The sequence below is a fragment of the Streptomyces sp. NPDC096040 genome, from assembly GCF_040303265.1.
Lineage (GTDB): Bacteria > Actinomycetota > Actinomycetes > Streptomycetales > Streptomycetaceae > Streptomyces.
In genome coordinates this window covers 1-54211 of the sequence record NZ_JBEOTA010000032.1, presented here as the reverse complement: position 1 = coordinate 54211, position 54211 = coordinate 1, and the positions used below count along the sequence as shown (strand labels likewise).

The following is a 54211-nucleotide window of genomic DNA, read 5'->3' as shown; positions in this document are numbered from 1 at the left end:
AGCCGCTCCTGCACCCAGGCGGCGGTGACGGGACCGCCGGCCTCGCGCAGCGCGCCGAGCACCTGACCCTCCAGCTCCCCCTGCCCGCGCCGGGCCCGCGCCATAGTCCCCGTCTCCCTCCGGCGTGGTGACACGCTCGTCGGCGTGTCTCACCACGCTACTTCACGCCGCCCCTGCTGCCGTAGGTCCGCCGCCCACGGCGGTGCGCGATCTCGCCGAGCGCGATGTCCACGGCGATGAAAGCGGCGAGCGGGATCCCGAGCAGGGGCACGAAGTAGCCGACCACCGCGATCACCGCCATCGCCGGGACCAGGAGGTACGGCGGGACCTCCGCCCAGGCTCCGCGCGGGATGGGCCGCCCGAAGGCGGCGCCGCGGCCGCGCTGCCACCACATGCGGTAGCCCCACAGGATCAGCAGGATCAGGGAGAGCGCGAGCAGTGCCAGGGCGAGCTGGTTGACGATGCCGAAGAGGATCCCGGTGTGCAGGTCGATGCCCCAGCGGGTGAGTTTGGCGAGAACCGGGTAGTCGGCGAACCGCAGTACGTCGGTCACCTCGCCCGAGGACGGGTCGACGGCGACCGAGTCCTGTTTCTCGGGCCAGCTGCGCTGGATCTGCCGGACGACGTAGGCGCTGTTCGCGTCGGCGGGCGGGACGATCTCGACGGGGTTGCCGAGGCCCTCGGCGCGGGCGGCCGCGAGCACCTTGTCCAGGCCCACCCCGTGCTGGGCGTCGCCGCCGGTCATGGACGCCATGTCGTGCCCGGCGTGTTCGCCGCCGCTCGCGGCCGCCGAGACGGACGGCGTGGCCTGGCCGAGCGAGGTGCGCAGCTCGTCGATGTTGGCACCGGCATAGGTCGACCAGGTCAGGCCGGTCGCCGACAGGAAGACGAAACCGGCGGCGGCCCAGACGCCGACGCCGCCGTGCAGGCCGAGGGTGCGCCGCCGCCCGCTGGTGCCGCGCACCTTGCGCAGCGCCCGCCGCCGGGAGAACCACAGCACCAGTCCGCCGCCCGCGATCACCCACAGCCAGCTTGCCGCGAACTCGCTGTAGAGCCGCCCGGTGTCGCCGAGGTGCAGATCGCGGTGGAGTTCGTCGATCCAGGTGCGCAGCGGCAGCGCGCCGGTCGAACCGTACTGTTCGAGCGCGCCGCGCACCTTCCCGGTGTACGGGTCGACGAAGACGGCGAGTGTGTGGTCCGCACCGACGCCCTTCACCCCGGACAGCAGGACCCTGGTGGTCGCGTCCGCCTCCGGGGCGGGCCGTATCGCGGAGACGGTCCCCTCGGGGTGGGCCTTGCGGGCCGCGGCGACCTGCTCGGAGATGGGCAGTTCGGTCTTGCCCACCGGGACGGTCAGCTCATGCGCGTACACCAGCTTCTCGACCTGGAAGGAACAGGCGTACAGCAGGCCGGTGGTGGCGGCGACGAGCAGGAAGGGGGCGACCAGAACGCCGGCGTAGAAGTGCAGACGCAGGACGAGGGGGCGCAGCGGGGCCCAGCGGCTCGGGGACGCGGCCGGGAGGGAGGTTTGCGGGGGCTCGTCCGATGGGGGTCCCCCCGATCGAGCGGAGCCGAGATTGGGGGAGGTCGAGGGGGCTGTGGACATCGGCGGGGTTCTCCGGGGACTCGTGCGGGGGATGATGCCGGTCCAGTAGTCGGGGGGTGAGGGGGCCGAGTTCCCGGCGAGTAAAGTGACCCGCGTCACATCCCCTCCCGTGGCATGCTGGCCCGATGGCATCTCCCAGTGATCGCGCACCTCTTGCCGAGCGGGTCGAGGAACTCCTCGCCGGCGGGGGCCCGTTGCCCATCGTCGCGGCGGGCGACCCGGTCCTGCGGCGCGGAACCGAGCCGTACGACGGCCAGTTGGGCCGCGAGCTGCTGGCCCGGTTCGTCGGGGCGCTGCGCGACACCATGCACGCGGCACCGGGCGTGGGCCTGGCCGCACCCCAGGTCGGCATCCCGCTGCGGCTCGCGGTGATCGAGGATCCGGCGCCGGTACCCGAAGAGGTCGCCGTCGCCCGCGGCCGGGTCCCGCAGCCCTTCCGGGTGCTGGTCAACCCGGTCTACGAGCCCGTCGGCAGCGCCCGCGCCGCCTTCTTCGAGGGCTGCCTGAGCGTGCCGGGCTATCAGGCGGTGGTGGCCCGGCCCGCCGAGGTACGACTGCGCGGCCAGGACGAGCACGGCCGCGCGGTCGACGAGGTGTTCACGGGGTGGCCGGCCCGGATCGTCCAGCACGAGACCGACCACCTCGACGGCACGCTCTACCTGGACCGAGCCGAACTCCGCTCACTGTCGTCGACCGAGACGATGGCGGAGCGCTGGGCCGAGCCGAGCCCGACGACGGCGGCGGCGGAGCTGGGCTTCAGGCTGCCCTGACCAGGACCGCCTCCCGGTCGGGAGCGCCCCCGAAGGGGCGCTGGGCCGTATCGCTACGCGGCCCCTTCGGCCCTCACCCCCGGTACGCCTCCAGCAACCGCAGCCACACCTCGCTCAACGTCGGATACGACGGCACCGCATGCCACAGCCGGCTGATCGGCACCTGCCCGGCCACGGCGACCGTCGCCGAGTGAATCAGCTCGCCCACACCGGGGCCGACGAAGGTGACCCCGCGCAGGATCTCCGCCTCCAGGTCGACGACCATGCGGGCGCGGCCCTTGTACCCCTCGGCGTACAGGCCCGCCCCGGCGACCGAGGAGAACTCGACGTCGACGGCCCGCACCCGGTACCCCGCCTGCTCCGCCTCGGCGAGGGAGAGCCCGACCGCCGCCGCCTCCGGGTCGGTGAAGACGACCTGCGGTACGGCGTGGTGGTCGGCGGTGGCCGCGTGGGCGCCCCAGGGGCCGTCCAGGAGGGGCGTGTCGGAGGCGCGGGCGGCGATGGTGTCGCCCGCGATCCGGGCCTGGTACTTGCCCTGGTGGGTGAGGAGCGCCCGGTGGTTGACGTCGCCGACGGCGTAGAGCCAGTCGGTGCCCTCGACCAGGAGGGTGTCGTCGACGGTGAGCCAGGAGCCCGGTTCCAGGCCGACGGTGTCCAGGCCGATGTCGTCGGTGTGCGGGACGCGTCCGGTGGCGAAGAGGATCTCGTCGGCCTCGATGCGGTCGCCGGCGTCGGTCACGGCCACGACCGTGCCGTTCTCGCGAGTCACCGACTCGACGGAGGTGCCGGTGCGGACGTCGACACCTGCCTCCTTGAGCGCCTCGGCGACGAGTTCACCGGCGAACGGCTCCATGCGGTTGAGCAGGCCCTTGCCGCGGACCAGAAGGGTGACCCGGGAGCCGAGGGCCTGCCAGGCGGTGGCCATCTCGGTGGCGACGACACCGCCGCCGACGACGATCAGCCGGCCGGGCGCCTCCTGGGCGCTGGTGGCCTCGCGGCTGGTCCAGGGCTTGACCTCGGCGAGGCCGGGCAGATGGGGCAGCTGGGCGCGGGTGCCGGTGGCGACGGCGACCGCGTGCCGGGCGGTGAGGGTGGTGAGGGTGCCGTCGGGGCCGGTCACGGTGACCGTGCGGGGTCCGGCGAGGCGGCCGTGGCCGCGGTACAGGTCGGCACTGATGCCGTCGAGCCAGGCGACCTGGCCGTCGTCCTTCCAGTGCGAGGTGAACTCGTTGCGGCGGGCGAGGACCGCGGGGGTGTCGAGGGGGCCCTGGACCGCCTGGCTGAGACCGGGCAGGCGGCGGGCGTCCGCCTGGGCGATGACCGGGCGCAGCAGGGCCTTGCTGGGCATGCACGCCCAGTACGAGCACTCGCCGCCGACGAGTTCGCTCTCCACGACCGCGGTGGAGAGGCCGGCCGCACGGGTGCGGTCGGCGACGTTCTCCCCCACGGGCCCGGCCCCGAGCACCACTACGTCGTAAGCGATGGATTCCGTTTCCGTCATGGGGTCAGTCTTACGGGTGGTGTGCGCCGGGGCCACACGGGTACCTGGCCGGAATACCCACCCGGCCTGACGTGTTGTGCGGACGGTCCGTCCCGGAGCGGGGCGCCCCCCACATCAGGAAGAGGGAAACACGCATGAGCAGCACCGTGGAACTCACCAAGGAGAACTTCGACCAGACGGTCACCGAGAACGAGTTCGTTCTCATCGACTTCTGGGCGGCCTGGTGCGGCCCGTGCCGTATGTTCGCCCCGGTCTACGAGAAGGCCGCGCAGGCCAACCCGGACCTGGTCTTCGCCAAGGTCGACACCGAGGCGCAGCCGGAACTGGCCGCGGCGTTCGACATCCAGTCGATCCCGACGCTGATGATCGTCCGCGACCAGGTCGCCGTCTTCGCCCAGCCGGGCGCCCTCCCGGAGGCCGCCCTGACGGACGTCATCGGCCAGGCGCGCAAGCTGGACATGGACGAGGTGCGCAAGAGCATCGCCGCGCAGCAGGGCGGCGCGCAGGGCGAGTGACGGCCTACCGCCCGGGTGAGAAGCTACCGCCTGAGTAACACCCCATAGCCGCAGTTAGGGACCCTAACTGCGGCTATATCTTTTAGCTGGGTCTGCTGGCTGTAGCTCGATTCAGAAGGGGTACGGTGCCACGTCCCCGCGCACGGTCGTCCACCGCACGTCCGTGAACGCGTCCAGGTTGGACTCGCCGCCGAACCGCGCCCCGGTGCCGGAGGCGGCGACTCCGCCGAAGGGGGCCACGGCCTCGTCGTTCACGGTCTGGTCGTTGATGTGGACGATGCCGGTCGGGATGCGTTCGGCGAGGTCCAGGCCGCGTGCCGCGTCCCGGGTGACGATGCCGAGGGAGAGGCCGTAGGAGCTGTCTGCCGCGAGGGCGGCGGCCTCGGCGGTGTCGGCGAAGGCGCGGACGGGCGCGACCGGCCCGAAGACCTCCTCGGTGTAGGCGGGGGTGCGGTCGTCGACGCCGGTGATGACGGTGGGCCGGTAGAAGAGCTTCTCGTGGGTGCCGCCGGCGGCGAGTTTCGCGCCGTGGGCGGTGCTCGACTCCACCAGGGCGTGGATCTTGGCGAGTTGGCCGGCGTCGATGATCGGGCCGAGGTGGACCTGCTCGCGGTGCGGGTCGCCGACGGCGAGGGAGTCGGCCTTGGCGGCGAGGCGTTCGACGTACTCCTCGACCAGGGAGGCGTGGACCAGGTGCCGTCCGGTCGTCATGCAGATCTGGCCCTGGTGGAAGAAGGATCCCCAGGCGGCGGTGGAGATCACCGCGTCGAGGTCGGCGTCCTCGAGGACGATCAGGGCGGAGTTTCCGCCGAGTTCGAGGTGGGCGCGCTTGAGATGGCGGCCCGCGGCCTCACCGACCGCGCGGCCGGCCGCCGTCGATCCGGTGAAGGAGATGACCGGCACCTGCGGGTCCTCGGCCAGTGCCGCGCCGACGTCGGCCCCGCCGGGCAGCACCTGCAACAGCCCTTCGGGCAGTCCGGCCGCGGCGAACATCGCGGCGAGGGAGAGCCCGCCGCAGACGGCGGTGCGCGGGTCCGGCTTCAGGACCACCCCGTTGCCCAGGGCGAGGGCGGGGGCGACCGACCGGATGGACAGGATCAGCGGCGCGTTGAACGGCGCGATCACCCCGGTCACGCCGACCGGGACCCGGCGGGTGTACGACAGCCGGGGCGCCTCGCTGGGCAGGACCTGGCCCGCCGGGCGGGAGGCGAGGGCGGCCGCCTCGTAGCACTCCTGGGCGGCGACGTGCAGTTCGAAGTCCGCCTTGCCGGGTATGGAGCCGGACTCGCGGACGATCCACTCGCGCAGTTCGTCGGCGTGCTCCGTGAACAAGTCGCCCGCGCGACGCAGGACTTGGGCCCGCACGAAGTGCGGTGCGCGGGCCCAGTCGCGCTGCGCGGCACGGGCGGCCGTGGCGGCCGGGGAGACGTCCGCGGGAGCAGCCAGGGTGACCGTGCCGAGCGTGTCGCCGGTGGCGGGCTCGGTGACGGCGTACTGCGGGCCGGACAGGGCGCTCGCCTGCCAGGTCTTCGGGTCGAGCAGCGGCATGTCGGCTCTCCGATCGATCACCGGGTTGCGCGGCCCACGTCGTCCGTGAGCCGTTTTGTTGAGCGCGCAACATCCTAGTCAGGGCGTCGGGAAAAGCACCGCCCCGACCAGGGTGACCGATCAGCTGGACTCGCGCCGCACCACCGAGGCGCCGAGCACCGTATGTGTCTCCGGTGCGCCGCCCGGGTCGCGCACCAGGCGGTCGACCAGTTCGGCGAGGTCACGGCCGGACGGCAGGTCGATATGGATCGTGGAGAGCCGGGGCCGCAGCAGCCGGCCGAGCATCAGGTCGTCGGCGCCGACCACGGCGGTGTCCTCGGGGACGCGCACGCCCGCGTCCTGGAGGGCGCGCATCAACAGCATCGCGTACTCGTCGTTGTACGCGAACACCGAGTCGACCTCCAATTCCCGCCAGCGCGCGGCGAGTCGGGCGGCCGACTCCTCCGTGTAGCCGAGCGGCAGCCCGGTCACCGTGGCGTCGGTGTCGCACAGGGCCTGGCGAACGCCTTCGAGGCGAGGCCGGGAGTAGGTCTCCAGGCCGGTCTCCTCGGGGACGACCACGCCGATGCGGCGCCGGCCGCGGGCGTACAGGTGGGTACCGGCGCAGCGGCCGACGGCGTCATGGTCCATCAGCAGGGCGTGCGCGCCGTCGACCCGCTCGGGGCCGAGGGTGACCACGGCGCGGGCGCCGGCCCGCTTGAGGACGGCGACGCCCTCGACGCCGAGGCCGGCACCCGGAACCAGCACGGCGACCGGCCTCAACTCGGCCCAGGCCCGGGCGGCTTCGTCGCCGCGCAGGCCCGCGGTGCCGTACTGGACCACCGTGTAGTCGAGGCGGCTGAGGGCCCACTGGAGGTCGTTGATGAACTGGCCGTACAGCGGGCCCATCGGGATGGCCGGGGCGGGCATCAGGACCATACGGCTGTGGCCGGCGCGCAGGCTGCGGGCGGCCGCGTGGGGCACGTATCCGAGTTCCTTGGCGGCCTCGTGGACCCGGCGGCGGGTGGGCTCGCTGATCCGTACGGCACTGGTGTTGTTGAGGACGTAGGAGACGGTCGCGCGAGAGACGCCGGCCAGACGGGCCACATCGGCGCTCGTGGGGACCGAGCGCGGAGTCGGCGACGCTGCCGAGGGCGTATTCGGTATCTGCACCATGACGTACGGCATCTTGGCAGAAGGCCGGGGCGGGGGGCCCGGCGGGGCAAGGTGGTTCACCGTTGCACGAAGTGGGCCCGCCACACCGCCGGACGAACAGGTTCGTCCCGAACTTGTTCGCAACGAACGCGTTCGTTACATGGGATCGTCTTCACCGACACCGACACCGAGGCGGCCAGGCGGGCCGTACTCCAGCACTTCGACGGCTGGGACAAGAGCCTGCGGGCGCTGGTCGCGGACGCCGGGGGCGTGCTGGTGCCGCGGCGGATCCACGCCCTGCCGGTAGGCCACCGCTGGGACCGGGGGCCCGGCGTCACCCTGCTCGGTGACGCGGCCCATCTGATGTCGCCGTTCGCCGGCGAAGGCGCCAATCCGGCGTTGATCGACGGCGCCGACCTGGGCCTCACGCTGGTCGCGCACCCCGGTGACACCGAGGCTGCCCTGGCCGCCTACGAGGAGCCGATGTTCGCGCGCGCCGAGCGGTCCGCGGCGGAGTCCGCGCAGAACGGCGCCGTGCTGTTCCGCGCCGACGCACCGCAGGGCCTGGTCGGCATGTTCACCGCCCACGGGAAGGAGGTCAGCGGGGCGGCTCCGTCCGCGTGACCCGGGCGACCAGGTCGATCCAGCCGGCCTCCAGGCGCTCCATCGGCATCCCGCACTGCCTGGTCAGATGGTGGATCAGGGCGGGGTCGAGATAGCCCAGCAGCGTGTGGGCGAGCAGTTCGCAGTCCGCGTCCGGCTGGATCTGCCGCAGCAGCACGGTGACATGGGTACGCAGCGCCGCCATCGAGGGGTGGGCGTGGCGCCGGGTGGGCTCGGGCTGGGCGGCCAGCTGCAGATCGAGCTGCTCGGCGGCGCGGTACAGCACCGCGACACCGAACGCCCGCAGCCGCTCGACCGGCGGGGCACCGGGGCCCAGCGGCGGCGGCCCGCCGAGGAAGTCGGCCTGGAGTCGGCGCGCCGAGTGGTCGAGCAGCGCCATCAGCAGCCCGGTGCGGTCACCGAAGCGGCGGAACACCGTGCCCTTGCCCACCTCGGCCGCCGCGGCCACCGCCTCCATGGTGACGCCGGCCACCCCGTGCTCGGCGATCAGCCGGGCGGCGGCCTCCAGCAGCCGGGCGCGGTTGCGGGCCGCGTCGGCGCGCAGGCACAGCTCTTCGGCGGCGGGCCCCACATCGAGCAACTGGGGGGCGTCGAAGGGCTCCTGGGGCTGCGGGAAGGGCGGCAGGACGCTGGACATGAAGACAGCGTAAAGCATCGGGAACAGAACTGGACCGCAGTCCGTTTAAGGTGTTAGAAATTAACCGGACCTCGGTCCGGATTCGTAACAGCAGCGTTTCAGCCCCCTTGGAGTTCCCCCATGTCTGTCCGCATCCTTGCGCTCGTCGGCAGCCTTCGTGCCGGTTCCCACAACCGCCAGCTCGCCGAGGCGGCCGTCAAGCTCGCCCCCGAGGGTGCCGAGGTCGAGGTCTTCGAGGGCCTGGCCGACATCCCGTTCTACAACGAGGACATCGACGTGGAGGGCAGCGTCCCGGCCGCCGCCGCGAAGCTGCGCTCGGCCGCCCAGGCCGCCGACGCCTTCCTGCTCTTCTCCCCCGAGTACAACGGCACCGTCCCGGCCGTCCTGAAGAACGCCATCGACTGGCTGTCCCGCCCCTACGGCGCCGGCGCCTTCGGCGGCAAGCCGGTCGCCGTCGTCGGCACCGCCTTCGGCCAGTACGGCGGCGTGTGGGCGCAGGACGAGGCCCGCAAGGCCGTGGGCATCGCCGGCGGCAAGGTGGTCGAGGACATCAAGCTGTCGATCCCCGGCTCGGTGACCCGCTTCGCCGAGACCCACCCGGTCGACGACGCCGAGGTCGCCGCCCAGCTGACCGAGGTCGTCGCGCGTCTGCACGGCAACGTGGCTGTCGCCGCCTGAGGCCCTGCCTGACGGAAGGGGCCGGGACGCACAGAGCACCGGCCCCTTCGCGCCTCAGTCGATCGCGGCGAGCCGCTCGACGGCCGGGGCCGCGAAGCTCTCCATCCACCCCGAGGTCTCGCCCAGGCGGGGCGACAGGATGACGGTGTCGACACCCAGCTTGGCGTACCCCTCGATGTCCCGGGTGAAGGCGTCCAGGTCGCCCTCGGTGGCAGGCTCGGCGCCGTACGCGATGGTCTTGCGGATGGTGTCGTAGTCGCGCCCGACGGTGTCACAGTGCCCGCGCAGCACCTCCAGCTTGTGGCGCAGTTCCTCCGGCGAGGAGGGGATCAGATTGCAGGCGTCCGCGTACTGGGCGACCAGGCGCAGGGTCTTCTTCTCTCCCCCGCCGCCGATCATGATCTCCGGGTGCGGCGAGCTGACCGGCGCCGGTACGCACAGCGTCTCGGCGAGGCGGTAGTACCTGCCCTCGAAGGGGCCGTTGTTCTCCGGGTCCCACATCTGCAGGCAGATCCGCAGGGTCTCCTCCAGCCGCTCGAAGCGCTCGGCGAGCGGCGGGTACGGCACGCCGAGACTGTGGTGCTCACGGTCGTACCAGGCGGCCCCGATGCCCAGCGTGGCCCGGCCGCCCGACACCACGTCGAGAGTGGTGGCGATCTTGGCGAGGAGTCCGGGGTGGCGGTAGGTCACCCCGGTCACCAGGGCGCCCAGCTGGACGGTGGAGGTGCGGCCGGCGAGGTAGCCGAGCGTGGTGTAGGCCTCCAGCATGGCGTCCTCGGCGCCGCCGTTGAACTCCATCTGGAAGTAGTGGTCCATCACCGAGACCCAGCTGACACCCGCCGCCTCGGCCGCGGCACCGGCGGCGGCGAGTTCGGCACCCAGGGCGGGGCCGCCCTCGGGATGGTTGAACCGGTTGATGTGCACGCCCACGCGCATGGCCGTTCTCCGTTCCGCCCGGATGGTCTGCCGCCGTGCCGACGCTAGGACTTCGAGCGCACTCCAAGTCAAGCTTCGAAGATCGGCGGACTCCCGTGTCCTCGTCGGAGCCGAGGGCGAAGAGCATGTCGACGGAGTGGTATGACAGTCGGATCGACACGGCGGACCACCCGCCGGACGGCGGAGAGGTTCCGCCGTCCGGCGGCGCCGGCGGCCGGAGGGGCGCGCGGATCATGGCCGTACGAGCCGCAGTCCACCACCGCCGCGAGGAGCCGCCATGACCTCCGTACCGCCCCCGTTCGACCCCGAACTCGCCGCTGCCCTGGGACTGATCGGGGAGATGGTCTCACCGGGGTTCACGATGGACGACATAGCCACGGTCAGGCAGGGCGAGGGGATACGGCTGCTCGCCGACATTGACCTCACCATGGACGGCGCCTTCGAGGTGGAGGACCGCGCGGTACCCGGCCCGGCGGGCGCCCCCGAGATCTCCCTGCTGATCTGCCGGCCCAACGCCGCTCCCGGCCCCGCCCCGCTGCCGGTGATCTACCACGTGCACGGCGGCGGCATGGTGATCGGCAACAACCGGGTGGGCGTGGACCTCCCGCTGGCCTGGGCGAGGGAACTGGGCGCGGTGGTGGTGTCGGTGGAGTACCGGCTGGCGCCCGAGCATCCGCATCCGGCGCCGGTCGAGGACGTGTACGCCGGGCTGCTGTGGACGGCGGGGCACGCGAAGGAGATCGGCGGCGACCCTGAGCGGATCGTGATCGCCGGTGCGAGTGCGGGCGGCGGCCTCACCGCAGCCCTGGCGCTCCTTCTGAGGGACCGTCAGGGCCCTTCGGTCATCGGCCAGATGCTGATGTGCCCGATGCTCGACGACCGCAACGACACCCCCTCCAGCCACCAGATGAAGGGCCTCGGCGTCTGGGACCACACGGCCAACGAGACCGGCTGGACCGCCCTCCTCGGCGAGACCCGGGGCGGCCCCGACGTCTCCCCGTACGCGGCCCCCGCCCGCGCCACCGACCTCACGAACCTCCCCCCGGCCTTCCTCGACGTCGGCTCCGCCGAGACCTTCCGCGACGAGACCGTCACCTACGCCTCCCGCATCTGGCAGTCGGGCGGTGTCGCCGAACTCCACGTCTGGCCCGGCGGCTTCCACGGCTTCGACGGCTTCGCCCCCCAGGCCGCCCTGTCCCAGTCGGCGAGGACGGCCCATCTGGACTGGCTGCGGCGGCTGCTGGCGCCCTGAGGATCGGGCGGCCCCGGCGGTCAGCGCAGGCCCGGTGCTCCGCGGTACCGCGGCCTTGGGCCTGCGCTGTCCGTGATGGTCGCGCAGGCCGGGAGGGATGCGCAGGTGTGGGTCGGGGTCAGCAGGGTGTTGCGGGTGAAGTGGAGGTGCTGGGGGTCGCCGCAGTCGGGGGCGGCGGGCCAGGCGCCGGGGTAGGGGCGGCGGGGGAGCCAGGTGGGGACCTTGTCGTCCCAGTAGTTGTTCAGATAGCGGATGTTTCGGACCGGGCGGTTGCCCCAGTTCTCGCTGCAGCCGCCGATCGACGCCACGTAGTCGTGGACGACGTTGTCGCGAACGGTGATGCGGTTGCTGGAGTCGTCGGTGTAGATGCCGATGTTCCATACGCCGTGGGCGCTGTCGGTGACGGCGTTGCGGGCCACCAGCGCGCCGTTCGCGTAGGAGGGGCCCTGTTCGCCGCGCAGGTAGATGCCGCCGCCGTCGGCCAGCAGGCGGTTCGTGGCGAAGACGCGGTTGCCGAGGATGCGGTTGCGGCGGGTCAGGCCGCGCAGGTCCTCGCTGGGGCCGGAGAGGATGCCGGTGTACGGGACGTGGTCGACCTGGTTGTGGGCGATCAAGGTGTCCTGGGTGGCACTGTTCCAGATTCCCGAGGCCGCGCGGTACTCGACGCCGATGTGGTGGATCCAGTTGTCCGTGACGCGGTTGCCCGTGTTCGTGCCCCGGGTGGCCGGGGGCAGGACGCCCAGGGCGATACCGCCGTCGGAGATGTCCGTGAAGACGTTGCCGGTGACCGTGTTGTGCGAGCTGTCGGCGGCGAAGTCGACGCCCTGGGCGCCGAGATGGGTGAAGCCGTCGCCGGTGAGGGTGATGTGCTCGGCGTGCCGGAACGTGACGTTGCCGGGCACCGTGAGGGACGTGATGTCACCGCCCTTGCCCGGGCGCATGTACATGCTCCAGGCGGCGGCGAAACCGGCCGGCTCGTTCGGCGCCAGCCAGGTGGCGTGGGCGAAGGTCAGACCCCGGAGAGTGATGTCGTGGACGGGGTGGGTGGCGGAGCTGCCGGTCCCGCTGAGCAGGGTCTGGAGCGTGGGGGCCAGGACCTCGGTTCGGGTCATGTCCTCGCCCGGGCGGGGGCGGTAGAGGAGGGTGTGGTGGGCGGGGTGGGAGCGGTCCAGGTACCAACTACCTGCTTTGCCCAGGAAGTTCGGGGCGTTCTCCACCTCGTGGGTCTGTGTCAGGGCGTCCGCTCCGTACAGGGCCCGGGCCATCCGCCAGCACGGCTGGTCCATGGAGATCGTGGTCTTGCCCGCGGCGCGTGTGGAGATCGCGGCCACACCGCACCGGCCCTCCACGTAGTCGTAGCGGTACACGACTTCGAGGTCGGCGGGGTGGCGCCAGGAGAGCGGGGTCCTGCTGGTCGTGGTGTAGCCGGTGGCCGTCAGTTTCAGTTTTCCCGGCAGGGGTGCGCCCCGGGCCGCGCGCGGGGCGCGGTGACCGTCGACATAGAGCTGGCGGGTCTCCAGGGTCCCCACGTCGGCCCGCCAGACCCCGGGCTGCCCGGGCTCGGGGCGCCAGCCGGTGATCGGGCGTCCGCCGCTGAGGGTGACCGCCTCCGGGTGCCGGGTGCCGTAGCCGTACGCCTGGTAGACCACCCGGTGGCCGTGCCGGCCCGAGTCGGCGGGGGTCAGGCGGAGAGGAGCGGTCAGTCGGTAGGTGCCGCCGCGTAGGTTGACCACGAGGTCCGAGGTCATGTGCGGGGCCATGGCCCGTACCGCCTGCTGGGCACGGGCCGGTGTGGCGAAGGGCTGGTCGAGGGTGCCGGGCCCGTGGTCGTCGCCCCACGGGGCCACGTAGAGCTGCGTGGTGGATGGGTGGTGCGGGGCCGGTGCGCCGGCCGTCGATACCAGTACGGTCGCCATGGCCAGGGCGGCGACCGCACTCCCCCGTGCTGTCCTCACGTGATGCCTCCCGCTCGTCGGATGGTTCCATCGTGGGACGGGCGCGGTGGTCGGGGCGTCGGCCGATCGTCTATGCCTGGGTCTCTTTGGTCGTTGTCCGGGCAACCGGAGGAGGAGTCGGCGGTACGGCTGATGATCACAGGGACAACCCCCTGCGCCGGCCACCGCGTCCTGGTGCGGGCTTCGCCTTCGACCGGCGCGCTCTCAGCCCCCGTTCGCGGACGCCTTCTTGATCGCCTCCCTGATCCTGGAGTAGGTGCCGCACCGGCAGACGTTCTCGATGCGGTCGATGTCGGCGTCCGTCGGATGCGCGGTGCGCTTCAGGAGGGCGGCGGCCGCCATGATCTGGCCCGGCTGGCAGAAGCCGCACTGGGCCACGTCGCAGTCCAGCCAGGCCTGTTGGACCGGGTGCAGGGTGTCGCCGTCGGCGAGGCCCTCGATGGTGGTCACCCTGCGGTCCGCGCAGTCGGCGACCGGGACCGTGCACGGCTGGATCTCCTCGCCGTCGAGGTGACTGGTGCAGGCGCGGCAGACGCCCACCCCGCAGCCGTACTTGGGGCCGGTGACACCGAGCAGGTCGCGCAGCACCCAGAGCAGGGGCACGTCGGCGGGTGCCTCGACGGTGACCGGTTCGCCGTTGAGGACGAAGGAGTACGAACGCATCTGTGCCCTTCTGCGAGTTGGGAGGCGGTGGGTCAGAAGCCGAGGGGGAAGGTGCGGGGTTTCGTGCCGGTGGCGCGGGCGTAGGCGTTGGCGACCGCGCCGGCCGCCGCGGGGACGCCGAGTTCACCGGCGCCGCCCGGTTCCCCATCCGAGGGGATGATGTGTGCCTCGAACGCGAGGGGGGCGTGCCGCTGGCGGGCGTAGTGGAAGTCGGCGAAGCTGCCCTCGCGGACCGCGCCCCGGTCGATGTGCAACCCGGCCCGCAGCACCGTGGAGATGCCGTCGACGGCGGTGCCCATGAGCTGGGCCTCCAGACCGCTCGGGTTGACGGCCGTACCGACGTCGGCGGCCATCACCACCTTGGTGACCCGGGGGTTCTTCGGGTCGGTGGCGTCGATCTCGGCCAGGCAGGCGACGCAGGATCCGTACTCCTCGTGGACGGCCACGCCCTGGGCGGTGCCCTCGGGCATCGCGCGGCCCCAGTGACCGGCCGCCGCCGCCTTGGCGAGCACGCGGCGCCGGTGACGATGTCCCGGGCGTCGATCCTGGTCGTCGGCTTCCCGATCACCCGGTGCCGGGCGGCCGGCTTGGGCTTGCTCGACACCTCCGGGACGCGGATCCGGGCGGCGCTCGCGGTGAGGGAGCCGAAGGTGGCCGTCCGGCCGTCAGGGGCGACGACCCGGGTGTTCCAGGTGCGCAGGGTGTGCGCGGGAAGCCGCCGGCGGCGGGCGGCCGCGGTCACCAGCCGGGCGCGCGCGGTGGCGGCCAGCCGCCTGGCCGGGCCGTACAGCGAGCTGACCGAACTGGAGCCGCCGGTGTACTGGTTGCCCTTGCGGCGCGCGTCCGCGAGCGGGATCCGCACATCGGCGAGGCGGGCGTCCAGCTCCTCGGCGGTCATCATCGCGACGGCGGTGGTGATGCCCTGGCCGACCTCGACCCGGGGCAGCCGTACGACGACCTGGTTGGCGGCGGTGACCTCAAGGACGAGCATCTCCTCGTCGGTGCCGGTCACCAGGACGTCGGAGGCCGTGGTGGCGCAGTCGGCCCGCGGGGTGTCGCAGCCGAGCGGGGCCGCGACGGTGAGGGTGGCCGCGGCCAGCGTGTACACCATGAGTCTTCGGCGGGACGGGCCGGCGGCGGCCCGCACGGCCTCGTTGCGGTCCAAGCGAGGGCTCCTGTCGGTCGGTACCTGTGTCGACGCTGTGTATCTCGACAGCTATGAGAAGTGGGCGTCCGCATCGGTTGCCTGCCGCCGTGCCCGACTCTCCTCCCGGACTGCCGGATGGCGCATCATGGCGGGATGAAAGAGCTGGCGGGGCGGCTGGCCGCGGTGGACCCGGATGCCGGGGCCGCCGTCGCGGTGATCGCCTACTTCGACCGACTGGCCGAGACCCGGGCCGGTCTGGAGGCGCTGGTGCGCGGGGCCGCGGTGCTCGCCGGCTGTCCGGCGCGGCTGGTCGACGAGGAGCGGCGGGTCCGGCTGCGGGTGGAGCCGGACGGGCGGCGTCAGGACGGCGCGGGCGCGCCCGATCCCGGCTGGCCGTGTGCGCCGCTGGTGCCGGGTGGGCCGCCTGCGCTCTGGCTGGAGCGGACCGGGTCCGACCGGCCGAGCGTGGTCGACGCGGTGATCCTGGAGCGGGCCTCGGCGGCCGCGCGGTCCGTGCTCGACCGCACCCGGGGCCGGGCCCCGGCACCGCCGGTGGACGATCCGGCGCTGGTCGAGACGGTCCTGGACGCCGACGCTCCGCCGGCGGCCCGGCTGCACGCGGCTCGGCGGCTCGGCCTGGACACCGGCGACCCGTCCGTGCGGTTCCGGGCGGTGGCGGTGGCCGGGGGTTCGCACCGGATCGTGGCGGACGGGCAGGCGGTGCCGCAGGCGGGACGCGCGGGCGTGGGCCCGGCCGTGGCCGTGGCGGATCTCCCCCGCTCCTGGGCGGCGGCCCGCACCGCGCTGCGGTTCGCCTCGGACGGCCGTGCGCAGGGGCCGGGGTCGCCCGTGGTGTACGCCGACGAGCTGGGCGGTGTCGCGCTGCTCGGCGATATCGTCGTACCCGGTGCGGAGCCCGCACCGGACGTCCGTGCCGTGGAGGCGGCGGCCGTGGACGCGCCCTGGATGCTGCGCACGCTGCACGCGGTCGCGTCGACGGCGAGCCTGCGGGCGGCGGCCGCCGAGGTCAGCGTCCATCACTCCACGCTCCAGGACCGGTTGACGCACGCGGAGCACCTGCTGGGCTGGTCGGTGCGCACCCCGCAGGGCCGGTTCCGGCTACAACTGGCCCTCACCATGCGGCAGCTGATGACGAATCAGTAGACGTCCCGGACGTATCGCCGGTCCGCGGCCAGCTGTTTGACGTACACGGTCGCCTCGTCCTCGGTCAGTCCGCCGTGCACGGTGGCGATGTCCTTCAGGGCGCGGTCGACGTCCTTGGCCATCCGCGAGGCGTCGCCGCAGACGTAGAAGTGGGCGCCGTCCTGGAGCCAGGACCACAGCAGCGGACCGTGTTCGCGCATCCGGTCCTGGACGTAGACCTTGGCCCGCTGGTCGCGGGAGAAGGCGGTGTCGAGACGGCTCAGTGTGCCCTCGGCGAGCAGGGCGGTGAGCTCCTGCTCGTAGTAGAAGTCGGTGGCCCGGTGCTGTTCGCCGAAGAACAACCAGTTGGGAGCCCGGTGACCACGGGCACGGCGCTCCTCCAGGAAGCCGACGAACGGCGCCACACCGGTGCCGGGGCCGACCATCACCATGGGTGTCGCCGCGTCGGCGGGCGGCCGGAAGTGCGGGGAGCGCTGCACATGCACGGGGACGGGGGTGCCTGGCTCGGCGTCGGCGAGGAACGGCGAGCAGACGCCCTGCCGGGGCCTGCCGTGCAGGTTCTCGTAGCGGACGACGGAGACGGTGGTCGAGACCAGGTGGGGGTCGGTGAGCGGACTGGACGATATGGAGTACAGGCGCGGTTGCAGCCTGCCGAGGACGCCCGCCCACTCCCCGGCATCGGCGCGGATCCCGAACTCGGCGGCGACGTCCACCGCTTGCCGCCCCCAGGACCACTTGGCCAGCTCGTCCTTGTTGTCGGGACGCAGCAGCTTGCGCAACTCGCATGCGTCACGGGTGCGTTCGGTGGCGAAGCGGAGCAGGTCCGGGGTGATCCTGGTGATGTCCAGATGCCGCAAGAGGGCTTCGGAGAACGGGACGTCACCGACTCCGTCGACAGTCACGCCGGTCGCCCCGTCGAGGCCGGTGACGGACAGCCATTCTGCCACCAGGTCACGGGAGTTGAGAGGGCGGACCGCGAGCGCGTCGCCCGCCTCGTAGACCAGCGGGGTCTCGCTGTCGCGGGTTTCGAAGGTGAAGCGGCGGACCTCCTTGCCGGCGCCGGGCAGGCTGAGCAGCCGGTTGCCGACGAGCCTGGCGGTGGTGGGGGCGGGGCGCCGGGACCGGGCGGGTGCGGGGGGCGTGGCGGCCACGGCAGCCCCGTCCTTGAGGGCGGTCAAAACCTGGTCCAGCCAGGACTCCGCCTGCGTCTCGTAGTCGGGTTCGCAGTCGGTGCGCGGGGCGAGCCGGACCGCGCCGAGTTCGTCCATACGGCGGTCCAGGCGTCGCCCGTGCCCGCAGAAGTCGTCGTAGGAGGAGTCGCCGAAGGCCAGGACGGCGTACCGGCGGCCGGTGAGGCGCCCGGCGTCGAGGGCGGCGAGGCCGTCCCAGAAGCCGGCGCCGTTGTCGGGGGCGTCGCCGTCGCCGAAGGTGCTGGTGATCAGCAGCAGGTCGGCGCCCGCGGGCAGGGCGGCCGGGTCGGCCTCGTCCATCGCGACCAGGGAGGCCGCGTGGCCGCCCGCGGTGAGGCGCTCGGCGGTGGTGGCGGCGAAGTCCTCGGCGTTGCCGGTCTGCGAGGCCCAGAGGATCACCACCTGCCGGCCCCGCGCGGGTGCTGTGACCGGGACCGCGGAGCTGCGGGAGTACATGCCGGCGAGGGTGCCGTTGACCCACAGGGCGTGTTCTGGGCTGAACGGCGCGTCCGGGGGCAGGACGGGGACGCCGGGGGCGCCGGCCGGGATGCCGGCGAGGAAGCCGACCAGGTACTGCCGTTCGGGTTCGGTGAGGACCGGCGGCGGGACCGGGTCGAGGCCGAAGACGGAGGCGGCAGCGGCAGCGGCAGCGGCGGCGGCGGCGGGCAGCACGGCCGGGGTCTCCTCGATACCCGGCACCTGCACGCTCACCGGTGTGGACACCTTGGTCAGCGCCACCGCGCACACCTTCAACTCGGGCTGGAAGGAAAGGGGATCGACCGCGTCGCTGGTCACCGCGTTGACGCTGAGGTACTCGCCGAACAGGTCGTTCCAGTGGAAGGGCGCGAAGCAGGAGCCGGGCAGGACCCGGTCCGTGACGACGGTGGGCAGTACCGCCCGGCCGCGCCGTGAGGCGACCTCGACGGAATCGCCGTCGGCGAGGCCGAGCGCGGCCGCGTCCTCGGGGTGGACCTCGACGAACGGGCCGGGGTTGAGTCTGTTGAGCTTGGCGACCTTCGCGGTCTTGGTGAGGGTGTGCCACTGATGCTGGAGACGGCCGGTGTTCAGGACGAACGGGTAGTCGTCGTCCGGCATCTCGGCGGGGTCCAGATGCGGGCGGGCGTGGAAGACGGCGCGGCCGGAGGCGGTGGCGAAGGTGAGGGTGCCGTCGGGGCCGACGTAGCGGACGGGGTTGCGGTCGGGGCCGTCGGGGGTGGCGGCCGGCCACTGGACCGGGGTGGTGCGCAGCCGGTCGTAGCTGACTCCACGCAGGTCGTAACCGGTCTTCGGGTTGTGGAACCGCTTGATCTCCTCGAAGATCTGCTCCGCGCTGTCGTAGCGGAAGCCGTCCTCGAAGCCCATCGCACGGGCGACGCCGGCGATCAGGCGCCAGTCGGCGGTGGCCTCACCGGGCGGGTCGGCGGCGGGGCGGGCCAGGGTGAGGTTGCGCTCGCTGTTGATGAGGACGCCCTCGGACTCGGTCCACAGGGCGGCGGGCAGCACGACATCGGCGTAGGCGTTGGTCTCGGTGTCGGTGAAGACGTCCTGGGTGACGACGAACTCGGCGGCCTCCAGGCCCTCGATGACGGTTCTGCGGTTGGCGACGGAGGCGACCGGGTTGGTGCAGATGATCCAGCAGGCCTTGATCTCGCCGTCCGCCATCTTCTGGAACATCTCGACCGTGCCCTTGCCGACCCCGTCGGCGCGGATCGTGCCGGGCTTCAGTCCCCACACCTCCTCGACGAACGCCCGGTCGGCGTCGACCAGGACCGACCGCTGGCCGGGCAGGCCCGGTCCCATGTACCCCATCTCCCGGCCGCCCATGGCGTTGGGCTGGCCGGTGAGGGAGAAGGGGCCGCTGCCGGGTCGGCAGATCCTGCCGGTGGCGAGGTGGAGGTTGACCAGGGCGTTGGTGTTCCAGGTGCCGTGGGTGGACTGGTTGAGGCCCATGGTCCAGCAGCTGGTCCACTCCCCCGCCTCGCCGATCAGCCGGGCCGCCGCGCGCAGGTCGGCCTCGGGGATGCCGGTGATCGCGGCGACGGCGGCGGGCGGGTAGTCGGCGAGGAACTCCGGCATCGCCTCCCAGCCTTCGGTGTACGCGGCGATGAACTCGGGATCGGTGTGGCCGTTCTCGTACAGGAGGTGGAGCAGGCCGTTGAGCAGGGCGAGGTCGGTGCCCGGTTTCACCTGGAGGAAGAGGTCGGCCTTCTCGGCGGTGGTGGTGCGGCGCGGGTCGACGACGATCAGCTTCGCGCCCGCCTTCACCCGGTCCATCAGGCGCAGGAAGAGGATGGGGTGGCAGTCGGCCATGTTGGCGCCGATGACCAGGAAGACGTCCGCCTTGTCGAGGTCCTCGTACGAGCCGGGCGGGCCGTCGGCGCCGAGGGACAGCTTGTAGCCGGTGCCTGCGCTGGCCATGCACAGCCGGGAGTTGGACTCGATGTTGTTGGTGCGCAGAAAGCCCTTGGTGAGCTTGTTCGCGAGGTACTGGGCCTCCAGGCTCATCTGGCCGGAGACATAGAGGGCGACCGCGTCCGGTCCGTGCTCGTCGACGATCGCGCGCAGCCGTCGCGCGGTCTCGGCGACCGCCGTGTCCACGGCCGTGGGAACGGCCTCCTCACCGCGCTCGGGCCGCAGCAGGGCGGTGGTCAGCCGGCCGGGCGCGGCGAGCATGTCGGCGGTGGTGGCGCCCTTGGTGCACAGCCGCCCGAAGTTCGCCGGGTGCTCCTTGTCGCCGGAGGCCCTGAGGACGGTACGGCGGCCGTCGGGGCCCCTGCCGATGTCGAGGACCATGCCGCAGCCGACCCCGCAGTACGAGCAGACCGTGCGCACCTTGCCGGTGTCGGTGCTGCGCGCGTCCGGCGCTGCCACGGGCGCCCCCTGTTCCTGCTGGTCAGCCTCTTCCGTCCGGCCTAGACCGTATGCACGGGTGATTACGCCGGCGTCACCGCTCCTCATCGATGGCGGTTAAGGCCACCGCACAGACCGGCTCCGGGCGATGTGAGCGGGCGCGTCCGGGATGCGCTGCGGTGCCGTCCCGGGATGCGCGGTACCGGGACCTGATGGACGATAAGGGCGGCCGTGGGCGGGGGCAGGCGAGGAGGACCGGGTGGACAGGGGCACCTCCTCACCACGACCGGCCGGACCGGGCGCACCACCCGCCGACATCGGCTACATCGATCTGCTGCGCGGCATCGTCGAGGACTCGGCCGTCGGTTTCGCGGTCCTCGACACCGGTCTGCGTTATCTGTACGTCAACCCGCACATGGCCCGGATGACGGGCCTGCCCGCCGCCGCGTACCTCGGGCACACCCTGCGCGAGGTGCTTCCGCACATCCAGCGGTCGGAGCAGGTGCTGCGGGACATCCTGCACGACGGGCGGCCGCGCGAGATCGTCGTCACCGGGCGGACCTGGGTGGACTCGCCGTACCAGGTGCGGGAGTGGCGGTGTGTGTACCACCGGCTGGTGGACAGCACGGGCAAGGTGGTGGGCGTCGCCGGGGTGGGCCTGGAGATCAGTGAGCCGCAGCAGTACGTCTACGAGCTGGAGCGTGCCCATCGGCGCCTGGCGTTGCTGGACGCGGCCGCGTCCCGGATCGGCACGGGCACCGATGTCGCCGGGACCTGCCGGGAGCTGGCGGAGTTCGTCGTACCGGAGCTCGCGGACGCGGCCGGGGTGGAGCTCAGTCCGGCGGACACGGCGACGGCGCGGCGGACGCCCACCCGGCTCGCCGCGTACGCGACCCGACCGGGCCTGGTCACCGGTCTCCCGGCACTGGACGCGCGCGGTGAGCTGGTCGGCTGGCCGCGCGGCACCGGGACCCGGCGGAACCTGGCGGCGGGCCGGGTCCTGCGGCGCAACGCGATCACGGCGGCACAGTGGCGGGCGCTGATCCCGAGCTGGGCGCCGGCCCGCGCGTGCCTGACCGCCCGTGTCCACTCGGTGCTCCTAGCGCCGCTGGTCTCGGACGGCCGGTACCTCGGCAGCCTGCTGCTGGCCCGGGCCGGGGACTCCGGGCCGTTCTCGAACGAGGACGCCACGGTGGCCCGCGAACTCGCCGCCCGCGCCGCCCGCGCCCTCGACCGGGCGGTCCGCTTCGAGCGTGAGCACACCATGGCCCTGGAGTTGCAGCGGGCCCTGCTGGCCGAGCCCGGCCAGCTGCAACAGCACGCCGGTGTGGAGACCAGCGCGCGCTACCGTCCCGCCGACGACGGCTCGCTGATCGGCGGCGACTGGTACGACGTCCTGGCCCTGCCCGACGGCCGAACGATGCTGGTCATCGGGGATGTGATGGGCCATGGCGTGGACGCGGCGGTGGCCATGAGCCACTACCGTTCCACGCTGCGCGCCCTGGCGCGCGCCGGGCTCTCCCCGCGCCGGATCCTGGAGCACGCGGACCGGATGGTCGCCGACTCCGGTTTCGAACGGGTGGCCACCTGCTTCCTGGCACTCGGGGACGCGGACGTCGCCACGCTCACCTACGCCAGCGCCGGACACCTGCCGCCGGTCTGGCTGGCCCCCGAGGGCGGGATCCAGCTGGTGCCGGTCCCGGTCGGCCCGCCGCTGGGCAGCGGGCTCGGCCGGTACGAACAGCGCGTCGCCCCGGAACGCGGAGGTGTGCTGCTCCTGTACACCGACGGGCTGGTGGAACGGCGCGGTGAGGACATCGACCAGGGGCTGGCCCGTCTGACGGGTCTGTCCCTGTCCCCCACCGACCCGCTGGACAAGATCGTCGACACCGTCCTCGACCACCTCGCCATCGGCTCCGAGGACGACATCGCGCTACTCGCGGCCCGCGCCGTACGGGAGTGATCCGGTCGGTCAGCCGTAGGTCAGCACCATGCGGAAGCGCGCGGCCCCGTTGAGCATCTTCTGGTAGGCCGCGTCCGCCTCCTCCAGCGGTACGGTCTCGATCGTCGGGCGGATTGCGTGCAGGGCGCTGAACTCCATGGTGTCCTGCACGTCCTGGGCGGTGCCGGACGGATGGCCGCGGACCACCCGCCCCTTCCCCAGCAGCTGCAGCGGACTGACCCCGAGCGGCTCGGGATCGATGCCGATCACCACCAGCTCGCCCCGGGGCGCCAGCCCGTCGACGGCCGCCGTGATGGCCTGGGAGTTCCCGGCGGTGGCGAGGACGGCCCTGGCGCCGCCGAGCGACTGGAGGGCCTCCCCGACGGGTGTCGCGGCCGTGGAGTCGACGTAGTGGTGGGCGCCGAGTTGCTTGGCGAAGTCGCCCTTCTCGGCGCCGCGGGCCACGGCCACCGTCTCGAAACCCATGGCCACCGCGTACTTCACCCCGAGGTGGCCGAGCCCGCCGAGACCGACGACGGCGACCAGGTCACCGGGCTCGGCCGGGCTGCGCCTGAGCCCGTTGAAGGTGGTCACGCCCGCGCAACCGAGGGGCGCGGCATCGGCCGAGGTCAGCCCTTCGGGGATGCGGGCGAGGGCGTCGACCGGCGCGATCACCTGCTCACCGAAGCCGCCGTCGTAGCTCCGGCCGGGCGTCTTCAGGTTCTCGCACACGATGAAGTCGCCCTGACGGCAGGGCTTGCAGTGGCCGCAGCTGCCGCCGAACCAGCCGACCTCCACCCGGTCGCCGATCTGCCAGCCCCAGTCCTCGATGCCCTCGCCGAGTTCCTCGATCCGCCCGGCGATCTCGTGCCCGGGCACCACCGGGAACGTGATGCCCGGCACTCCGGCGTTCACGAAGAAGCTGTCGCTGTGGCAGACGCCGCAGGCCTCCACGGCGATCCGCACATGCCGGGGACCCGGCCGGGGCACCTCCCGCTCTACGATCTCGAACGGCCCGCCCGCAGCGGTCACCTGCGCGACTCGGTAGGTACTCATACGTCTCTCCCGGATCTCCCGGAACGGGTACGACGGGAACGGCCGAACCCCTCCCCCAGCACACCAGCTCCGGGCCGATCGCGCGCGTCGAGCGCTGCTCAGCGCCTCGCCCGGGAGGTGTCCGCGTGCGCGGTGCGCGGGGCGGACAGGAAGGTGCCGGCCGGCTTCGCCCCGGAGAGGCCGTAGGCGCGGTCGAGCACGGTGAACGGCACGCCGGTGGCGCCATGACGGCTTGACTGGCGGACGTCGGCCGCGACGGCATCGGCGTACGTGTCCCCGTCGAGCATCCGCCGTACGTCGTCCTCGGGTACGCCGACGTCGGTGCCGAGCCGCAAGAGCGTCCGGGGTGTCGACGACTCCGCCCTCGCCGAGGTGGGCGCGCGGCCAGCTCGGTGACCTGGCCGGTCATCGCGCGCGCTCGGGATGGGCGGTCCAGGCGACGCTTGGCGGCGTCGGCGGGCGGGATCTTCGGAGCGGCACCGGGAAGGCGTCGAGGACCCGGTGGACGACGGTGCCGCCGGGGTGCCGCCCCTTCTGGGCATGGCGTGTCACGAGGTGATGCCGTTGTACTGGTCCCAGGTGTAGGCGAGGTCGGGCGAGGAGAGCTTGCCGGGCCAGTTGAAGTAGTCCCAGACCAACTCGGCGGGGTTGGTGGCGAGATAGCCCCGGCCGGGCAGGTCGTCGGCGTCGTCACTGGGTGAGGGTGACACAGCAGACGGCGGCGAGGGCGGCCGTGAGGGCAAGGGATCTGCGTCGGGTCAGCGGCACATGAGAACGGTGGGGGCGGCCGGTTGCCACGGTTCCTCCGGGAGCGGCGAAAGGAACCGGCACGTCGGTGAACTCGACGTGCCGGTAGATAAGTTGACGCTGTGTTGCGGTGGTGCGTGAGGTGCCGCGCGTACGATACGGCGGGGTATCGGCGCGCCGGCCGGATCAGCAGGCGATCGTGCCCCGACGCAGGGCGTGGCCGCTGTCGTTGCTGTCGTCGGACCAGTACACGGGCTTGGTGCCGCTGCTGCACGCGTCCGAGCCGGAGACGGCGAAGCCCTCGTTGTTGAGGTTGTCCATGCCGGAGGGGCGGTTGTAGACGGCGGTGGTGGCGAAGACACCGGACGCGTTGATCTGCATGGTCCGGTGCTGGCCGTCGCAGGTGTCGTCGCAGACCGCCCACAGCCGGGAGGCCTGCGGCTCCCACTGGAGTTCCATCACGCCGGCCATGCCGCTGCTGACGGAGGCGACGCGGGTGAAGGTGCCGCCGTCCTTGAGGACGTAGCCGTAGATCATGCCGGTGCCCTCGACGCCGACGAAGAACACCCCGCCCGTGTGGGAACCGTAGTTGCCCGGGTTGTAGGCCGCGCCGGTGGAGGCGTCCCTGAACCCGGCGGCGGTCAGGGTGGTGTCCGGGACCCAGGTGATCCCCTCCAGGCCGAGGTTGGAGCCCACGGACGGCAGGTCCGAGGTCAGGTTCCACTCGGTGGAGGCGGTGAGCGTGGTGGCGGTGCCGCTCACGTCGTACTTCAGGACGGACAGACGGCTGGTGCCGGACGAGTCCGCGTTGCGCTCACTCGACACGTACACGCCCCCGCCGGCTCCGGAGCCGGTCAGCGTGACGCCCTCGTCGTCGGGCGTGCCCGAGCCGCCGGGGAACTTGAGGGCCTTGCCGGAGGTCCAGCCGTTGCTGGTGTCGGCCTTCCAGGCGGTGGAGCCGTTCGGCACCAGACGCCAGAGCTTGCCGCTGTTCTGTGCCGCCCACATCACGCTCCCCTCCTGGTAGAGGCCGCTCAGGTCCGAGCCGAAGGCGTTCTTGGTGTCGGCGGTGGCGACCGAGCTGCCGCCCGGCCAGGCCGTCGCCGAAACGCCGCCCGTGCCGCAGTCGTTGGCGGCGCCGAGGGTCAGCGCGGCCGAGCCGAAGTCACCGGTGCCGTCGGGGCAGCGCGACCACGAGGGTGCGGAGTGCTCACTCCAGCTGAAGCTGTCCACGAGGGTGGTGCCGTCGGCGAGGTAGAGGCGCGCCTCGTCGGCGGAGCCCAGACCGAAGGCGTTGTGGACGTCGAAGGCCACGAAGCCGCCGGGCGCGAGCGCGGTCCCGGCGGCTATCGCGTACTTGGAGCTGTCGTTCTCGTCCTTGAGGATCCAGCCGGAGAGGTCCACCGTGGCGGTGCCCTTGTTGTAGAGCTCCACCGAGTCGTTGACGTCCCCGGTGGTCACCACCTCGTTGATCCGGATGTCGTCGGCCGCCGCCGCGTGGGCGGGGGACGCGGTCAGGGCGCCGACGGCGAGCGTCGGGCCGGCGACGGCGACGAGCAGAACACGGAGGCTACGACGCCACCGGCGAACGCGTGATTCGGTCACGAAATCCGTCCTGGGGTTCCGTTGTGACAGGCCGCCAGGACCTTTCCGACGTGGCCCGAACGCACGCCTTCGCACAGATGAGGCCGCTGTGAACGGTGAGCGAACCACCAAGATCGGGACCGGGGTGCCGTGCCGATCGCCACGGGCCCGGCAGGGCACCACGCGTCAGGCGAGGGCGCGGGCGAGGAAGTCGCGGATGTGTTCGGTGATGGTTTCCAGGTGGCTCTCCAGGGCGAAGTGTCCCGAGTCGAGGAGGTGGATCTCGGCCTTGGGCAGGTCCTGGGCGAAGGCCCGGGCGCCGTCGGGGCCGAAGATCTCGTCGTTGGCACCCCATACCGCCAGCAGCGGGACCTGGGAGTCGCTGAAGTACTGGTGGACCCGCGGGTAGAGGTCGACGTTGGTGGGATAGTCGCGGAAGAGTTCGAGCTGGATCTCGTCGTTGCCGGGGCGGTCGAGCAGCGCCTGGTCGTGCACCCAGTTGTCCGGGCTGACCAGGCTCGGGTCGGCGACTCCGTTCAGGTACTGCCAGCGGGTGATGTCAAGGGTGAGCGCCGCGCGCATGGGGGCTTCGGTCTCCGGCCCCGGCGCCTCGGCATAGGCGAAGACTCCGTCCCAGAAGGGCTTGACGAAGCCCTCCTCGTAGGCGTTGCCGTTCTGGGTGATGATCGCCGTGACGCGCTCGGGGGCCCGGAGAGCCAGACGCCAGCCGATGGGTGCGCCGTAGTCCTGCACGTACATCGCGAACCGGTCGACCTCCAGCTGATCGAGAAGGCCGGCGGTGACGTCGGTGAGGGCGTCGAAGGTGTACGGGAACTCCTGGAGGCTCGGCATGGCGGACTGGCCGAAGCCGATGTGGTCGGGGGCGATCAGGCGGTAGCGGTCGGCGAGCGCCGGGATCAGGTCGCGGAACATGTGCGAGCTGGTCGGGAAACCGTGGAGGAGGACCACGACGGGCGCCTGCGGATCACCGGCCTCCCGGTAGAACACGTCGAGGCCGTCGACGGTGGCGGTGCGGTGATGGACTGCGTAGACCATGTCCCTAACCCTTCTCTCGCGCTTTACCGGTTACCCACCCAGTCGAGCACACCTCACCTAACCAGTCAAGCAAACTTAACTGGTTAGACTTAACCGGTCGGACTCCGGCGGGCAGGTGCGCACTGATATAACCTTTCAAGCGAATCAGTCGGGTTAGGAGGAGGCGGCAATGGCGACCGGACCGGATCAGCAGGAGACACTGCTGGAGCTCCTCAACAGCACACCCGTGGTCAACGGCACGGTCCAGGACCGACTGGCCGATCCGGAAGCGGCCAGGTCCTGGCAGCGGGCCCACGGGGGCAGCGGTGGCAAGGAAGAGCGCCGGTATCTCCTCCAGGCACGTGATCTCCTGCAGGACGTGGTGACCGACAGCCGGCCCGCCACGGCACTGGCCCCGCTCCTCACGGACGTCGTCTCACACCCACAGCTGTCGGCCACGGGGGTGACATGGCAGCTGGACGTCCCCGCGCAGCGCCGGATGGCGGTGGCGGCCGTCCTGGCCTGGAGCGCTCTGCAGGAGACGATGCCGGGCCGGCTGCGGCCGTGCGCCAACCCGGAGTGCCGGCTGTTCCTCATCGACCGCAGCAAGACCAACAGGGCCCGCTGGTGCTCGATGGCCGTCTGCGGCAACCGCATGAAGGCTCGGCGCCACCACCAGCGCACCCGCGACGCCGCGGCCGGATGACACCCCCCGGAGACCGAGACGTTCCGTGCCGAGGTCAGGGCATTCCTGCATCGGCGTCCTGGACGAGGACGCCGTCTGGGCCTTCGCCCGGGACTGCCTCCGACGGCTCGTCGAGCACGGATGTCTCTCGCTCACCTGGCCCGAGGAGTACGGCGGCCATGGCCTGTCCAAGCTCCACCAGGTCGTGTTGATGGAGGAACTCTCCCTGGCCGGCGTGCCGTTCAGGCTGCCGCAGACACCCTCGGCGTGAAGGTGCCGGCGAACACGCGGCTGCGCTGAGGCCCGGAGGACAGAAGAGCCGTTTCCTCCGTACGGGACGGCGAGGACTGAGTGATCGACGGCCAGAAGGCGTGGACCTCCGGCGCCCATCACAGCGACTGGATCTTCGTCCTGGCCCGCACGAACCCGGACGCGCCGAAGCATCGGGGCATCTCCTTCCTCCTGGTCCCGCTCGACCAACCCGGTGTCGAGGTGCGGCCGTTCCGCATGATGAGCGGACAGCTCCACTTCAAACAGGTCTTCTTCGACGGCGCCCGCACCCGCGCCTATCTCGTCGTCGGCGGCGTCCGAGGTCGAGATCACGCGCTGTCTCGGCTACCGGAATTCTCACCGGCCGGCTCAAGGGCGCTCAGCCCGGTCCCGAGTCCCAGACCAGGTTCCGGTCGGCCGGCCGCCGCTGCCCACCTACCGCACCGACGACACCGGCGCCGCGAACTCCTCGGCGCCCTGGTCGACGACCTGTCCGATCGCCCGCTCGGGCACCATCTACGCCGGCACCTCGCAGGTGCAGCGGAACATCCTCGCGGAGAAGGTGCTCGGGCTGCCGCGCGAGCCGCGGACCACGGCCGGTTAGGACGGATATGCCCTGGTGACGCGGGCTGAATCGACGTGCCCGTTGGGTCTGCGAGCCCGGTGGGTCTATCGTCGGAATCGTGGGCCAGAGCATAGGAAAGCAGGCGTGATGACGCCGGACGAAGCCGTGATCGGCTGTACCGGGCAGATACTGGTCGGAACCCGCGGTTCCGCGGGTCCCGGCGAGATCCTGGTGCGGGTCAGAGGCGGCTCGGAGACCTTTCTCGCCTGGTCCGAAGATCCCCTGCCCACGGGGGCGACGGTGCTCGTGATCGAGTCGCGTGGATGCCGTGAGGTCGGTGTCGTCGAGTGGGTGGATCCATTGGACGCGCTCGACGGCGACGCCGCGGGCGCAAGCTGAGGAGTAAGCAACATGTTCGGATACCGCGTTCCCGCTCCCGACGAGGCGATGCTGATCTCGGGGGGCCGGCGGGGACTGGGGGGCGCGCCGTTCCGAGTGGTGACGGGGCACGGCAAGTTCGTGCTTCCGGTCTTCCGTAAGACCCGTTTCCTCACGCTGGCGATGTGCGAGTCCGAGGTGACGGAGACCTGTGTGACCCGGCAGGGCATCGCGCTGAACGTCCGTGCCGTGATCGCGTTCAAGGTCGGCAACGACACCGAGAGCATCATCAACGCGGGCCAGCGGTTCCTCTCCGACCAGGAGCAGATGTCGGTCCTGACCGGCCGGATCTTCGCCGGTCACCTGCGGGCGATCATCGGCTCGATGACGGTCGAGGAGATCGTGACCGAGCGGCAGAAGCTGGCCGCCGAGGTCCTGGACACCTCCAAGACGGAGATGGCGAAGATCGGCCTGATCGTGGACTCGCTGCAGATCCAGTCGATCGACGACGGCGACACCGGCTACATCGACGCGATGTCCGCGCCGCACAAGGCGGCCATCCAGCGGCAGGCCCAGATCGCGCAGGCCCAGGCCACGCAGGCGTCCACCGAGGCGGAGCAGGCGGCGGCCCGCAACCAGGCCGAGTACGCCCGGCAGACCGCCATCGTCAAGGCCGAGTACTCGGCCGAGGTGGACCGCGCGCAGGCGCAGGCCGCGCAGGCCGGACCGCTGGCGCAGGCCCACGCCCAGCAGGAGGTGCTGGCCGCACAGACGGAACTGGCGCAGCGTCAGGCCAAGTTGCGTCAGCAGCAGCTGGTGTCCGAGGTCGTGCGGCCCGCCGAGGCCGAGGCCGAGCGGGTCAGGATCCTGGCCGCGGCCGAGGCGCAGCGTATGAAGATCCAGGCCGAGGCGGCGGCCTCCTACGACCGGGTCGCGCTCGACCGGATGCTGATCGACCAGCTCCCGCAGATCGTCAAGGAGGCGGCCGGCGGCCTGGCCGGCGCCAACGTCAACGTCCTCAACGGGGCGGACGGCCTGGGCGAGATCGCGGCGGGCCTGGTCTCCCAGGGCCTGACGATCCTCGACTCGGTCCGGCAGAACCTCGGCGGCCAGGAGGCCACCGAAGGGCGCCGGCCGGGGCCGGAGGAGAGCAAGGGTGCCGGGCTCCTTCAGCTGCACTCGGGCAAGGACAAGAAGGGGGACGACGGGCCGGTGGACCTCGACTGATCGCTCCGCGGGTGGGGCCGCGATGTGCCGTCGTTCGGCCGCGGCGCCGTTGTGGCTGGTCGCGCCCACGTGGCGGAGCCGCAAATCGACTCGGCCTCGTGCCCCTTTGGGCGCGTCTGGTCGGAGCCGTTGAAGGTGCTGACTTCCGGGACCGGGCGTCAGCCTGGTCCCAGGCGCCGGCCAGCGTGGCGTACCCGGCTGGTGGAGGACGGGTCGTGGGCCGCACGGCGGTTGCGGGCCGAGAAGGACGACTGGACGACGGCCAGGCCCAGACTCCCCGGAACCGTTCCGACTGCCCCGGTTGCAGCCGGCGGCCACGCTCGGTCCGACCAGGCTCTCGGAGGCGGGGGGCCGTCCCGCGTCGTGGTGTAGGGGATCAAGCGTTAAGTGTTCCGGTACGAGGCCCCTGGCGCTCTCCGAAGAGAGGGCCTTCCACGAGGTGCCCTGCTGAGGGGGGTTGAACGCCTGGTTCGGCGGAGTCACCGCCCCGGCCTGCGAATTCCGGTGCCTTGATCGGCTACACCACCGAGCGGGACGCCATCGGCGGGAGCGATCAGCGGGCACTCGGCGTGCGGGAAGTCCCGCGGCGGCTCCTCCCACGGCGCTCGTCACGCAGTTCCGCCTGGACCGGGATCTCGCCGCCGTCCTCCTCGTAGGCGGTGACGGTGACCGTTCGGCAGTACAGGGGAAGTTCGGGGCGGGTCATGCGGAGGCCTCGTCCAGACCGGCAAACCCGGACGGCCGACGTTCGATGAAGCTGAGCACGCCCTCGCGGTGGTCGGGGGCCCGCTTGGGCGCCGCCGGCAGGTCGCAGGCGTTGCCGTAGCCCACGAGCCGGGGCCGCAGTCAGGCCACCCCGTCCCCGGCGACCAGGCCGCGCGCCCTGAAGGTGGCGGCGAACTTCGCCTCCGGCGAAGCGCACATCACACATCGGCGCCTGGTTGAAGCCGATGCCAGGGCAGGCGCCGTTGACGGCCGCCACGACCGGCTTGGGAAGGTAATGGACCGGGTGCGTGGGGGCAGCCGGTCGGTGGGCCACGGCCGGGCACCCGACGACGCTCCGTCCAGCACGCTCATGTCCATCCCGGGGCAGAATTCGCGCGTCCAGGCGTTGTGCCGCTCGGGCCGGTTCAGGGTGAGCAGCATGACTCCGTCGTGGGTGAGCTCGGCGAGGATCACCGAGCTCACTCCCAGCACCTGGTAGCGGAGGGCCTGGCCGAACCAGCCGACTTCGGCAGGTTGATCGCCAAGCTCGACGAGTCCAGCCAGGACGACATCGTGTACAAAAACGCTCAGCAGCTGATCAGCCGCCGAGCGTCGCGGAACCCCACCTGGTGGGTGGCTGTTGCCAAGGCAGGCGACGACAGGCCCGACTCCGGTCCCATGAAGCCCAGTTGGTACGCAGCCCCGGCGCTGACGAAGAGCGCGGGCGACCCCGTGGACGGCAGGTTGCTGCCGACGTCGGGCCCGGCCACCGTGACAAACAGCCCCATGCTCGTACGGCAGGCCGCCGCCACCGCCGTATATCTGCTCGCCGCACGGATGGTCGGCCGGCCGAATCCGCCGCCCCTCGGCCACCGCCTCCGGCTTCCGCAGGCCCAAAGAACTGCGGGCGGGTCAACCCGCGTTGCAGCCGCACCCGTCCAGTATCCGCTGACGCGGTGCGCACCAGCCCATGCCGTGTTGGGCCATCAGAAACCGTTCGATTACAACGAATTCACGTTCGAGATCTACCCGCGTAGCCCTCCCCTGGAGTGTCATGGGCACGACGTCGTTCACACCACCGTGCTTCGTGCCTCAGGAGGCTCTCCCATGCGCTCCATCACCCGAATATCAACTGCCGGAGCTTGCTCTCTCGCCCTGGCGTTCAGCGGCCTCATCCTCGGCGTCAGCGCCGGTACCGCGCAGGCCAGCAGCTGCTCGCAGGCCTACCTGCCGCTGCCCGACTCCGGCTGTACACCCGGTTCGTACAACTCCGCCGTCACGCAGTCCACCATCGGCAGCACCATCTGTGTCTCGGGCTGGACGGCCACCGTTCGCCCGCCCACGTCGTACACCAACCCGCTCAAGGCACAGGGCATCATCGACTACGGCTACTCCGACACCAACATGTCGGACTACGAGGAGGACCACCTGGTACCCCTCGAACTGGGCGGCGCTCCTCGCGATCCCGGCAACCTGTGGCCCGAACCGCACTACGGGACCAAGACCGCGTACACCAAGGACGGCGTCGAGACCAAGCTCAAGAACGCGGTGTGCAACGGCACCATCACCTTGTCCGCCGCCCGTAGCGCCATCAGGACCAACTGGACCACGGCACTTCAGGTCACCGGCATCGGCTGAGCTCGACGGACCGTGGCCGGTGACGGACGTCACCGGCCACGGTCCGTGTCGACGTCCGGGGCGGCAACCCGCCCCCCGGGCGGATGGCTCAGAGAGGCCGGACAGCCCTGTCACTCGTACTGGGCGGGCAGTGTCGGTGTGTTGGCAGCAGGTCCCCGTACAGGCCGTGCAGACCGGCGACGGCGCCGGCGAGCCCCTCGGTGATGGTGGGCCGGCCGAAGGCGGTCGTCTCGCCCCCATCGAAGGGACGATCGCGAAGCCGAAGCCCACCGGCAGCGCAGTCGTCGGTCCACTGCCGGAAGTGCCCGCCGCGCTCCGGCGGGCGTGGCGGTGGGGCCGCGAGGGTGTCCACGGTGATGACGCCCCAGCCGGCAAGCACACGTCGGCGACGAACTGCCGTGCCGTCGCGCGCAACACGCCCTGCTCGTCGGTCAGCGCGAAATCCCCGGCCTCACCCGTGGGTCAGTCGGCCTCCCGGACGGTGATGGCGCCGGCCGGGCACACCGCTGCCGCCTCACGGACGGGAGCGGCCTGCTCCTCCGGGGGTGCGGGGGCGAGCAACACCACCGTGCCGTCGTCCTCTCGCTGGTCGAAGACCTCGGGTGCGGTCAGAACGCACTGCCCGGCCCCGCAGCATTTGGTCACGTCCACGCTGACCTTCATCGTCATCTCCCCGCCTCCACTCGTACGTCGTGGCGTTCCGGCCCCGGCGGGTCCGGTCACCAGCGGACGGGTACCGCGGTCAGGCCGCCGACCAGCAGTCCCTCGATGGGCCGCAGGTCGTCGACGGGTACCGCCAGCCGGAGCGTGGGAACCTTGCGGAGAAGCACCTCGAGGACCACCTGGAGTTCGGTGCGGGCGAGTGCCTGGCCCAGGCAGGAGTGCGGTCCGGCGCCGAAAGTGAGGTGGGGGTTGGGTGACCGGGTCAGGTCCATCTCGTCCGGGTCGGTGAAGGCGTCCTCGTCGCGGTTGGCGGCGGGCATGCTGCACACCACCGTGGTGCCGCCGGGCAGTACCTCGCCGCCCACCTCGACATCCTCGGTGAGGTAACGCCGCATCCCGAAGCCGAGGTTGGTGTCGTACCGCAGCGCCTCCTCGACGGCTGTCCGCACCAGCGAGGGGTCGGCCAGCAGACGCTCCCACCGGCCGCGGTCGGCCAGCAGCATGGCCACCATCTTGCCGATCATGTTGGCGGTGGTCTCGTGACCGGCGACCAGCAGTCCCATGGCGGTGCCGAGCAGTTCGGTGTCGGTCAGGCCCTCACCCTCCCCCTCGCTCTCCTTGATCAGCATGCTGATCAGGTCGTCGCCGGGTTCGGCGCGGGTGGCGGAGATATGCACCGTCAGGTACTTCCTGAACTCGGCCTGGGCGGCGGCGGCCTGCTCACCGGAGTAGCGGGTGACGTTGAGGAAGGCGTCCGACCAGTGCGAGAAGCGGTCCCGGTCCTCGGCGGGAACACCGAGGATGTCGCAGATGACGTAGACGGGGAGGGGAAAGCCCACGGCGGCCTTGAGGTCGCCGGGCTGTCCGCCCTCGATCAGGCCGTCGACCAGGGCCTCCGCGGTCCTCGTCATAGCGGGGCGCAGGGCGGTCATACGCTTGGCGGTGAAGTACTTGCCCACCTGCCGGCGCCACCGCTGATGCGGCTCGCCCTTCTCCGGCAGGGTCACCGCGCCCTCTCCGTCGGCGGCGGGACCACCGGCACCCCTGGGGGCGATCCGCGCGGCGCCGTCCTCCGGCCTCGGGCGCGTGAAGCGCGGGTCGGACAGCAGTGCCTTCACGTCGTCGTACCGGGTGAGGAACTTCGCCCGGTCTCCGCTGGGGAGCTCGACAGTGGCGACGGGGCACCGGCGTCGCAGTCCCTCCCATGCGACGGGCGGCTCCAGGGGGTTCTCGCTGGGCATCGGCAGTGGGAGGACCTGATCGTTGTCGGCCATCTGCGTCTCCTTGTGGGGAAGGAACTGCTCGCGGTCCGGCGGCTCCGCACGGGCCCGAAGGCCACCTGACGCACGCTATAGGCGACGTGCATCGTGCAACAAGTGTGCATCATGCACTTCCACGGAATGGTGCATTCCAGTCATAGGGTGGGGCGACATCGCCATCCGAGCACGAAGACACCGAGGAGAACGCGGGGTGGATGCCCACGAGGCGAGCCGACGGATCGAGCGGGAAATGCTGATCCTCGCGCGACACCAGGAGATGCGGGCACCGCGGGGCGCACGCGGCGGCGATCTGCTGGACCGCAGCGCCTATGTGCTGCTCAGCCGACTGGAGGTGCAGGGCCCGATGTCGATCCCGGACTTCGTCGAGGCATTCGGGCTGGCACCCTCCACCTTCACTCGGCAGACCTCCGCTCTGCTGCAGAACGGTCTCGTGGAGCGGACACTCGACCCAGACGGCGGGGTGGCCCGCAAATACCGGATCACCGAGGAAGGCAGAAAGCGCCTGTCCGAGCAGCGCGAGGAAATGGTCACCGGCCTGGTCCATGTCATCGGGAACTGGACACCCGAACGCCTCCAGCGCTTTATCGACGACCTCGAACAGTTCAACACCGACATCGAGCGCCTCACCGGCCGCCCCTGGCCCAGGCTCGAGTAGCTCGGGCGTCGTGCCGCCCGGCTCGGCTTCGGTCCCTTGATGATCTCTGACGCAGGACCGGGCCCTCCCGTCCGGATCAGCGGCTCGGTGCGTCCGCGGCGACGGCGGAGGCGGCCGCGTTGTAGCGGGCGAGGAGGGCGCGCAGGGCCTGGACCTCCTCCGTGGCCCAGCCGTCGGTGCGGGTGTCGACCTCCCGGTACATCAGGGCGTCGGCGCGGGCGAGCAGTTCCCGGCCGTGGTCGCTGGGACGGAGCAGCTGGGCTCGGTGGTTGTGCGGGTCGGCCTCGCGCACCACCAGGCCGGCGCGCTGCAGAGCGGCGACCTGGCGGCTGATCGTGGACTTGTTGAGGCCGTAGAGGCCGACCAGGTCTGCCGCACGAGCCCCGTCGCGTGCGGCCATCTCGGACAGCAGGGAGTAGTCGACGAAGCTCAGGTCCGGATGGAGCCGTTCGGCGTTGCCCCGGAAACGCCGGGAGAGAGTCACCAGCTCGCGGACGAGTCCCCGGAGCTCTGTGTCGTCGTCGGCCACGTACGCGTCCCTTCCTTGCAGCCCCCTACGGCCCGGGCTCCCGCCTCGGAGTTTCACTTTGCAACATACCGCGGACGGGTCTACAGTGACCGTGTTGCATTATGCAACTCACAGGACAGGTGTACAGCGTCTCGTCCCCTTAATGTCGTTATGTCAGCCACGGGGACGTGAGAGGCAGGCGAGAGCCATGCGAGTCGAGGACGTCGTCCACGCACCCAGCACACCGCTGGACGCCCCGGCCTTTCCGGCGGGTCCCTACCGGTTCACCGACCGCGAGTATCTGAACATCACCTACCGGACGGACCCCGGGGCCCTGGAGCGGCTCGTACCGGAGCCGCTGCGGGTGACCGAGCCGCTGGTCCGCTTCGAGGTCATGCGGATGCCGGACGTCACGGGGCTGGGCGACTACACGGAGTCGGGCCAGCTCGCCGTCGTCGAGTACGAGGGCGAGACAGGGGAGTACAGCCTGTCGATGTACGTGGACAACTTCCCCGCGATCGCCAGCGGACGGGAGATCGGCGCCTTCCCGAAGAAGCTAGGCCGGCCCCGGCTCTTCGTCGACCAGGACACTCTCGTCGGCACCCTGGACTACGGCTCGCTGCCCGTCGCCCGCGCGACGATGGGCTACAAGCACCGTCCGCTGGCCGCCGACAAGGCCCGCGAGGAGCTGACGCTGCCGACGTTCATGCTCAAGAAGCTTCCGCACTACGACGGTTCGCCACGTATCTGCGAACTCGTCCGTACCCAGATAGGCGATCTCACAGTCAAGGGCGCCTGGAGCGGGCCCGCCCGGCTGCAGCTGCTGGCCCACGCGCTGGCCCCGCTCGCGGACCTGCCGGTCCTGGAGGTCGTCTCCGCCTCGCACATCCTCACCGACCTGACCCTGGGCCGCGCTCGAGTCGTCCACGACTACTTGGCCTGACCGTCCCCCCACCGAAGAAGAGCAGGTGTCCCGCATGTCCGAGGACGACAGCATCGCCGGAATCCGCAAGGTCACCGTGGTCGGGGGTGGCGTCATCGGTGCCTCCTGGGCGGCGCTGTTCCTGGCCCGCGGCCTGTCCGTCACCGTCAGCGACCCGCAGCCCGGAGTCGACGAGGCCGTGCGCGCGTATATCGCGCGGGTCGCGCCCGAGTTGGAGGCGCTCGGGCTGGACACCTCGTCGCTCACCGCGCGGCTGTCCTTCGAGCCGGACCTGGCCACCGCGGTCCGCGAGACGGACCTGGTGCAGGAGAACGGCCCGGAGCGGCTGCAGGTCAAGCACGAGATCTGGCAGACCATCGAGAGCAGCGCACCGGCCGGTGCCCTGTTCGCCACCTCGACCTCGGGCATCCCCGCCACCGAGATCGCCACCGTCCTCAGGAACCCGGCCCGGCTCGTCGTCGGGCACCCCTTCAATCCGCCGCATCTGCTGCCGCTGGTGGAGGTCGTTCCGGGCGAGCGGACCTCGGCGGAGACGGTCGAACGCGCCCGTGCCTTCTACCGCGGCCTCGGCAAGCAGCCGCAGGTGCTGCGCAAGGAGGTGCCCGGCTTCGTCGCCAACCGGCTGCAGTCGGCGATCTTCCGTGAGTGTGTGCACCTGGTGAGCGAGGGCGTCGTCACCATGCAGGAGCTCGACGACATCGTTACCTCGTCCATCGGCCGGCGCTGGGCCGTCGCCGGGCCCTTCCGCTCCTTCCATCTCGGCGGCGGGGAGGGTGGACTGACGCACTTCATGGACCATTTCGGCGTGGGCATGGAGCGGCGCTGGGCCGACATGGCCCAGGAGAAGGTGGCCTTCGACGAGCCCACCAGACAGCTGCTGAGCGAGCAGGTCAAGGACTTCGGCGGCAGCGTCGACGAACTCGCCGCCGAACGCGACCGCAGGCAGATCGCCCTGATGCGCGCGCTCGGCGAGACGTTCGACGCCTGACCCGCCCTCTCCCCTCTCCCCCTCCCCACCATCCGGACATCCCCATCCCCCCACGACTCAGAGGTCGCAGCATCCATGAGCGCCGAAGAACTCACCGACCGCATCCAGAAGACCCTCGCCAACCCGTCCACCACGGACGACGGCTTCGACATCCACCAGGCCCTGCGCGAGGTCCTCTCCTCGGCCGGCCTCCACCCCGAGGACAGCGGCGGAAGGATCACCTTCATCGGGGCCGACCCCGTCGTGCCCAGCGTCATGCGCCTGGGCGCCGTTCCCGCCCTGGGCATGACCGCCAAGTCCGTCGCCCTGGCCGCCCTCTGGCGCCGGCGCACCGGCGAGGGCCAGGACATCACCATGGACCTGCGCAAGGCCCCGCACCGGCTGTGCCCCTTCTACGACAAGAAGTGGGAACTGCTCAACGGCTACCCCGGCGGCACACCCTCGGACCCGGCCAACCCGCTCGGTTTCGACTTCTACCAGACGCGCGACGACCGCTGGGTCATGCCGCTCAACCCCTACCCGAAGATCAAGAACACCGTCTACAAGCTGCTCCGCACCTGGCCCGAGAAGCAGGCCGTCGCGGACGCCGTCTCCAAGTGGAACGCCGCCGATCTGGAGCAGGCGGGCGACGAGATGGGCGTGGTGATGCCCATGCTGCGCACCGCCGAGGAGTTTCTCCGCGAGCCCGCGTACGAGTACATCGCACAGCAGCCGCTGATCAAGATCGAGAAGATCGGCGACAGCGAGCCCGAACCCCTGTCCGCCGCGGCCGCCCAGCCGCTCTCCGGCGTGCGCGCCCTGGGTATGGGCCACATCATCGCCGGCGCCGGGGTCGGCCGGGATCTGGCCCAGCACGGCGCGGACGTCCTGAACATCTGGCGCCCGAACGAGTTGGAGCACGACTCCACGTACAACACCGCCAACGTCGGCGTCCGCTCGACCACCATCGACCCCTACGCGCCTGAGGGACAGGCGAGGATCCGCGAGCTGCTGAGCGACGCAGACCTCTTCTACGCCAACCGCCGCCCCGGCTACCTGGAGAAGATCGGCCTCAGCGCCGAGGAGGCCGCGGCCGTCCGGCCCGGCATCATCCACATCAGCATCTCCCTCGCCGGCGAGACCGGCCCCTGGAGCCACCGCGTCGGCTTCGACCAGACCGCCGGCGCGGTCAGCGGCATCATGCTCATGGAGGGCGAGGACGGCGTCGCGGCCCGACCGACCAGCACCCCGGCGCTGCCGTACATCAGCGTCGTCAACGACTACGTGCTCTCCTGGCTGGCCACCACCGGTGCGCTCGCCGCGCTGATGCGCCGCGCCACCGACGGCGGCAGTTACCGCGTCACCCTCAACCTCACCCGTATCGCCACCTGGATCCTCAGCCTCGGCGTCTTCGACCGCGACTATGCCCACGCGACCGCCCTCAACCCCGACCCCGACTCCCCGCACGCCTACCTCGACCCCGACACCTTCACCGCCGACACCCCCTGCGGCCACTACCAGGGCGTCACCGACCAGATCATCATGACCCGCACCCCCGGCCACTTCCGCGAGATCCTGCTCCCCCGCGGCAGCAGCGCCCCACTATGGCTCCCCCGCCACAGCTGAACACGCAGCGCCCTTGCCCACGGGGCGCGGGCTGTGCGGAATCTGTACAGCGGGGGCCGCCACGACGTTACTCTCCGGCAGGCATCGTCTCCCGGAGGTGGGTTCTCATGGCGTACGACCGTTCCCCGGGCCTTGCCGAAACTGTAGGCGCCTTGGCGGAAGGCAAGTTGACGTCTCGTCAGCTGGTCGAGGAGTGTCTTGCGCGGATCGAGGTCACCCAGGGCTCCCTCAACGCCTTCCGGATCGTCCGCACTTCCGCCGCGCTCGCCGAAGCCGACGCCGCCGACCGGAAGTTGGCCGACGGGATGCGCCGTCCGCTGCTCGGGGTACCGGTCGAGGTGAAGGACGACACGGACGTGGCCGGCGAGCCGACCGCCTTCGGTTGCCGGGGCGACTTCCCGCCCGCGGCGGAGGACGGGGAGGCGGTACGACGGCTGCGCGCGGCAGGGGCGGTGATCATCGGCAAGACCAACACCTGTGAGCTGGGACAGTGGCCGTTCACCGAGGGTCCGGCCTTCGGGGCCACCCGTAATCCGTGGCAGCCGCAGCACACCCCCGGCGGATCCTCGGGCGGATCGGCGGCCGCCGTCGCGGCGGGGATCGTCCCGGCCGCGCTCGGCTCGGACGGCGCCGGATCCGTGCGCATCCCGGCCGCCTGGACCCATCTCATCGGGATCAAACCCCAGCGCGGCCGTATCTCCACCTGGCCGCGCGGCGAGTCCTTCCAGGGCATCACCGTCAACGGCACCCTGGCCCGCACGGTCGCCGACGCCGCGCTGCTGCTGGACGCGGCGAGCGGCAATCACCGCCAGGATCCGCACCGGCCAGGGGAGTTGACGGTTTCCGACGCGGTCGGCCGCGACCCCGGGCGGCTGCGTATCGCGCTCTCCCTGAAGCCGCCGTTCACCGCGCTGCCCGCCCGCCTCCAGCCGGACGTCCGAGCACGGGTGCTCGAACTCGCTGAGAAACTGGCTGCGTTGGGCCATACCGTCGAGGAGGCCGACCCGCCCTACGGCCAGATCGGGCTCACCTTCGTTCCGCGCGCCACGGTGGGGATCGCCGAACGCGTCCGCGAGCTACCGCGGCCCGCCCTGCTGGACAGCCGCACCCTGGAGGCGGCCCGGCTGGGCCGGCTGCTCGGCGGGCCCCCGCTGCGGGCCGCCCGCCGCGCGGAGGCGGCCTTGCGGCACAGAATCGGCGGCTTCTTCGCGTCGTACGACGCGATCCTCGCGCCGACCACGGCCGCTCCCCCGCCGCGCATCGGCGCGATGCTGGGGCTGGGCCAGTTCGCCACCGACCGGGCGATGATCGCCGCCTGCCCCTACGCCTGGCCGTGGAACGTCCCCGGGTGGCCGGGGGTCAATGTGCCCGCCGGGTTCGTGGGGGACGGGCTGCCGGTGGGCGCGCAGTTGCTCGGCCCGGCCGACAGCGAGCCACTGCTCGTGTCCGTCGCCGCCCAGCTGGAGGCCGAGCTGCGCTGGCACGAGCAGTGGCCGGCCCGGGCCGCGGTCACGGGCTCCCCCCGCCGTATGACCACCTGCGGTCGACGGCCTGCGGCTTTCCCGTGGCTTGGCCTGCCCGTACCCTCTGACCATGGACGATGCGTCGATGGTGGGGCTCATGGGGCGGGTCACCGGAACGATCGGGCCCGGGCTCGTCGGCGAGGTGATCGTCCGGGTGCGCGGGGGCGCCGAGCACTTCCTCGCGTACCCCGCCGACGGCGGCACCCGGATCGAGCGGGGCACGGTGGTGATGGTGGTCGAACACCTGCCGCCGAGAACGGTCTACGTCACACCCGCGTACGACAGTTGAGCGCGCTTCGTCCCAGGTGAGGGACGTGTGCGTCAAGATTGCAACAAGGATCCGTCAGCGTCTTCACCCCGCGCTCGCGCAGGCGCACACTCCCTTCGTTCGGTGCCGACAGGGCACCATCCAAAGGGGGCGTATGCCGATGGTCATCGGCGTCGTTGCGGGGGCGGCGGTCGTTGCCGTGCTCGTGTTGATCGGTCTGTTCAAGATGATGTGGCGGGTCGCCGAACCGAACGAGGCGCTCATCATCTCCGGTTCCAACCACCGGACCGAGGGCCTTGAGGCGGGCATGGGATTCCGCATCGTCACGGGGCGCGGCACGCTGGTGCTGCCCGGCGTGCAGGCGGTGCGCAAGCTCTCCCTCGATCTGAACGAGACCGAGTTGCACGTGGACTGCGCGACCACCCAGGGCATTCCGCTGAAGGTGCGGGGTGTGGTCATCTTCAAGGTGGGCGACGACTTCGTGTCGATCGCCAACGCGGCCCGCCGTTTCCTGGACCAGCAGAAGATGATGTCCGAGCGGGTGCACAACGTGTTCGCCGGTCATCTGCGGTCCATCGTGGGCGGGTTGACGGTCGAGGACATGATCCGCGACCGTGAGAAGCTCACCGGGCAGACCCGGGCCGCCTGTGGCACGGAGATGGAGAAGCTGGGGCTCATCGTCGATTCCCTGCAGATCCATGAGATCGAGGATCCGACCGGATACATCCAGAACCTGGCGATGCCGCACGCGGCCGCCGTCCAGCGGGACGCGCGGATCGCGCAGGCGGAGGCGAACCGTCTCGCCACCGAGGCGGAGCAGGCCTCGTTCGCCCGGATGGCGGAGGCCACCCGGGACAGCGAGATCCTCCAGGCCGGCTACCAGGCCGAGCGGGACAAGGCGGCGGCCAGCGCCAGGCAGTCCGGTCCGCTCGCCGACGCGGCCGCCCGGCAGGAGGTCGTGGTCCAGGAGACCCGGGTCGCCGAACTGGAGGCGCAGCGGCGGGAGCAGCAGCTCCAGGCGGACGTCCGCAAGCCGGCGGACGCCAAGGCCTATGAGAAGCGGACGCTGGCCGAGGCCGAGCGTGACGCGCGTATCTCGGCGGCCCAGGCAAAGGCGAAGGAGACGGAGCTGGCCGCGGCGGCCGAGGCGACCCGGGTCAAGACGGCCGCGGCCGCCGAGGCCGAGGCGACCAAGTCCCGGGGTGCGGCCGGCGCGGCCGCCACTCGGGCCACCGGTGAGGCCGAGGCGGCCGCCGCACAGGCCAGGGGTCTGGCGGAGGCCGAGGCGACCAAGGCCCAGGGTCTCGCGGAGGCGGAGGGCATCAAGGCCCGAGCCGCCGCCCTGGCCGAGAACCAGGAGGCGGTCGTCGCCCAGCAACTCGCCGAGAACTGGCCGGAGATCGTCAGGGCCGGCGCGTCCGCCTTCGGCAACGTCGACAACATGGTGTTGCTCAACGGTGCCGACGGTATGGGCGAGATGTTCGCCAAGGCGCTCACGATGGGCGGTACCGGACTGGGGCTGGCACGCCAGCTGCTGGCGTCGATGAACCAGAACGGGCAGGTCCCGAACGGGACTTCGCCGATTCTCAACGGGGTCGCGGCCCCGAAGACGCAGAAGGTTCCGGTGGAGCAGGACGGCGAGTAGCCGAGAGCGGGAGACAGGGGTGCCCCCGGCCGGACCGGGGGCACCTCCCTGCTCACTCCTGCTCGTTGAGTCGCCGCAACAGCTCCAGCAGGGTCGTGCGCTCCGCCGCCGTCAGCCCGGCGAAGCATCCGGCGAGGACCTCGCGGGCCACCCCGTGCCCGGCCGCCAGCACCCGCTCGCCGTCCGGGGTCAGATGGTGTTGGATGCGCCTTCCGTGGCCCGGCCGCCGTTCCACCAGGCCCTGTGCGGCCAGCCGGCCCACCAGCGTGCCGAAGGCCTGCTCGCTCTGGAAGGTGGCCGCGGCCAGCTCGCGCGCCGAGGCGCCCGGCGACCGGTCGATGGCGCGCAGCGCGTCCCACTGCGCGAGGGTGGTGCCGACGGCTGAGAGCGCGCTGTCCATCGCCCGGTGCTGCCGGTACTGGGCCTGTTTGACCGCTCTTCCGAGAACTTGCAGGTCATCGTGCATGGGCCAAGTCTAACCGATGACTAAGCTTGTTTATATAAAGATGTTTAGTTAGAGTCCTCGGCATGACGACGAACCGCACCGTCCAGGTGTATCCCGACCTGTCCATCTCCCTGACCGAGGCCGGTTCCGGCCGCCCGGTGCTCGTCCTGCACGGAGGCGGCGGCCCCGCCACCGTCGCCGGTCTCGCCGCCCGCCTCGCCGATTCCGGACGCACCCTCGTCCCGGTCCACCCCGGCTGGGACGGAACACCCCGCCCCGACTGGTTCACGAGCGTCGACGACCTCGCCCTCGCCTATCTGCATCTGCTCCAGGACAGCGAGTTGAGTGACGTCCTGGTGGTCGGCTCCTCGCTGGGCGGCCAACTCGCCGCCGAGATGGCGATACGCGACGCGGCGGGACTGATCACCGGTCTGGTCCTGATCAACGCGGTCGGCGCGGCCATCGAGGGCGAGACGGTCACCGACTTCTTCGCGCTGGATCCGCGCGCCCAGGCCGAACACTCCTGGCACGACCCGGACCGCTTCTACGTCGACCCGGCCACCCTCCCCGCCGCCGAACTAGCCCGCCGTCAGGCCAACATGGCGACCATGCGGCTGCTCACCGAAGGCGGCCGGATGACCAGTCCGAAGCTGCTGCCCCGGCTGGGCCGGGCGCCGCAGCCGGTGCTGGTGATCTGGGGCGAGAGCGACCGTGTCGTCACCCCCGCCTACGGAGCCGCCTACGCGAAGGCCTTCCCCCAGGGCCGGTTCGAGCCGATCCCGGGCGCCGGCCACCTTCCGCACATCGAACGCGCCGACATCACCGCCGAGTTGATCGAGTCGGAGCTGCGCCGCACCGGTACCCCGCCTGTTCTCGCAGGCTGAGGCCCCTTAGGGTGCCCTCGTGACTGCGCTTACCGACGACGAGAACATCCCCGGCCGTTACGGCCCCACCGCGACCGCCGAGGCCGACCCGCACGAGGTCGGCAGGGTGCGCACCGAATACTCCCCGGCCCACGACGGCGACCCCGATCCCGGTGAGATCGTGTGGACCTGGGTGCCCTTCGAGGAGAACGACGGCCGGGGCAAGGACCGGCCGGTGCTGGTCGTCGCCCGGGAGGCGGCCGGCACGCTGCTCGCCGTACAGCTGTCGAGCAAGCGACACGACCACGACCGCGAGTGGGTGGCGATCGGCAGCGGCCCCTGGGACCGGTCGGGACGCGACTCCTGGGTGGACGTGGACCGTGTACTGCGGCTGCACGAGGACGGCATGCGCCGGGAGGCGTGCGCGCTGGACCGGGGCCGTTTCAACCTCGTACGCAACCGGCTGCACGAGCGCTACGGCTGGAAGTGAGCCGCTAGGGGTTGCCGGGCGGATCACGCCGGCGTCGCGGGGTCTGGCACGCCCTCCCCCAGCACGCCTCCTCCGCCTTGCAGGCGTCAGCCGTCGAGGGCTGCCTGCTGGAAGGCCTCGGTGAAGGCCGCCCGGACCACCGATCCCGGCGTACGGTCCAGGACCCCGAACACCACGTGCTCGAAGGTCCGCTCGAACCGTCCGCCGGGGCCCAGCAGCCCCCGGAAGGCCCCCGCGACCTGCCGGGGGTCGTTCTGGAAGACCCCGCAGCCCCAGGCGCCGAGGACCAGCCGCCGGTAACCGTTCGCGGCCGCCACCTCCAGGACCCGCTCGGCCCGTACGGCGAGGGCGCCCGCCAGCTCACCGGCGCGTTCCGGCGTCGTACGACGGATCACGCCCGCGTTGGGCGCGGCGGACGTGAGGAAGCCCGCGCGGTAGGGCTCCTGGAGGAGGCCGCCGCGGTCGTCGCGGAAGACCGGGACGGCCGGGGAGTGGATCACCCGGTCCGAGTAGAACGGGTCACGGTGGGCGCGGTGGTGGTCGTAGAAGGCGCGGGCGTGCAACTGGCAGGCGTAGAGCGCGGAGGCGCGGCACAGCGCCTCCTCCTGCGCCTGGGCGCCGTTCAGATAGCCGCCGCCCGGATTGTGGGCCGAGGCGAAGTTCAGGACGGCGACCGGGGCGTCGGCCAGCCGGCGGGCGGCCTCCAAGCTGCTCTCGCCGGTGACCTCGACGACCGTCTCCACCGGGGCGGTCCGCGGGACCGGCACCGGTTCCGGGCCGTGGATCCGCGTCCCCGCCTGTACGGCGGCGATGTCGGCCGCCAGGAGGACCTCCCGGCCGTCGGGGGTCCGACAGGCCCCCGACGCCACGATCTTTTCGGTCTCCTGGGCGATCCCGCGCAGGCGCGCGCTCATGGCGCCACCCCCGTGGACGCCATGACCGCGGCCCGCGCGGTCTCCCCCGTCGTGCTCATGTACGCATCCTGGGCGATGCTGGTGATGCGGTGCAACGGAGTTTCCTGCACCCGAAACGGTTCCGAACGTGCAAGGAAGCAGAGGTTACCGATCTAGAACGTCCCGATAGGTGCCCTTGTGCGAATCGGCGCGAAGGTCTTGGGTGGAACGGACGTGCCGTCCCGGACCCATCCACGGCCGGGCCGGCGGCATGGTGGAATCTCAGGAGGATCCCTACATGTCCGACTCGATATCCGACGGCGGCGACTGTACCGACGGGTCGGTGAAAACCGACTTCTCGGACGACCGCACCGCCGTCACCGAAGCCGAGGTGGAGGCCCTGGTGAAGGGCATCTGCTTCAAGACCGGCCCGCCCCGCACGCTCGGGGTCGAAGTGGAATGGCTGGTTCACGAGCTGCGGCAGCCGCAGCTCCCCGTGACACCCGAAAGACTCGAAGCGGCCTACGCCGCACTGCGCACGGTGCCCCTCGGGTCGGCGCTCACCGTCGAACCCGGCGGCCAGCTGGAGCTGAGCTCGCCGCCCGCCGCCTCCCTGATGGAGTGCATCGGCACCGTATCCGCCGACCTGGACGCCGTCCGTACGGTCCTCGCCGAGCAGGGCCTCGGTCTCGTGGGCGCCGGTCACGATCCCTGGCACACACCCCGCCGCTTCCTGCGCGAACCGCGCTACGAGGCGATGGAGAGGTGCCTGGACCGGGCCGGTCCGGCGGGGCGCCACATGATGTGCAGCTCGGCCTCCGTGCAGGTCTGCCTGGACGCCGGCCATGAGGAGCCCGGCCCGCTGGGGCACACGCGCCGCTGGTGGCTGGCCCATCAGCTGGGCCCGGTCCTGGTGGCCGCCTTCGCGAACTCCCCCCTGGCGGGAGGCCGGCCCACCGGCTGGGTCTCCACCCGGCAGCTGCTGTGGATGGAGATCGACGCGGGCCGCGCGGGAGCGCCCCCGCTGGCCGGCGACCCGCGGACCTCCTGGGCCCGGCGTGTGCTGGACGCCCCGGTGATGTGCGTACGACGGGACAGCGGCCCCTGGGAGGTGCCCGAGGGCCTCACCTTCCGGGAGTGGACCCGGTCAGGGTCGCCCACCAGGGCGGATCTCGCGTACCACCTCACCACACTGTTCCCGCCGGTCCGGCCGCGCGGTCATCTGGAGCTGCGGATGATCGACGCACAGCCCGGCGACGACGGCTGGATCGTGCCGCTGGCGGTGACGGCGGCGCTGTTCGACGACGCGGAGGCCGCCGAGACCGCGTACCGGACGGTGAAACCGCTGGCCGAGCGGGCGGGGACACGGCCCGCCCCGCACAATCCGCTGTGGATCGACGCTGCCCGGACCGGGCTCGGCGACCCGGAGCTGCACGAGGCCGCCGTCGGCTGTTTCGCGGCGGCGCTGGAGGCCCTGCCGAGGCTGGGCGCGGCCCCCGAGGTCGTGGCCGCCGTGACGGCGTACTTCGACCGGTACGTCCTCAAGGGCCGCTGCCCGGCCGACGACCTGCTGGACCCCCTGCGCGGCACTTCGAGCCGCGCCCACGGGAAGGACATCCCCGCATGACCGCCCCCGAGACCGACATCGACATCGAGACCCTGCGGGACCGGGCCCTGAAGTCCCTGATCACGGCCCGGGACCGCACCACGCTCCTGACCAGCTGCGTAGAGGAGCCCGACCTCACCGCCCAGCATTCCCCGCTGATGTCCCCGCTGGTCTGGGACCTGGCGCACATCGGCAACCAGGAGGAGCTCTGGCTGCTGCGCAACGTCGGCGGCCGGGAGGCGATGCGCCCCGAGATCGACAGCCTCTACGACGCCTTCGAGCACCCGCGTTCCGAACGGCCCACGCTACCGCTGCTGCCGCCCGCCGAGGCCCGGCGCTATGCGGCGGAGGTGCGCGGCCGGGCCCTGGACCTGCTGGAGGGCTCGGCGTTCAGCGGCGGCACCAGGCTGACCGAGGCGGGCTTCGCCTTCGGGATGATCGCCCAGCACGAACAGCAGCATGACGAGACGATGCTGATCACCCATCAGCTCCGCAAGGGCCCCCAGGCCCTGACCGCCCCGGACCCGGACCCGGCGCCGCCGTTCACCGGTCCGGCCGAAGTCCTGGTCCCCGGCGGCCCGTTCACCATGGGCACCTCCACCGAACCATGGGCGCTGGACAACGAACGCCCCGCGCACCGACGGGAGGTGGCGCCCTACTGGATCGACACCACGCCGGTGACCAACGGCCAGTACCTGGCCTTCATCGAGGACGGCGGCTACGAGAACGAGCGCTGGTGGACGCCCGACGGCTGGGCACACATCCGGCAGCACTCGATCGTCGCCCCGCACTTCTGGCACCGTGAGGGCGGCCAGTGGCTGCGGCGCCGGTTCGGGGTCACCGAGGTCGTACCGCCGGAGGAGCCGGTGCTCCACGTGAGCTGGTACGAGGCGGACGCCTACGCCCGCTGGGCCGGGCGCCGGCTGCCCACCGAGGCCGAGTGGGAGAAGGCCGCCCGGCACCACCCCGGCGAGAACCGGTCCCGGCGCTACCCGTGGGGCGACGCCGAACCCGCACCGGCCCACGCCAACCTCGGCCAGCGGCATCTGCGTCCCGCACCGGCAGGCAGTTACCCGGAGGGCGAGTCACCGCTGGGCGTACGGCAGTTGATCGGTGACGTCTGGGAGTGGACGTCGAGCGACTTCCTCCCCTACCCCGGCTTCAGCGCCTTCCCGTACAAGGAGTACTCGGAGGTGTTCTTCGGCCCCGAGTACAAGGTGCTGCGCGGCGGTTCGTTCGCCGTGGACCCGGTGGCCTGCCGGGGGACGTTCCGCAACTGGGACTACCCGATCCGGCGGCAGATCTTCTCCGGCTTCCGCACCGCCCGTTCGGCCGCGGAGACCGCCTGATGTGCCGTCATCTGGCCTGTCTGGGAACCGAGGAGCCACTCGGCCGGCTCCTCGTGGAGCCCGAACACTCCCTCTACCGCCAGTCGTGGGCACCCCGGCGGCAGCGGTACGGGACGGTCAACGCCGACGGTTTTGGGGTGGGTTGGTACGCCCAGGAGGATCCGCAGCCGGCCCGCTACCGGCGGGCCGGACCGATCTGGGCCGACCAGTCCTTCGCCGACCTGGCCCGGGTCGTGCGCACCGGCGCCGTGCTCGCCGCCGTACGGGACGCGACCCTGGCGGGTGCGGACGCGGAGGCGGCGGCTGCCCCGTTCGCCGCGGGCCGCTGGCTGTTCAGCCACAACGGGGCGATCCCCGGCTGGCCGCGGTCGGTGGCATCCCTCGTCCCGCTACTGCCCCCGGCCGACCTGCTGTCGATGGAGGCGCGCACGGATTCGGCGTTCGTCTGGGCGCTGGCTCTGCACCGGCTGCGGTCCGGCACGCCGCCGGGCCCAGCCCTTGCCGAAACGGTTCTCCAGATCGCCGAGGCGGCCCCGACCGCGCGGCTGAACCTCCTGCTCACCGACGGCGAGACCATCGCCGCCACCGCCTGGGGCGACAGCCTCTACCACCTCTCGGAACCCGGCCACCGCGTCGTCGTCGCCTCCGAGCCGTACGACGACGACCCGCGCTGGCGGGAGGTACCCGACCGCACGCTGCTCGTCGCGAGCCGCCGGGCCGTCACCCTCGCCCCGGTCGAGAAGCCGGGCGAGGACGGTCCGGCCCAGGACGAATCGGTCGAGAAACCGGGCGAGGCCCCGGCATCCGTATCCCCGAAGGAGCCCTGTACGTGAGTCCCCTCCGTGTCACCCGCACCCTTCCCGAGGACGCGACGGACGCCGCGCTGCGCGCCGACGTCCTGAACGGCCTCACGGCCACGCCCAAGTCGCTGCCGCCGAAGTGGTTCTACGACGCCCGGGGCAGCGAGCTGTTCGAGCAGATCACCGAACTGCCCGAGTACTACCCCACCCGGGCCGAGCGGGAGATCCTGCTCGCCCGGTCCGGCGAGATCGCCGCCGTGAGCGGTGCCCGCACCCTGGTGGAGCTGGGCTCCGGCTCCTCCGAGAAGACCCGTCTGCTGATCGACGCGCTCACCTCCCTCGAGGTGTACGTCCCGGTCGACGTCAGCGAGAGCGCCCTCACCCAGGCCGGGCAGGCGCTCATCGAGGAGCGGCCGGGGCTGTCGGTGCACGCCCTGATCGCCGACTTCACCGGCCGGATGAGCCTGCCCGAGACCCCGGGGCCGCGGCTGCTGGCGTTCCTCGGCGGCACGATCGGCAATCTGCTGCCCGCCGAGCGGGCCCGGTTCCTGGCCTCGGTCCGGGGGCTGCTCGCGCCCGGTGACGCGCTGCTCCTCGGCACCGACCTGGTCAAGGACAAGGAGGTACTGGTCCGGGCGTACGACGACGCGGCCGGGGTGACGGCCGAGTTCAACAAGAACGTCCTGGCGGTCGTCGACCGGGAGCTGGGCGCCGACTTCGACCCGGACACCTTCGACCATGTCGCCCTGTGGGACGCGGACGAGGAGTGGATCGAGATGCGGCTGCGCTCCCGTGTCGCGCAGACCGTGAAGGTGCCCGCACTGGACCTGGCCGTGGAGTTCGCTGCGGGCGAGGAGCTGCGCACCGAGGTGTCGGCGAAGTTCCGGCGGGACGGAGTGACCGCGGAACTTGCCGCCGCCGGGCTTGAGTTGACCAACTGGTGGACCGACTCGCAGGGCCGCTTCGCGCTCTCCCTCAGCGTGGCCCGCTGAGTCATCCGAAGCCCGGCGCGAGAAGTTCGCTGATCCGCCGGGAGGCGCGGCGGGCCTCGGTCGCGGGGTCCGCTCCGCCGAGCACTTCGGTCATATAGCCCTTGATCGGGTTGTCGGCCTCGACCGCCGGCCAGTCCGGGGTGTGGGGGGTCGCCCGTCCCCGCGCGGCTCCCGCCGCCATGGCGGCGACCCCCTCCGCCCCGGCGACCGCGCCCGCCAGCGTGGTCTTGTTGGGCACGTAGTTCATGGTGCGGGCCAGTTCGGTGTCCCACTTGGCACCGGTGAGTGCGCCGACGACGGCGGTCGCGTCGTAGGGCCGGTCGGTGTTCTGCGGTACGACGAGGTCGGAGCCGCCGGTGAAGACGGCGCCGGGGTGCTCGGCCGTGAGCCCCGGCACCGGGAAGTAGCCGATCTCGTCCTTGAGTTCGGGGTTCTCCTGCACGATGGACTGGGCGAGTCCGGGCACCGCGACGATCTGTGCGACCTGACCGCCCGCGAACACCTGGGCCTGGGGCGGGTGTTCCTCGTCGGCGTCCACGGGTCCCTTGCCGAGGGCCTGGAGCCGCCGGTAGAAGTCCATCCCGCGCAGGGCGGCCGGACTGTCCAGGGCGCCCTTCCAGCCGGCGTCCGTCTCCTCCGCGAGATCCCCGCCCTCGTCCCAGACGAACCCGGAGAGCGTGTACCAGTCCTGCCCGGCGAGGTAGATCCCCTGGTTCCCGCCCGAGTTGAGCTTCCCGGTGTCGGCCAGCCACTCGTCACGGGTCCTGGGCGGGGAGGTGATGCCGGCCTTCTCGAAGAGGTCCTTGCGGTAGATGACGACACGGTTGGCCGCGTACCAGGGGATGCCGTACTGACGGGAGTCGTCCCGGCCGGGTTCGGCGAGGCCGGGCAGCCAGTGTTCCTTGCCCCAGTCCCGCATCGACTCCAGCGTGAGGTCGGTGAGCCGGCCGCCCTCGACGTACTGCGGGACCTGGGTGTTGCCGACCTCGATGACATCGGGACCGTCCGCGGAGTCGGACTTGAGCGCCGTCTGCACCTTGTCCACGATCCCGGTCCACTGCTGGATACGGATGTCCAGGCGGATGCCCTCGTGGGTGCGCTCGAAGTCCGCGGTGAACCGGCGCAGGAACTCCTGCGACGCGCTGTTCTGCATCAGCCACACCGTGACCGTGTGCCGGCCGCCCGCTCCGCCCGGCAGGACGCCACAGGCGCTGAGCAGCGCGGCGGACACACAGACGAGGGCGAGCGGGCGACGACGTCTCACGAGGGGTTCCTGTTCTGTCTGGCGGACAGGGGAGAAGGCCCGACGTGGGGGAACGAGCACGGGTGCTCGTACGGGTGTACGGGATTTTGGTATGGACCAATGGGCCGGGTCAAGGCCTGGCAACACTGCCCGTCGATTCGCCACCACGGGCGGTCAGGCCGGTCGCCTTATGCGGTGACCCTGGCGATGAACGCCGTGAGGTTCGCGACGGTTCGCTCGATCTTCTCCTCCAAGGTGAGCGACTCGGGCAGGCGTGAACCGACGCCCGCGTCCTTCTTGCCCCGTACGTACAGCGGGCAGGCGAGGTCGCTGCACAGGTAGACGCCCACGGAGTTTCCCTGCTGCCCGGCCTTGCCGGCTTTCGCGGCGACCATCAACGAGACGCCTCCGGTGTGGGTGGTCAGGCATATCGAGCACATGCTGCGCCGCGCCTGCCAGGAGGTGGCGCCGGAGCCGCGCAGGGCGAGCGCCACAGGGCGGTCGCCCAGCTCGACGGCGAGGTAGGCGCGGTCGGGAGCCTGTGGGTCCCGCCAGCCGAGGAAGTCCAGGTCGTCCCACGGTCGCTCGGCCAGGTCGTGGGGGACGGACAGGCGCTTGGCCTCGCCCTTGGTGCAGTTCACGAAGGCGGTGCGGATCTCCCGCTCACTCAGGGGTCTCATGAGCGGCAGGCTAATTTGCCTAAAAGCCTTAGGCAAATGCTTTATTGTTGTCGCTGGATAGGAGGAAGGTTATGGTGAGAGCAGGCCTGACCCCGGAGCGGCTGACCCTTGCGGGGGCGGAGCTGGCCGACGAGGTCGGCTTCGACCAGGTGACCGTCTCGGCACTCGCCCGGCGGTTCGACGTCAAGGTCGCGAGTCTGTACTCGCACCTGAAGAACTCCCAGGAACTCAGGACCAGGATCGCCCTGTTCGCCCTGGAGGAACTCGCCGACCGGGTCGCCGACGCCCTGGCGGGGCGGGCCGGCAAGGACGCCCTGGCCGCGTTCGCGGACGCCTACCGCGACTACGCCCGGGAACACCCCGGCCGGTACGCCGCCGCCCGACTCCGGCTCGATCCCGAGACGGCGGCCGCCAGTGCCGGGGTGCGGCACTCCCAGATGACGCGGGCGATCCTGCGCGGCTACGACCTGACAGAGCCCGACCAGACGCACGCGGTCCGGATGCTGGGCAGCGTCTTCCACGGCTACGTCAGCCTGGAGCTGGCCGGGGGTTTCGAGCACAGCACCCCGGACGCGCAGGAATCGTGGGCCTGGGTCGTGGACTCCCTCGACGCCCTGCTGCGGAACCGGGCCACCTGCTGAACCGTCCGGACATATCGATCAACAGGCTGAGGCAATGAACACCGAACGCGACTGGATCACCACCCCTGTCACCGTGGACCTCCTGCGCGGCTTCCTCGACGTGGAAGCGACCGCGCACGGACTGCTGCCGCATCGGCTGCCCGCCCGGGCGCGCCGGCAGATCCCCGACAGCCAACTGGCCCTGGCCGAGGCCCAGCCCTCCGGCGTGCGGCTGGTCTTCCGTACCCGGGCCACCACCGTCGAACTGGACACGCTCCCCACCAAACGGGTGTACCGAGGGTTCCCCGCCCCGGCGGACGGCGTGTACGACCTGCTGGTCGACGGCCGCCTCACGGCCCAGGCCACGGTGGCCGGCGGCAACGTACACACGATCACCGACCTTTTCACCCAGTCCGCCGAGCTGACGGAGGGTCCCGCCGGCACCGCCCGTTTCACCGGTCTGCCCGCCGGTGACAAGGACATCGAGATCTGGCTTCCGCACACGGAGATCACCGAGCTGATCGCCCTGCGCACCGACGCCCCCGTCGAGCAGGCACCGGCACGCGGGCGCCGGGTGTGGCTGCACCACGGCAGTTCCATCAGCCACGGCTCGAACGCCACGCATCCGACCGCCATCTGGCCGGCCCTGGCAGCCGCCCAGGGCGAAGTGGAGCTGGTCAACATGGGGTTCAGTGGCAGTGCGCTGCTGGACCCGTTCACCGCCCGTGCGATGCGGGACACCTCCGCGGACCTGATCAGCGTGAAGATCGGCATCAATGTCGTCAACGCGGACGCCATGCGCCTGCGCGCCTTCACCCCTGCGGTCCACGGCTTCCTGGACACCGTGCGCGAGGGGCATCCGACCACGCCGCTGCTGGTCGTGTCCGCCCTCCTGTGCCCGGTCCAGGAGGACACTCCCGGACCGCTCGCGCCCGACTTCGACGGCGGAACCCTGCGGTTCAGGGCGACGGGCGATCCCGCCGAACGCGCCGCCGGGCGCCTGACGCTCAACGTCGTCCGTGACGAACTCGCCCGGACAGTCGAACAGCGCGCGGCCGACGATCCGAACCTGCACTACCTCGACGGCCGTGACCTGTACGGCGAACGGGACTACGCGGAATTCCCGCTGCCCGACGAGGTCCACCCCGATCCGGCGGGACACCGCCGCATCGCCGAGAACTTCGCGCGGCTCGCGTTCGGGGTCGGCGGCCCCTTCGCCGTCGCGACCGGCTGACCGCGATCACGATCACCGACGCCTCGCGCTCCGCCTCCGGATGCGGCACCTTGGAGTGACGACGAGAGGAGCATCCAGATGCCGAACAACACCTACCGGGTCACCGAGATCGTCGGCACCTCGCACGAGGGCATCGACCAGGCCATCCGCAACGGTGTCGCACGCGCCAACCAGACCCTGCGCAACCTGGACTGGTTCGAGGTGACACAGGTCAGGGGCCAGATCGAGAACGGGCAGATCGAGCACTACCAGGTGGGCCTGAAGGTGGGCTTCCGTCTCGAGGACGAGGACTGACGACGGCGGGCCCCGGGCCGGACGGGGTCAGGTCCGCCCCTCTCCCTCCTGGGCCTGCTCCAGCGCGGCCGAGCGCTCGGCCCAGCGGGCCCGGACCACGGTGAATCCGGCCCGTTCGGCGTCGTCGCACACCAGCTCGTCGTCATCGACCAGGACACGGACCTCACGTCGTTCGGCGAGGCGGCGCAGGATCTCCAGTTTGGTGTGCCGGGCGGCCCTGCGGTCGGCGTTGCGCCGCATGTGCACACGCCCCTCGGGCAGCCCGTGGGCGGCGAGCCAGTCCAGGGTGTCGCGACGGCAGCGGTCGGGCCGCCCGGTGAGATAGACGATCTCGCACTCCTGCGCGGTCGCCACGGCCAGCGCGATCCCTTCGGCGAGCGGCGGGTCGTGCGGCGCGGCCGCGAAGAACGCGTCCCAGTCCCGGGGCGTACGCTCCAGGAACCGCTGCCGGTGCGCGGTGTCGGCGAGAGTGTTGTCGATGTCGAACACGGCGATCGGACGCTTGCTGCTGTCGGTCACGCGGTAACCCTAGACGAGTCTTTCCGAACACGGTCAGTGGTCATAGGCGGTCAGTGAGCGGCTGACCGCCTGCCCGGTCTGGAAGTTGTGCCAGATCGCGGCG

55 protein-coding genes and 2 pseudogenes (1 of these 57 cut by a window edge) are annotated in these 54211 nt (G+C 71.6%); 29 read left to right on the top strand and 28 right to left on the bottom strand.

What is annotated here, in order from left to right:
- Both ABTY98_RS34065 and ABTY98_RS34060 read right to left on the bottom strand, forming a co-directional pair.
- Nucleotides 1–104: the 5' end (the start) of a BlaI/MecI/CopY family transcriptional regulator gene (locus ABTY98_RS34065; protein WP_352224952.1), read on the bottom strand. The gene continues 313 nt to the left of window position 1, outside the view; the window shows 104 of its 417 coding nt (coding positions 1–104); the start codon lies at nt 102–104; its stop codon lies off the left edge, out of view.
- Nucleotides 105–157: 53 nt separating this feature from the next.
- Complete coding sequence (locus ABTY98_RS34060; protein WP_352224951.1) at nt 158–1606, bottom strand: PepSY-associated TM helix domain-containing protein; 1449 nt, start codon at nt 1604–1606, stop codon at nt 158–160.
- A gap of 125 nt (nt 1607–1731) precedes the next feature.
- Between ABTY98_RS34060 and ABTY98_RS34055 the strand changes: the two genes are divergently transcribed.
- Nucleotides 1732–2376, top strand: coding sequence for a peptide deformylase (locus ABTY98_RS34055; protein WP_352224950.1), 645 nt, complete (start codon nt 1732–1734; stop codon nt 2374–2376).
- A gap of 73 nt (nt 2377–2449) precedes the next feature.
- Here the strand turns inward: ABTY98_RS34055 and ABTY98_RS34050 are convergent, their stop codons facing one another.
- A complete protein-coding gene (locus ABTY98_RS34050) occupies nt 2450–3877 on the bottom strand; it encodes a dihydrolipoyl dehydrogenase family protein (protein ID WP_352224949.1) in 1428 nt (475 codons plus the stop codon).
- 134 nt (nt 3878–4011) lie between these two features.
- Between ABTY98_RS34050 and trxA the strand changes: the two genes are divergently transcribed.
- A complete protein-coding gene (gene trxA / locus ABTY98_RS34045) occupies nt 4012–4392 on the top strand; it encodes a thioredoxin (RefSeq protein ID WP_352224948.1) in 381 nt (126 codons plus the stop codon).
- Nucleotides 4393–4503: 111 nt separating this feature from the next.
- On the opposite strand, the gene ABTY98_RS34040 is transcribed toward trxA, so the two are convergent.
- Nucleotides 4504–5940, bottom strand: coding sequence for a benzaldehyde dehydrogenase (locus tag ABTY98_RS34040; protein ID WP_352224947.1), 1437 nt, complete (start codon nt 5938–5940; stop codon nt 4504–4506).
- Nucleotides 5941–6060: 120 nt separating this feature from the next.
- Complete coding sequence (locus ABTY98_RS34035; RefSeq protein ID WP_352224946.1) at nt 6061–7107, bottom strand: LacI family DNA-binding transcriptional regulator; 1047 nt, start codon at nt 7105–7107, stop codon at nt 6061–6063.
- Between the two features lie 123 nt (nt 7108–7230).
- Between ABTY98_RS34035 and ABTY98_RS34030 the strand changes: the two are divergent.
- Nucleotides 7231–7698, top strand: a pseudogene (locus ABTY98_RS34030) (FAD-dependent oxidoreductase); the annotation flags it as partial.
- Here ABTY98_RS34030 and ABTY98_RS34025 read toward each other — a convergent pair.
- A complete protein-coding gene (locus tag ABTY98_RS34025) occupies nt 7673–8353 on the bottom strand; it encodes a TetR/AcrR family transcriptional regulator (RefSeq protein WP_352224944.1) in 681 nt (226 codons plus the stop codon). The pseudogene ABTY98_RS34030 and the gene ABTY98_RS34025 sit on opposite strands and share 26 nt — an antisense overlap.
- Before the next feature lie 102 nt (nt 8354–8455).
- Between ABTY98_RS34025 and ABTY98_RS34020 the strand changes: the two genes are divergently transcribed.
- Nucleotides 8456–9013, top strand: coding sequence for an NAD(P)H-dependent oxidoreductase (locus tag ABTY98_RS34020; RefSeq protein ID WP_352224943.1), 558 nt, complete (start codon nt 8456–8458; stop codon nt 9011–9013).
- 54 nt (nt 9014–9067) lie between these two features.
- Here the strand turns inward: ABTY98_RS34020 and ABTY98_RS34015 are convergent, their stop codons facing one another.
- Nucleotides 9068–9949 carry an LLM class F420-dependent oxidoreductase gene (locus ABTY98_RS34015; protein WP_352224942.1) on the bottom strand — a complete coding sequence of 294 codons (882 nt, stop codon included), beginning with the start codon at nt 9947–9949 and terminating at the stop codon, nt 9068–9070.
- Between the two features lie 277 nt (nt 9950–10226).
- On the opposite strand from ABTY98_RS34015, the gene ABTY98_RS34010 reads away from it, so the two are divergent.
- Complete coding sequence (locus ABTY98_RS34010; RefSeq protein ID WP_352224941.1) at nt 10227–11201, top strand: alpha/beta hydrolase; 975 nt, start codon at nt 10227–10229, stop codon at nt 11199–11201.
- A gap of 20 nt (nt 11202–11221) precedes the next feature.
- Here the strand turns inward: ABTY98_RS34010 and ABTY98_RS34005 are convergent, their stop codons facing one another.
- The 4 genes from ABTY98_RS34005 to ABTY98_RS33990 all read right to left on the bottom strand — a co-directional run bounded on the left by ABTY98_RS34005 (nt 11222) and on the right by ABTY98_RS33990 (nt 14984).
- Complete coding sequence (locus ABTY98_RS34005; protein WP_352224940.1) at nt 11222–13156, bottom strand: right-handed parallel beta-helix repeat-containing protein; 1935 nt, start codon at nt 13154–13156, stop codon at nt 11222–11224.
- Nucleotides 13157–13360: 204 nt separating this feature from the next.
- Nucleotides 13361–13819, bottom strand: coding sequence for a (2Fe-2S)-binding protein (locus ABTY98_RS34000; protein WP_352224939.1), 459 nt, complete (start codon nt 13817–13819; stop codon nt 13361–13363).
- A gap of 32 nt (nt 13820–13851) precedes the next feature.
- Complete coding sequence (locus ABTY98_RS33995; protein WP_352224938.1) at nt 13852–14289, bottom strand: molybdopterin cofactor-binding domain-containing protein; 438 nt, start codon at nt 14287–14289, stop codon at nt 13852–13854.
- Complete coding sequence (locus ABTY98_RS33990) at nt 14172–14984, bottom strand: molybdopterin cofactor-binding domain-containing protein (protein WP_352224937.1); 813 nt, start codon at nt 14982–14984, stop codon at nt 14172–14174. Before ABTY98_RS33990 ends, ABTY98_RS33995 begins: the two co-directional genes overlap by 118 nt.
- Before the next feature lie 135 nt (nt 14985–15119).
- Between ABTY98_RS33990 and ABTY98_RS33985 the strand changes: the two genes are divergently transcribed.
- Nucleotides 15120–16130, top strand: a complete 1011-nt coding sequence (locus ABTY98_RS33985; RefSeq protein ID WP_352224935.1) for a helix-turn-helix domain-containing protein — start codon at nt 15120–15122, stop codon at nt 16128–16130.
- Here the strand turns inward: ABTY98_RS33985 and ABTY98_RS33980 are convergent.
- Nucleotides 16124–20113, bottom strand: coding sequence for a bifunctional nitrate reductase/sulfite reductase flavoprotein subunit alpha (locus tag ABTY98_RS33980; protein WP_502994424.1), 3990 nt, complete (start codon nt 20111–20113; stop codon nt 16124–16126). The genes ABTY98_RS33985 and ABTY98_RS33980 overlap by 7 nt on opposite strands.
- A gap of 316 nt (nt 20114–20429) precedes the next feature.
- On the opposite strand from ABTY98_RS33980, the gene ABTY98_RS33975 reads away from it, so the two are divergent.
- Entirely contained in the window at nt 20430–22133 is a 1704-nt protein-coding gene (locus ABTY98_RS33975) for a SpoIIE family protein phosphatase (RefSeq protein WP_352224933.1), read from the top strand.
- Between the two features lie 9 nt (nt 22134–22142).
- On the opposite strand, the gene ABTY98_RS33970 is transcribed toward ABTY98_RS33975, so the two are convergent.
- The 5 genes from ABTY98_RS33970 to ABTY98_RS33950 form a co-directional block, all read right to left on the bottom strand.
- Complete coding sequence (locus ABTY98_RS33970; RefSeq protein ID WP_352224932.1) at nt 22143–23168, bottom strand: alcohol dehydrogenase; 1026 nt, start codon at nt 23166–23168, stop codon at nt 22143–22145.
- Between the two features lie 98 nt (nt 23169–23266).
- Nucleotides 23267–23710 carry a DsbA family oxidoreductase gene (locus tag ABTY98_RS33965; protein ID WP_352224931.1) on the bottom strand — a complete coding sequence of 148 codons (444 nt, stop codon included), beginning with the start codon at nt 23708–23710 and terminating at the stop codon, nt 23267–23269.
- A gap of 6 nt (nt 23711–23716) precedes the next feature.
- Nucleotides 23717–23878: a hypothetical protein gene (locus ABTY98_RS33960; RefSeq protein ID WP_352224930.1), complete on the bottom strand. Its 162-nt coding sequence runs from the start codon at nt 23876–23878 to the stop codon at nt 23717–23719.
- Nucleotides 23879–24101: 223 nt separating this feature from the next.
- Complete coding sequence (locus tag ABTY98_RS33955) at nt 24102–25520, bottom strand: lamin tail domain-containing protein (protein ID WP_352224929.1); 1419 nt, start codon at nt 25518–25520, stop codon at nt 24102–24104.
- Between the two features lie 165 nt (nt 25521–25685).
- Nucleotides 25686–26555, bottom strand: a complete 870-nt coding sequence (locus tag ABTY98_RS33950; protein WP_352224928.1) for an alpha/beta fold hydrolase — start codon at nt 26553–26555, stop codon at nt 25686–25688.
- 169 nt (nt 26556–26724) lie between these two features.
- Between ABTY98_RS33950 and ABTY98_RS33945 the strand changes: the two genes are divergently transcribed.
- The 5 genes from ABTY98_RS33945 (at nt 26725) to ABTY98_RS33925 (ending at nt 29659) form a co-directional block, all read left to right on the top strand.
- Nucleotides 26725–27240, top strand: a complete 516-nt coding sequence (locus ABTY98_RS33945) for a CGNR zinc finger domain-containing protein (RefSeq protein WP_352224927.1) — start codon at nt 26725–26727, stop codon at nt 27238–27240.
- A 25-nt stretch (nt 27241–27265) separates the two neighbouring features.
- Complete coding sequence (locus ABTY98_RS33940) at nt 27266–27490, top strand: acyl-CoA dehydrogenase family protein (RefSeq protein WP_352224926.1); 225 nt, start codon at nt 27266–27268, stop codon at nt 27488–27490.
- A gap of 80 nt (nt 27491–27570) precedes the next feature.
- Nucleotides 27571–28122, top strand: coding sequence for an acyl-CoA dehydrogenase family protein (locus ABTY98_RS42410; protein WP_502994421.1), 552 nt, complete (start codon nt 27571–27573; stop codon nt 28120–28122).
- 79 nt (nt 28123–28201) lie between these two features.
- Nucleotides 28202–28453, top strand: coding sequence for an NfeD C-terminal domain-containing protein (locus tag ABTY98_RS33930; RefSeq protein ID WP_352224925.1), 252 nt, complete (start codon nt 28202–28204; stop codon nt 28451–28453).
- Nucleotides 28454–28465: 12 nt separating this feature from the next.
- Entirely contained in the window at nt 28466–29659 is a 1194-nt protein-coding gene (locus tag ABTY98_RS33925; protein WP_352224924.1) for an SPFH domain-containing protein, read from the top strand.
- A 553-nt stretch (nt 29660–30212) separates the two neighbouring features.
- Here the strand turns inward: ABTY98_RS33925 and ABTY98_RS33920 are convergent.
- The 3 genes from ABTY98_RS33920 to ABTY98_RS33910 form a co-directional block, all read right to left on the bottom strand.
- The gene (locus ABTY98_RS33920) at nt 30213–30365 is read right to left on the bottom strand and encodes a hypothetical protein (RefSeq protein ID WP_352224923.1); all 153 of its coding nucleotides are present in this window, start codon (nt 30363–30365) and stop codon (nt 30213–30215) included.
- A gap of 140 nt (nt 30366–30505) precedes the next feature.
- Nucleotides 30506–30838 carry a Clp protease/crotonase-like domain-containing protein gene (locus tag ABTY98_RS33915; protein ID WP_352224922.1) on the bottom strand — a complete coding sequence of 111 codons (333 nt, stop codon included), beginning with the start codon at nt 30836–30838 and terminating at the stop codon, nt 30506–30508.
- 113 nt (nt 30839–30951) lie between these two features.
- Nucleotides 30952–31152 carry a hypothetical protein gene (locus tag ABTY98_RS33910; protein WP_352224921.1) on the bottom strand — a complete coding sequence of 67 codons (201 nt, stop codon included), beginning with the start codon at nt 31150–31152 and terminating at the stop codon, nt 30952–30954.
- Nucleotides 31153–31471: 319 nt separating this feature from the next.
- On the opposite strand from ABTY98_RS33910, the gene ABTY98_RS33905 reads away from it, so the two are divergent.
- Nucleotides 31472–32002 (top strand): hypothetical protein, encoded by a 531-nt coding sequence (locus ABTY98_RS33905; protein ID WP_352224920.1) that lies wholly within the window; start codon nt 31472–31474, stop codon nt 32000–32002.
- Nucleotides 32003–32464: 462 nt separating this feature from the next.
- Here ABTY98_RS33905 and ABTY98_RS33900 read toward each other — a convergent pair whose 3' ends face one another.
- Both ABTY98_RS33900 and ABTY98_RS33895 read right to left on the bottom strand, forming a co-directional pair.
- On the bottom strand, nt 32465–32665 hold the full coding sequence (locus ABTY98_RS33900; RefSeq protein WP_352224987.1) for a ferredoxin: 201 nt from the start codon (nt 32663–32665) through the stop codon (nt 32465–32467).
- Nucleotides 32666–32721: 56 nt separating this feature from the next.
- Entirely contained in the window at nt 32722–33939 is a 1218-nt protein-coding gene (locus ABTY98_RS33895) for a cytochrome P450 (RefSeq protein ID WP_352224919.1), read from the bottom strand.
- A 196-nt stretch (nt 33940–34135) separates the two neighbouring features.
- Between ABTY98_RS33895 and ABTY98_RS33890 the strand changes: the two genes are divergently transcribed.
- The gene (locus tag ABTY98_RS33890; RefSeq protein ID WP_352224918.1) at nt 34136–34600 is read left to right on the top strand and encodes a MarR family winged helix-turn-helix transcriptional regulator; all 465 of its coding nucleotides are present in this window, start codon (nt 34136–34138) and stop codon (nt 34598–34600) included.
- Between the two features lie 76 nt (nt 34601–34676).
- Here ABTY98_RS33890 and ABTY98_RS33885 read toward each other — a convergent pair whose 3' ends face one another.
- Nucleotides 34677–35129: a MarR family winged helix-turn-helix transcriptional regulator gene (locus ABTY98_RS33885; protein WP_352224917.1), complete on the bottom strand. Its 453-nt coding sequence runs from the start codon at nt 35127–35129 to the stop codon at nt 34677–34679.
- Nucleotides 35130–35316: 187 nt separating this feature from the next.
- On the opposite strand from ABTY98_RS33885, the gene ABTY98_RS33880 reads away from it, so the two are divergent.
- The 6 genes and pseudogenes from ABTY98_RS33880 to ABTY98_RS33855 all read left to right on the top strand — a co-directional run bounded on the left by ABTY98_RS33880 (nt 35317) and on the right by ABTY98_RS33855 (nt 42080).
- A complete protein-coding gene (locus tag ABTY98_RS33880) occupies nt 35317–36051 on the top strand; it encodes an acetoacetate decarboxylase (protein ID WP_352224916.1) in 735 nt (244 codons plus the stop codon).
- A 34-nt stretch (nt 36052–36085) separates the two neighbouring features.
- On the top strand, nt 36086–37039 hold the full coding sequence (locus tag ABTY98_RS33875; protein ID WP_352224915.1) for a 3-hydroxyacyl-CoA dehydrogenase NAD-binding domain-containing protein: 954 nt from the start codon (nt 36086–36088) through the stop codon (nt 37037–37039).
- Nucleotides 37040–37114: 75 nt separating this feature from the next.
- Complete coding sequence (locus ABTY98_RS33870) at nt 37115–38644, top strand: CoA transferase (protein WP_352224914.1); 1530 nt, start codon at nt 37115–37117, stop codon at nt 38642–38644.
- A 107-nt stretch (nt 38645–38751) separates the two neighbouring features.
- A pseudogene (locus tag ABTY98_RS33865) lies at nt 38752–40155 on the top strand (amidase); the annotation flags it as partial.
- Between the two features lie 97 nt (nt 40156–40252).
- On the top strand, nt 40253–40456 hold the full coding sequence (locus ABTY98_RS33860; protein WP_502994423.1) for an NfeD C-terminal domain-containing protein: 204 nt from the start codon (nt 40253–40255) through the stop codon (nt 40454–40456).
- 133 nt (nt 40457–40589) lie between these two features.
- On the top strand, nt 40590–42080 hold the full coding sequence (locus ABTY98_RS33855; RefSeq protein WP_352224913.1) for a flotillin family protein: 1491 nt from the start codon (nt 40590–40592) through the stop codon (nt 42078–42080).
- A gap of 52 nt (nt 42081–42132) precedes the next feature.
- Here the strand turns inward: ABTY98_RS33855 and ABTY98_RS33850 are convergent, their stop codons facing one another.
- On the bottom strand, nt 42133–42546 hold the full coding sequence (locus tag ABTY98_RS33850) for a MarR family winged helix-turn-helix transcriptional regulator (RefSeq protein ID WP_352224912.1): 414 nt from the start codon (nt 42544–42546) through the stop codon (nt 42133–42135).
- A gap of 62 nt (nt 42547–42608) precedes the next feature.
- On the opposite strand from ABTY98_RS33850, the gene ABTY98_RS33845 reads away from it, so the two are divergent.
- Nucleotides 42609–43409 carry an alpha/beta fold hydrolase gene (locus ABTY98_RS33845; protein ID WP_352224911.1) on the top strand — a complete coding sequence of 267 codons (801 nt, stop codon included), beginning with the start codon at nt 42609–42611 and terminating at the stop codon, nt 43407–43409.
- Between the two features lie 19 nt (nt 43410–43428).
- Entirely contained in the window at nt 43429–43878 is a 450-nt protein-coding gene (locus ABTY98_RS33840; RefSeq protein ID WP_352224910.1) for a type II toxin-antitoxin system PemK/MazF family toxin, read from the top strand.
- Between the two features lie 86 nt (nt 43879–43964).
- Here ABTY98_RS33840 and ABTY98_RS33835 read toward each other — a convergent pair whose 3' ends face one another.
- Nucleotides 43965–44792, bottom strand: a complete 828-nt coding sequence (locus tag ABTY98_RS33835) for a TIGR02452 family protein (RefSeq protein WP_352224909.1) — start codon at nt 44790–44792, stop codon at nt 43965–43967.
- Between the two features lie 277 nt (nt 44793–45069).
- Here ABTY98_RS33835 and egtA point away from each other — a divergent pair, with 277 nt between their 5' ends.
- Genes egtA through egtD form a run of 4 tightly spaced genes read left to right on the top strand, consistent with a single transcriptional unit; the run spans nt 45070 to nt 49518 of the window.
- Nucleotides 45070–46398, top strand: coding sequence for an ergothioneine biosynthesis glutamate--cysteine ligase EgtA (gene egtA / locus ABTY98_RS33830; RefSeq protein ID WP_352224908.1), 1329 nt, complete (start codon nt 45070–45072; stop codon nt 46396–46398).
- Nucleotides 46395–47726 (top strand): ergothioneine biosynthesis protein EgtB, encoded by a 1332-nt coding sequence (gene egtB / locus ABTY98_RS33825; protein ID WP_352224906.1) that lies wholly within the window; start codon nt 46395–46397, stop codon nt 47724–47726. Before egtA ends, egtB begins: the two co-directional genes overlap by 4 nt.
- Nucleotides 47726–48559: an ergothioneine biosynthesis protein EgtC gene (gene egtC, locus ABTY98_RS33820; RefSeq protein WP_352224905.1), complete on the top strand. Its 834-nt coding sequence runs from the start codon at nt 47726–47728 to the stop codon at nt 48557–48559. Before egtB ends, egtC begins: the two co-directional genes overlap by 1 nt.
- Nucleotides 48556–49518, top strand: a complete 963-nt coding sequence (gene egtD / locus ABTY98_RS33815; protein WP_352224904.1) for an L-histidine N(alpha)-methyltransferase — start codon at nt 48556–48558, stop codon at nt 49516–49518. Before egtC ends, egtD begins: the two co-directional genes overlap by 4 nt.
- A 1-nt stretch (nt 49519) precedes the next feature.
- Here egtD and ABTY98_RS33810 read toward each other — a convergent pair whose 3' ends face one another.
- Both ABTY98_RS33810 and ABTY98_RS33805 read right to left on the bottom strand, forming a co-directional pair.
- Nucleotides 49520–50782, bottom strand: a complete 1263-nt coding sequence (locus tag ABTY98_RS33810) for an extracellular solute-binding protein (RefSeq protein WP_352224903.1) — start codon at nt 50780–50782, stop codon at nt 49520–49522.
- 167 nt (nt 50783–50949) lie between these two features.
- Nucleotides 50950–51441 carry an FBP domain-containing protein gene (locus ABTY98_RS33805; RefSeq protein ID WP_352224902.1) on the bottom strand — a complete coding sequence of 164 codons (492 nt, stop codon included), beginning with the start codon at nt 51439–51441 and terminating at the stop codon, nt 50950–50952.
- A 71-nt stretch (nt 51442–51512) separates the two neighbouring features.
- On the opposite strand from ABTY98_RS33805, the gene ABTY98_RS33800 reads away from it, so the two are divergent.
- The 3 genes from ABTY98_RS33800 to ABTY98_RS33790 all read left to right on the top strand — a co-directional run bounded on the left by ABTY98_RS33800 (nt 51513) and on the right by ABTY98_RS33790 (nt 53589).
- Nucleotides 51513–52082: a TetR/AcrR family transcriptional regulator gene (locus ABTY98_RS33800; RefSeq protein ID WP_352224901.1), complete on the top strand. Its 570-nt coding sequence runs from the start codon at nt 51513–51515 to the stop codon at nt 52080–52082.
- Between the two features lie 34 nt (nt 52083–52116).
- Nucleotides 52117–53295 carry a GDSL-type esterase/lipase family protein gene (locus ABTY98_RS33795; RefSeq protein ID WP_352224900.1) on the top strand — a complete coding sequence of 393 codons (1179 nt, stop codon included), beginning with the start codon at nt 52117–52119 and terminating at the stop codon, nt 53293–53295.
- Between the two features lie 78 nt (nt 53296–53373).
- The gene (locus ABTY98_RS33790) at nt 53374–53589 is read left to right on the top strand and encodes a dodecin (RefSeq protein ID WP_352224898.1); all 216 of its coding nucleotides are present in this window, start codon (nt 53374–53376) and stop codon (nt 53587–53589) included.
- A 27-nt stretch (nt 53590–53616) separates the two neighbouring features.
- On the opposite strand, the gene ABTY98_RS33785 is transcribed toward ABTY98_RS33790, so the two are convergent.
- Nucleotides 53617–54108 carry a phosphatase domain-containing protein gene (locus ABTY98_RS33785; RefSeq protein ID WP_352224897.1) on the bottom strand — a complete coding sequence of 164 codons (492 nt, stop codon included), beginning with the start codon at nt 54106–54108 and terminating at the stop codon, nt 53617–53619.
- Nucleotides 54109–54211: the final 103 nt, after the last annotated feature.

Excerpts from the sequence above, each read along its gene's own strand:
- ABTY98_RS34060 (WP_352224951.1), bottom strand. The coding sequence starts at position 1,606 with ATGTCCACAGCCCCCTCGACCTCCCCCAATCTCGGCTCCGCTCGATCG.
- ABTY98_RS34055 (WP_352224950.1), top strand. The coding sequence starts at position 1,732 with ATGGCATCTCCCAGTGATCGCGCACCTCTTGCCGAGCGGGTCGAGGAA.
- ABTY98_RS34050 (WP_352224949.1), bottom strand. The coding sequence starts at position 3,877 with ATGACGGAAACGGAATCCATCGCTTACGACGTAGTGGTGCTCGGGGCC.
- trxA (WP_352224948.1), top strand. The coding sequence starts at position 4,012 with ATGAGCAGCACCGTGGAACTCACCAAGGAGAACTTCGACCAGACGGTC.
- ABTY98_RS34040 (WP_352224947.1), bottom strand. The coding sequence starts at position 5,940 with ATGCCGCTGCTCGACCCGAAGACCTGGCAGGCGAGCGCCCTGTCCGGC.
- ABTY98_RS34035 (WP_352224946.1), bottom strand. The coding sequence starts at position 7,107 with ATGCCGTACGTCATGGTGCAGATACCGAATACGCCCTCGGCAGCGTCG.
- ABTY98_RS34025 (WP_352224944.1), bottom strand. The coding sequence starts at position 8,353 with ATGCTTTACGCTGTCTTCATGTCCAGCGTCCTGCCGCCCTTCCCGCAG.
- ABTY98_RS34020 (WP_352224943.1), top strand. The coding sequence starts at position 8,456 with ATGTCTGTCCGCATCCTTGCGCTCGTCGGCAGCCTTCGTGCCGGTTCC.
- ABTY98_RS34015 (WP_352224942.1), bottom strand. The coding sequence starts at position 9,949 with ATGCGCGTGGGCGTGCACATCAACCGGTTCAACCATCCCGAGGGCGGC.
- ABTY98_RS34010 (WP_352224941.1), top strand. The coding sequence starts at position 10,227 with ATGACCTCCGTACCGCCCCCGTTCGACCCCGAACTCGCCGCTGCCCTG.
- ABTY98_RS34000 (WP_352224939.1), bottom strand. The coding sequence starts at position 13,819 with ATGCGTTCGTACTCCTTCGTCCTCAACGGCGAACCGGTCACCGTCGAG.
- ABTY98_RS33995 (WP_352224938.1), bottom strand. The coding sequence starts at position 14,289 with ATGCCCGAGGGCACCGCCCAGGGCGTGGCCGTCCACGAGGAGTACGGA.
- ABTY98_RS33985 (WP_352224935.1), top strand. The coding sequence starts at position 15,120 with ATGAAAGAGCTGGCGGGGCGGCTGGCCGCGGTGGACCCGGATGCCGGG.
- ABTY98_RS33980 (WP_502994424.1), bottom strand. The coding sequence starts at position 20,113 with ATGGTCCTCGACATCGGCAGGGGCCCCGACGGCCGCCGTACCGTCCTC.
- ABTY98_RS33970 (WP_352224932.1), bottom strand. The coding sequence starts at position 23,168 with ATGAGTACCTACCGAGTCGCGCAGGTGACCGCTGCGGGCGGGCCGTTC.
- ABTY98_RS33965 (WP_352224931.1), bottom strand. The coding sequence starts at position 23,710 with ATGCCCAGAAGGGGCGGCACCCCGGCGGCACCGTCGTCCACCGGGTCC.
- ABTY98_RS33950 (WP_352224928.1), bottom strand. The coding sequence starts at position 26,555 with ATGGTCTACGCAGTCCATCACCGCACCGCCACCGTCGACGGCCTCGAC.
- ABTY98_RS33945 (WP_352224927.1), top strand. The coding sequence starts at position 26,725 with ATGGCGACCGGACCGGATCAGCAGGAGACACTGCTGGAGCTCCTCAAC.
- ABTY98_RS33930 (WP_352224925.1), top strand. The coding sequence starts at position 28,202 with ATGACGCCGGACGAAGCCGTGATCGGCTGTACCGGGCAGATACTGGTC.
- ABTY98_RS33925 (WP_352224924.1), top strand. The coding sequence starts at position 28,466 with ATGTTCGGATACCGCGTTCCCGCTCCCGACGAGGCGATGCTGATCTCG.
- ABTY98_RS33920 (WP_352224923.1), bottom strand. The coding sequence starts at position 30,365 with ATGACCCGCCCCGAACTTCCCCTGTACTGCCGAACGGTCACCGTCACC.
- ABTY98_RS33910 (WP_352224921.1), bottom strand. The coding sequence starts at position 31,152 with ATGGGGCTGTTTGTCACGGTGGCCGGGCCCGACGTCGGCAGCAACCTG.
- ABTY98_RS33905 (WP_352224920.1), top strand. The coding sequence starts at position 31,472 with ATGCGCTCCATCACCCGAATATCAACTGCCGGAGCTTGCTCTCTCGCC.
- ABTY98_RS33900 (WP_352224987.1), bottom strand. The coding sequence starts at position 32,665 with ATGAAGGTCAGCGTGGACGTGACCAAATGCTGCGGGGCCGGGCAGTGC.
- ABTY98_RS33895 (WP_352224919.1), bottom strand. The coding sequence starts at position 33,939 with ATGGCCGACAACGATCAGGTCCTCCCACTGCCGATGCCCAGCGAGAAC.
- ABTY98_RS33880 (WP_352224916.1), top strand. The coding sequence starts at position 35,317 with ATGCGAGTCGAGGACGTCGTCCACGCACCCAGCACACCGCTGGACGCC.
- ABTY98_RS33875 (WP_352224915.1), top strand. The coding sequence starts at position 36,086 with ATGTCCGAGGACGACAGCATCGCCGGAATCCGCAAGGTCACCGTGGTC.
- ABTY98_RS33870 (WP_352224914.1), top strand. The coding sequence starts at position 37,115 with ATGAGCGCCGAAGAACTCACCGACCGCATCCAGAAGACCCTCGCCAAC.
- ABTY98_RS33860 (WP_502994423.1), top strand. The coding sequence starts at position 40,253 with ATGGTGGGGCTCATGGGGCGGGTCACCGGAACGATCGGGCCCGGGCTC.
- ABTY98_RS33855 (WP_352224913.1), top strand. The coding sequence starts at position 40,590 with ATGCCGATGGTCATCGGCGTCGTTGCGGGGGCGGCGGTCGTTGCCGTG.
- ABTY98_RS33850 (WP_352224912.1), bottom strand. The coding sequence starts at position 42,546 with ATGCACGATGACCTGCAAGTTCTCGGAAGAGCGGTCAAACAGGCCCAG.
- ABTY98_RS33845 (WP_352224911.1), top strand. The coding sequence starts at position 42,609 with ATGACGACGAACCGCACCGTCCAGGTGTATCCCGACCTGTCCATCTCC.
- ABTY98_RS33835 (WP_352224909.1), bottom strand. The coding sequence starts at position 44,792 with ATGAGCGCGCGCCTGCGCGGGATCGCCCAGGAGACCGAAAAGATCGTG.
- egtA (WP_352224908.1), top strand. The coding sequence starts at position 45,070 with ATGTCCGACTCGATATCCGACGGCGGCGACTGTACCGACGGGTCGGTG.
- egtB (WP_352224906.1), top strand. The coding sequence starts at position 46,395 with ATGACCGCCCCCGAGACCGACATCGACATCGAGACCCTGCGGGACCGG.
- egtC (WP_352224905.1), top strand. The coding sequence starts at position 47,726 with ATGTGCCGTCATCTGGCCTGTCTGGGAACCGAGGAGCCACTCGGCCGG.
- ABTY98_RS33805 (WP_352224902.1), bottom strand. The coding sequence starts at position 51,441 with ATGAGACCCCTGAGTGAGCGGGAGATCCGCACCGCCTTCGTGAACTGC.
- ABTY98_RS33800 (WP_352224901.1), top strand. The coding sequence starts at position 51,513 with ATGGTGAGAGCAGGCCTGACCCCGGAGCGGCTGACCCTTGCGGGGGCG.
- ABTY98_RS33795 (WP_352224900.1), top strand. The coding sequence starts at position 52,117 with ATGAACACCGAACGCGACTGGATCACCACCCCTGTCACCGTGGACCTC.
- ABTY98_RS33790 (WP_352224898.1), top strand. The coding sequence starts at position 53,374 with ATGCCGAACAACACCTACCGGGTCACCGAGATCGTCGGCACCTCGCAC.